The sequence below is a fragment of the Ruegeria sp. CDSA034 genome (assembly GCF_059612275.1).
Map to the genome: position 1 here is coordinate 1 of NZ_JBXWQH010000001.1, position 54,982 is coordinate 54,982.

General features: G+C 57.6%; 55 protein-coding genes and 4 tRNA genes (1 of these 59 cut by a window edge). 28 read left to right on the forward strand and 31 right to left on the reverse strand.

What is annotated here, in order from left to right; all coding sequences use genetic code 11:
• Positions 1–75 (reverse strand) — tRNA-Asn (locus AC2FLJ_RS00005).
• A 77-nt stretch (positions 76–152) separates the two neighbouring features.
• Positions 153–1,067, reverse strand: coding sequence for an MBL fold metallo-hydrolase (locus tag AC2FLJ_RS00010; RefSeq protein WP_496695635.1), 915 nt, complete (start codon positions 1,065–1,067; stop codon positions 153–155).
• A gap of 44 nt (positions 1,068–1,111) precedes the next feature.
• Here AC2FLJ_RS00010 and AC2FLJ_RS00015 point away from each other — a divergent pair, with 44 nt between their 5' ends.
• From AC2FLJ_RS00015 to AC2FLJ_RS00025, 3 genes are all read left to right on the forward strand, one after another.
• Positions 1,112–2,431 (forward strand): ATP-binding protein, encoded by a 1,320-nt coding sequence (locus AC2FLJ_RS00015; protein ID WP_496704138.1) that lies wholly within the window; start codon positions 1,112–1,114, stop codon positions 2,429–2,431.
• 113 nt (positions 2,432–2,544) lie between these two features.
• Positions 2,545–2,805, forward strand: a complete 261-nt coding sequence (locus AC2FLJ_RS00020) for a hypothetical protein (RefSeq protein WP_058271760.1) — start codon at positions 2,545–2,547, stop codon at positions 2,803–2,805.
• A 255-nt stretch (positions 2,806–3,060) separates the two neighbouring features.
• A complete protein-coding gene (locus tag AC2FLJ_RS00025) occupies positions 3,061–3,231 on the forward strand; it encodes a hypothetical protein (RefSeq protein WP_496695631.1) in 171 nt (56 codons plus the stop codon).
• A gap of 483 nt (positions 3,232–3,714) precedes the next feature.
• On the opposite strand, the gene AC2FLJ_RS00030 is transcribed toward AC2FLJ_RS00025, so the two are convergent.
• Positions 3,715–3,791, reverse strand: a tRNA-Ile gene (locus AC2FLJ_RS00030).
• Between the two features lie 107 nt (positions 3,792–3,898).
• Here AC2FLJ_RS00030 and purM point away from each other — a divergent pair.
• The 3 genes from purM (at position 3,899) to rnd (ending at position 6,812) form a co-directional block, all read left to right on the forward strand.
• Positions 3,899–4,945: a phosphoribosylformylglycinamidine cyclo-ligase gene (purM, locus tag AC2FLJ_RS00035; protein WP_282118344.1), complete on the forward strand. Its 1,047-nt coding sequence runs from the start codon at positions 3,899–3,901 to the stop codon at positions 4,943–4,945.
• A complete protein-coding gene (gene purN, locus AC2FLJ_RS00040) occupies positions 4,942–5,538 on the forward strand; it encodes a phosphoribosylglycinamide formyltransferase (protein WP_282118345.1) in 597 nt (198 codons plus the stop codon). Before purM ends, purN begins: the two co-directional genes overlap by 4 nt.
• Positions 5,539–5,654: 116 nt before the next feature.
• Positions 5,655–6,812: a ribonuclease D gene (gene rnd, locus AC2FLJ_RS00045; RefSeq protein ID WP_496704142.1), complete on the forward strand. Its 1,158-nt coding sequence runs from the start codon at positions 5,655–5,657 to the stop codon at positions 6,810–6,812.
• A 6-nt stretch (positions 6,813–6,818) separates the two neighbouring features.
• Here rnd and AC2FLJ_RS00050 read toward each other — a convergent pair whose 3' ends face one another.
• Positions 6,819–7,343: a hypothetical protein gene (locus AC2FLJ_RS00050; protein WP_109311805.1), complete on the reverse strand. Its 525-nt coding sequence runs from the start codon at positions 7,341–7,343 to the stop codon at positions 6,819–6,821.
• A 139-nt stretch (positions 7,344–7,482) separates the two neighbouring features.
• On the opposite strand from AC2FLJ_RS00050, the gene AC2FLJ_RS00055 reads away from it, so the two are divergent.
• Positions 7,483–7,893 carry a SufE family protein gene (locus AC2FLJ_RS00055; protein WP_058278209.1) on the forward strand — a complete coding sequence of 137 codons (411 nt, stop codon included), beginning with the start codon at positions 7,483–7,485 and terminating at the stop codon, positions 7,891–7,893.
• Between the two features lie 3 nt (positions 7,894–7,896).
• Here AC2FLJ_RS00055 and AC2FLJ_RS00060 read toward each other — a convergent pair whose 3' ends face one another.
• The 3 genes from AC2FLJ_RS00060 to AC2FLJ_RS00070 all read right to left on the reverse strand — a co-directional run bounded on the left by AC2FLJ_RS00060 (position 7,897) and on the right by AC2FLJ_RS00070 (position 10,526).
• Positions 7,897–8,565 carry a DUF1638 domain-containing protein gene (locus AC2FLJ_RS00060; RefSeq protein WP_058278208.1) on the reverse strand — a complete coding sequence of 223 codons (669 nt, stop codon included), beginning with the start codon at positions 8,563–8,565 and terminating at the stop codon, positions 7,897–7,899.
• Positions 8,566–8,640: 75 nt separating this feature from the next.
• On the reverse strand, positions 8,641–9,675 hold the full coding sequence (locus AC2FLJ_RS00065) for a Hint domain-containing protein (protein ID WP_496704145.1): 1,035 nt from the start codon (positions 9,673–9,675) through the stop codon (positions 8,641–8,643).
• 152 nt (positions 9,676–9,827) lie between these two features.
• Entirely contained in the window at positions 9,828–10,526 is a 699-nt protein-coding gene (locus AC2FLJ_RS00070) for a corrinoid protein (RefSeq protein ID WP_058271755.1), read from the reverse strand.
• A 300-nt stretch (positions 10,527–10,826) separates the two neighbouring features.
• Here AC2FLJ_RS00070 and AC2FLJ_RS00075 point away from each other — a divergent pair, with 300 nt between their 5' ends.
• Positions 10,827–11,891, forward strand: coding sequence for a PA0069 family radical SAM protein (locus AC2FLJ_RS00075; RefSeq protein ID WP_496704147.1), 1,065 nt, complete (start codon positions 10,827–10,829; stop codon positions 11,889–11,891).
• A 54-nt stretch (positions 11,892–11,945) separates the two neighbouring features.
• On the opposite strand, the gene gltA is transcribed toward AC2FLJ_RS00075, so the two are convergent.
• Positions 11,946–13,241: a citrate synthase gene (gene gltA, locus AC2FLJ_RS00080; RefSeq protein ID WP_109311809.1), complete on the reverse strand. Its 1,296-nt coding sequence runs from the start codon at positions 13,239–13,241 to the stop codon at positions 11,946–11,948.
• A 121-nt stretch (positions 13,242–13,362) separates the two neighbouring features.
• On the reverse strand, positions 13,363–14,763 hold the full coding sequence (gene gltX, locus AC2FLJ_RS00085; protein ID WP_496695651.1) for a glutamate--tRNA ligase: 1,401 nt from the start codon (positions 14,761–14,763) through the stop codon (positions 13,363–13,365).
• Between the two features lie 78 nt (positions 14,764–14,841).
• Here gltX and AC2FLJ_RS00090 point away from each other — a divergent pair, with 78 nt between their 5' ends.
• Positions 14,842–16,884, forward strand: a complete 2,043-nt coding sequence (locus tag AC2FLJ_RS00090) for a ComEC/Rec2 family competence protein (RefSeq protein WP_496704150.1) — start codon at positions 14,842–14,844, stop codon at positions 16,882–16,884.
• On the opposite strand, the gene lexA is transcribed toward AC2FLJ_RS00090, so the two are convergent.
• From lexA to AC2FLJ_RS00120, 6 genes are all read right to left on the reverse strand, one after another.
• Positions 16,881–17,579, reverse strand: a complete 699-nt coding sequence (gene lexA / locus AC2FLJ_RS00095; RefSeq protein WP_058271750.1) for a transcriptional repressor LexA — start codon at positions 17,577–17,579, stop codon at positions 16,881–16,883. The genes AC2FLJ_RS00090 and lexA overlap by 4 nt on opposite strands.
• Before the next feature lie 78 nt (positions 17,580–17,657).
• Positions 17,658–18,830, reverse strand: coding sequence for a molybdopterin molybdotransferase MoeA (locus AC2FLJ_RS00100; protein WP_496695614.1), 1,173 nt, complete (start codon positions 18,828–18,830; stop codon positions 17,658–17,660).
• Entirely contained in the window at positions 18,827–19,300 is a 474-nt protein-coding gene (moaC, locus tag AC2FLJ_RS00105; protein ID WP_496704153.1) for a cyclic pyranopterin monophosphate synthase MoaC, read from the reverse strand. The genes AC2FLJ_RS00100 and moaC overlap by 4 nt, the downstream gene beginning before the upstream one ends.
• A complete protein-coding gene (gene trpC / locus AC2FLJ_RS00110) occupies positions 19,300–20,112 on the reverse strand; it encodes an indole-3-glycerol phosphate synthase TrpC (protein WP_496695611.1) in 813 nt (270 codons plus the stop codon). The genes moaC and trpC overlap by 1 nt, the downstream gene beginning before the upstream one ends.
• Positions 20,109–21,128 (reverse strand): anthranilate phosphoribosyltransferase, encoded by a 1,020-nt coding sequence (gene trpD / locus AC2FLJ_RS00115; protein WP_496695609.1) that lies wholly within the window; start codon positions 21,126–21,128, stop codon positions 20,109–20,111. The genes trpC and trpD overlap by 4 nt, the downstream gene beginning before the upstream one ends.
• A complete protein-coding gene (locus AC2FLJ_RS00120) occupies positions 21,125–21,706 on the reverse strand; it encodes an anthranilate synthase component II (protein ID WP_058271745.1) in 582 nt (193 codons plus the stop codon). Before AC2FLJ_RS00120 ends, trpD begins: the two co-directional genes overlap by 4 nt.
• Positions 21,707–21,901: 195 nt before the next feature.
• Between AC2FLJ_RS00120 and AC2FLJ_RS00125 the strand changes: the two genes are divergently transcribed.
• Entirely contained in the window at positions 21,902–23,494 is a 1,593-nt protein-coding gene (locus AC2FLJ_RS00125; protein WP_496704155.1) for a divergent polysaccharide deacetylase family protein, read from the forward strand.
• Between the two features lie 45 nt (positions 23,495–23,539).
• Here AC2FLJ_RS00125 and trpE read toward each other — a convergent pair whose 3' ends face one another.
• The 5 genes from trpE to fabI form a co-directional block, all read right to left on the reverse strand.
• On the reverse strand, positions 23,540–25,051 hold the full coding sequence (gene trpE, locus AC2FLJ_RS00130; protein ID WP_496695605.1) for an anthranilate synthase component I: 1,512 nt from the start codon (positions 25,049–25,051) through the stop codon (positions 23,540–23,542).
• 12 nt (positions 25,052–25,063) lie between these two features.
• A complete protein-coding gene (locus AC2FLJ_RS00135; protein ID WP_496704157.1) occupies positions 25,064–26,905 on the reverse strand; it encodes a peptidyl-prolyl cis-trans isomerase in 1,842 nt (613 codons plus the stop codon).
• 84 nt (positions 26,906–26,989) lie between these two features.
• Positions 26,990–28,165, reverse strand: coding sequence for an aminotransferase (locus tag AC2FLJ_RS00140; protein WP_496704159.1), 1,176 nt, complete (start codon positions 28,163–28,165; stop codon positions 26,990–26,992).
• Between the two features lie 59 nt (positions 28,166–28,224).
• The gene (gpt, locus tag AC2FLJ_RS00145) at positions 28,225–28,734 is read right to left on the reverse strand and encodes a xanthine phosphoribosyltransferase (RefSeq protein WP_496704160.1); all 510 of its coding nucleotides are present in this window, start codon (positions 28,732–28,734) and stop codon (positions 28,225–28,227) included.
• A gap of 4 nt (positions 28,735–28,738) precedes the next feature.
• Positions 28,739–29,545 carry an enoyl-ACP reductase FabI gene (gene fabI, locus AC2FLJ_RS00150; RefSeq protein ID WP_496704162.1) on the reverse strand — a complete coding sequence of 269 codons (807 nt, stop codon included), beginning with the start codon at positions 29,543–29,545 and terminating at the stop codon, positions 28,739–28,741.
• A 135-nt stretch (positions 29,546–29,680) separates the two neighbouring features.
• Here fabI and pdxH point away from each other — a divergent pair, with 135 nt between their 5' ends.
• The 4 genes from pdxH to AC2FLJ_RS00170 all read left to right on the forward strand — a co-directional run bounded on the left by pdxH (position 29,681) and on the right by AC2FLJ_RS00170 (position 31,530).
• Complete coding sequence (gene pdxH, locus AC2FLJ_RS00155) at positions 29,681–30,286, forward strand: pyridoxamine 5'-phosphate oxidase (RefSeq protein WP_496704164.1); 606 nt, start codon at positions 29,681–29,683, stop codon at positions 30,284–30,286.
• A 142-nt stretch (positions 30,287–30,428) separates the two neighbouring features.
• Entirely contained in the window at positions 30,429–30,935 is a 507-nt protein-coding gene (locus tag AC2FLJ_RS00160; protein ID WP_369934646.1) for a cold-shock protein, read from the forward strand.
• A gap of 7 nt (positions 30,936–30,942) precedes the next feature.
• On the forward strand, positions 30,943–31,410 hold the full coding sequence (locus AC2FLJ_RS00165; protein WP_472723842.1) for a DUF192 domain-containing protein: 468 nt from the start codon (positions 30,943–30,945) through the stop codon (positions 31,408–31,410).
• Positions 31,411–31,453: 43 nt separating this feature from the next.
• Positions 31,454–31,530, forward strand: a tRNA-Pro gene (locus AC2FLJ_RS00170).
• A 10-nt stretch (positions 31,531–31,540) separates the two neighbouring features.
• Here the strand turns inward: AC2FLJ_RS00170 and AC2FLJ_RS00175 are convergent.
• Positions 31,541–31,975: a hypothetical protein gene (locus AC2FLJ_RS00175; protein ID WP_496704166.1), complete on the reverse strand. Its 435-nt coding sequence runs from the start codon at positions 31,973–31,975 to the stop codon at positions 31,541–31,543.
• A 535-nt stretch (positions 31,976–32,510) separates the two neighbouring features.
• Here AC2FLJ_RS00175 and AC2FLJ_RS00180 point away from each other — a divergent pair.
• The gene (locus AC2FLJ_RS00180; RefSeq protein ID WP_496695597.1) at positions 32,511–36,131 is read left to right on the forward strand and encodes a vitamin B12-dependent ribonucleotide reductase; all 3,621 of its coding nucleotides are present in this window, start codon (positions 32,511–32,513) and stop codon (positions 36,129–36,131) included.
• Between the two features lie 544 nt (positions 36,132–36,675).
• Positions 36,676–36,921, forward strand: coding sequence for an EF-hand domain-containing protein (locus tag AC2FLJ_RS00185; protein WP_108859061.1), 246 nt, complete (start codon positions 36,676–36,678; stop codon positions 36,919–36,921).
• Positions 36,922–36,975: 54 nt separating this feature from the next.
• Here the strand turns inward: AC2FLJ_RS00185 and AC2FLJ_RS00190 are convergent, their stop codons facing one another.
• Positions 36,976–38,520 carry a trimethylamine methyltransferase family protein gene (locus tag AC2FLJ_RS00190; protein WP_496704169.1) on the reverse strand — a complete coding sequence of 515 codons (1,545 nt, stop codon included), beginning with the start codon at positions 38,518–38,520 and terminating at the stop codon, positions 36,976–36,978.
• Between the two features lie 417 nt (positions 38,521–38,937).
• Here AC2FLJ_RS00190 and AC2FLJ_RS00195 point away from each other — a divergent pair, with 417 nt between their 5' ends.
• Complete coding sequence (locus AC2FLJ_RS00195) at positions 38,938–39,456, forward strand: outer membrane protein (RefSeq protein WP_058271924.1); 519 nt, start codon at positions 38,938–38,940, stop codon at positions 39,454–39,456.
• A gap of 6 nt (positions 39,457–39,462) precedes the next feature.
• On the opposite strand, the gene AC2FLJ_RS00200 is transcribed toward AC2FLJ_RS00195, so the two are convergent.
• Positions 39,463–40,650, reverse strand: coding sequence for a pyridoxal phosphate-dependent aminotransferase (locus tag AC2FLJ_RS00200; RefSeq protein WP_496704171.1), 1,188 nt, complete (start codon positions 40,648–40,650; stop codon positions 39,463–39,465).
• Positions 40,651–40,708: 58 nt separating this feature from the next.
• Positions 40,709–41,053 (reverse strand): MmcQ/YjbR family DNA-binding protein, encoded by a 345-nt coding sequence (locus AC2FLJ_RS00205; protein ID WP_282168244.1) that lies wholly within the window; start codon positions 41,051–41,053, stop codon positions 40,709–40,711.
• Between the two features lie 215 nt (positions 41,054–41,268).
• Between AC2FLJ_RS00205 and cysS the strand changes: the two genes are divergently transcribed.
• From cysS to AC2FLJ_RS00220, 3 genes are read left to right on the forward strand one after another with little or no spacing between them, the layout of a single operon-like run.
• Complete coding sequence (gene cysS / locus AC2FLJ_RS00210; RefSeq protein ID WP_496704173.1) at positions 41,269–42,666, forward strand: cysteine--tRNA ligase; 1,398 nt, start codon at positions 41,269–41,271, stop codon at positions 42,664–42,666.
• The gene (cimA, locus tag AC2FLJ_RS00215) at positions 42,666–44,300 is read left to right on the forward strand and encodes a citramalate synthase (protein ID WP_496704175.1); all 1,635 of its coding nucleotides are present in this window, start codon (positions 42,666–42,668) and stop codon (positions 44,298–44,300) included. The genes cysS and cimA overlap by 1 nt, the downstream gene beginning before the upstream one ends.
• Entirely contained in the window at positions 44,297–45,079 is a 783-nt protein-coding gene (locus tag AC2FLJ_RS00220) for a squalene/phytoene synthase family protein (RefSeq protein WP_282151281.1), read from the forward strand. The genes cimA and AC2FLJ_RS00220 overlap by 4 nt, the downstream gene beginning before the upstream one ends.
• Here the strand turns inward: AC2FLJ_RS00220 and AC2FLJ_RS00225 are convergent, their stop codons facing one another.
• Positions 45,080–45,670 carry a YceI family protein gene (locus AC2FLJ_RS00225; protein ID WP_496695589.1) on the reverse strand — a complete coding sequence of 197 codons (591 nt, stop codon included), beginning with the start codon at positions 45,668–45,670 and terminating at the stop codon, positions 45,080–45,082. It abuts the gene before it with no gap.
• A gap of 91 nt (positions 45,671–45,761) precedes the next feature.
• On the opposite strand from AC2FLJ_RS00225, the gene AC2FLJ_RS00230 reads away from it, so the two are divergent.
• The gene (locus tag AC2FLJ_RS00230; protein ID WP_282168249.1) at positions 45,762–46,178 is read left to right on the forward strand and encodes a MarR family winged helix-turn-helix transcriptional regulator; all 417 of its coding nucleotides are present in this window, start codon (positions 45,762–45,764) and stop codon (positions 46,176–46,178) included.
• Here AC2FLJ_RS00230 and AC2FLJ_RS00235 read toward each other — a convergent pair.
• A complete protein-coding gene (locus AC2FLJ_RS00235) occupies positions 46,175–47,392 on the reverse strand; it encodes an MFS transporter (RefSeq protein WP_109311834.1) in 1,218 nt (405 codons plus the stop codon). The genes AC2FLJ_RS00230 and AC2FLJ_RS00235 overlap by 4 nt on opposite strands.
• A gap of 97 nt (positions 47,393–47,489) precedes the next feature.
• Here AC2FLJ_RS00235 and AC2FLJ_RS00240 point away from each other — a divergent pair, with 97 nt between their 5' ends.
• Genes AC2FLJ_RS00240 through AC2FLJ_RS00255 form a run of 4 tightly spaced genes read left to right on the forward strand, consistent with a single transcriptional unit; the run spans position 47,490 to position 49,586 of the window.
• On the forward strand, positions 47,490–48,122 hold the full coding sequence (locus tag AC2FLJ_RS00240; RefSeq protein WP_109311898.1) for a DNA-3-methyladenine glycosylase family protein: 633 nt from the start codon (positions 47,490–47,492) through the stop codon (positions 48,120–48,122).
• On the forward strand, positions 48,119–48,784 hold the full coding sequence (locus AC2FLJ_RS00245; RefSeq protein WP_496695586.1) for an alpha/beta hydrolase: 666 nt from the start codon (positions 48,119–48,121) through the stop codon (positions 48,782–48,784). Before AC2FLJ_RS00240 ends, AC2FLJ_RS00245 begins: the two co-directional genes overlap by 4 nt.
• 2 nt (positions 48,785–48,786) lie before the next feature.
• Complete coding sequence (locus tag AC2FLJ_RS00250) at positions 48,787–49,290, forward strand: GNAT family N-acetyltransferase (RefSeq protein WP_496704178.1); 504 nt, start codon at positions 48,787–48,789, stop codon at positions 49,288–49,290.
• Positions 49,284–49,586, forward strand: a complete 303-nt coding sequence (locus AC2FLJ_RS00255; RefSeq protein ID WP_496704180.1) for a putative quinol monooxygenase — start codon at positions 49,284–49,286, stop codon at positions 49,584–49,586. The genes AC2FLJ_RS00250 and AC2FLJ_RS00255 overlap by 7 nt, the downstream gene beginning before the upstream one ends.
• A gap of 4 nt (positions 49,587–49,590) precedes the next feature.
• On the opposite strand, the gene AC2FLJ_RS00260 is transcribed toward AC2FLJ_RS00255, so the two are convergent.
• Entirely contained in the window at positions 49,591–50,016 is a 426-nt protein-coding gene (locus tag AC2FLJ_RS00260) for a VOC family protein (protein ID WP_496704182.1), read from the reverse strand.
• Positions 50,017–50,047: 31 nt separating this feature from the next.
• Positions 50,048–50,653 carry an rRNA large subunit pseudouridine synthase E gene (locus AC2FLJ_RS00265; protein ID WP_496704184.1) on the reverse strand — a complete coding sequence of 202 codons (606 nt, stop codon included), beginning with the start codon at positions 50,651–50,653 and terminating at the stop codon, positions 50,048–50,050.
• A 213-nt stretch (positions 50,654–50,866) separates the two neighbouring features.
• Between AC2FLJ_RS00265 and AC2FLJ_RS00270 the strand changes: the two genes are divergently transcribed.
• On the forward strand, positions 50,867–51,451 hold the full coding sequence (locus tag AC2FLJ_RS00270) for an HNH endonuclease (protein WP_058278012.1): 585 nt from the start codon (positions 50,867–50,869) through the stop codon (positions 51,449–51,451).
• A gap of 6 nt (positions 51,452–51,457) precedes the next feature.
• Here the strand turns inward: AC2FLJ_RS00270 and AC2FLJ_RS00275 are convergent, their stop codons facing one another.
• Both AC2FLJ_RS00275 and AC2FLJ_RS00280 read right to left on the reverse strand, forming a co-directional pair.
• Entirely contained in the window at positions 51,458–51,922 is a 465-nt protein-coding gene (locus AC2FLJ_RS00275) for a disulfide bond formation protein B (protein WP_058278011.1), read from the reverse strand.
• Positions 51,919–52,497 carry a YqaA family protein gene (locus AC2FLJ_RS00280; RefSeq protein WP_496704186.1) on the reverse strand — a complete coding sequence of 193 codons (579 nt, stop codon included), beginning with the start codon at positions 52,495–52,497 and terminating at the stop codon, positions 51,919–51,921. Before AC2FLJ_RS00280 ends, AC2FLJ_RS00275 begins: the two co-directional genes overlap by 4 nt.
• A gap of 146 nt (positions 52,498–52,643) precedes the next feature.
• Here AC2FLJ_RS00280 and AC2FLJ_RS00285 point away from each other — a divergent pair.
• Positions 52,644–52,729: transfer RNA gene (locus AC2FLJ_RS00285), tRNA-Leu, on the forward strand.
• A gap of 337 nt (positions 52,730–53,066) precedes the next feature.
• Here the strand turns inward: AC2FLJ_RS00285 and AC2FLJ_RS00290 are convergent.
• The gene (locus AC2FLJ_RS00290) at positions 53,067–54,536 is read right to left on the reverse strand and encodes a BCCT family transporter (protein WP_496704188.1); all 1,470 of its coding nucleotides are present in this window, start codon (positions 54,534–54,536) and stop codon (positions 53,067–53,069) included.
• A 413-nt stretch (positions 54,537–54,949) separates the two neighbouring features.
• Between AC2FLJ_RS00290 and AC2FLJ_RS00295 the strand changes: the two genes are divergently transcribed.
• Positions 54,950–54,982: the 5' portion of a TAXI family TRAP transporter solute-binding subunit gene (locus AC2FLJ_RS00295; RefSeq protein ID WP_058271718.1), read on the forward strand. 936 nt of this gene lie beyond the right edge of the window; only the first 33 of its 969 coding nucleotides appear in the window; it begins with the start codon at positions 54,950–54,952; the stop codon falls past the right edge of the window.

The following is a 54,982-nucleotide window of genomic DNA, read 5'->3' on the forward strand; positions in this document are numbered from 1 at the left end:
TGGCTCCGGCGGTAGGGATCGAACCTACGACCAATTGATTAACAGTCAACTGCTCTACCGCTGAGCTACGCCGGAACTGAGGGGCGTATAACAACCCGTTTTTTGCCCGTCCAGAGGGGAACTGCATCAAACGGAAAAAAAGTTCTGCCTGTTCAGGCTGACCTTGAAAACATGGCATCGACTGAAAGTGCGTCGAAAGTGTAAACTTGTGATTTTCTATAAAGATCAACTAGATGTGCGAACACGTTGCGTTCAGCCGCGGGCAAAAGCGCGGCTGGCGTGCCGGTATAGACGCGCTCGGCCAGATATCGGGCGTTTCCGGGCTGCTCCTCCAGTGCCGCCAGTATCTGCGCCTCGCGGGACAGCCGGTGAGTGATCAGCCAATCCAACCGTTCAGAAGGGTTGGTGATCTCTGCACCGTGACCCGCGTGAAACACAGCCCAATCCCGCGCACGCAACTTGTGGCACGCCTGCATAAAGTCTGTCAGGTCCCCATCCGGTGGAGAAACCAGCGAGCTGGCCCATCCCATGACATGATCGGCAGTAAAGCAAACATCACCCCAGCCCAAAGCGATATGATTGCCCAAGTGACCAGGCGTATGGATGACCTCTAGCTGCCAGTCATCGCCCGCAATAACCTCACCATCTGCCACCTCGATATCCGGGCGGAACGCTGTGTCGATTCCTTCGCCACCTCCGGCCAGACCCTGCCGCGCCAGTTGCGCCATCACTTCGCTGCGTCCGGCCTGCGGTCCGCCAAAGGCCAGAATCGGCGCGCCGGTGCGTGTTGCCAATGGTGCAGCAAGCGGCGAGTGGTCCAGATGGCTGTGCGTGACGATGATATGGCTGATCCGCTGTCCGGGGCGCACCGCATCCAGAATCGCTTCAAGATGAGCATCGCTCAAAGGACCGGGATCAATGACCGCCAAATCACGTTCTCCCAAAAGGTACGTGTTCGTACCGCGATAGGTCATCGGGGACGGATTCGGTGCAAGTATCCGACGCAGGCCGGGCTGTAAGTCCATCGCCAGACCGGGGGGCGGGTTGAAATCGTCAGGCGCCTGCATTCTGAGCTCTTTCTCTTGGCGGATCAGCCCGTTAGGTTTAGCGCATGTTCAGTCGATGGCTCAAACAATATATGCCGCGCAGCCTGTATGCCCGGGCCGCACTAATTCTGGTTCTTCCAGTTGTCGTGCTGCTGTTGGTGGTGGGGATTGCCTTTTTGCAAAAGCATCTCGAAGACGTCACCGCGCAGATGACCAAGACCGCCACGCGCGAAGTGACGTTGGTGCTGGAAACCATGAAAAAGGCCGAGACCCAGCAGCAGGCTCTGGCAGCGATACGCCTGGATTTATCGGTTCTTAATATGAAAGCCCGTTTTGTTGACGGCGACGAAAACCTGATGACGGACGGGCGTCGATGGTACGATTTTATCGCACCACAGGTCGAATCCCATTTGCGTGCGGGGCTGCCCGATCTGGCCGCCGTCGCTTTGCCTTCGGGTGATGAAGCTCGGTTGTACCTTGAAACCGATCTGGGGCTGCTTCAGCTGACGATAGATCGCCGCCGCCTGTCGCCCACGGCGCCGCATCAGTTGATTGTGACCATGATGTTCTTTGCCGTTGTGATGACGACGATCTCATTCCTCTATATGCGCAATCAGCTGCGGCCTATTACCCGCCTTTCTGACGCTGCGCAGGCCTTTGGTCGGGGCAGGGTGGTGCCATACACGCCAGGGGGCGCAATTGAAGTGCGCGCTGCTGGCAGTGCGTTTCTGGAAATGAGGGCTAGAATCGAGCGACAGATGGAACAGCGTACTATGATGCTGTCGGGTGTAAGCCACGACCTGAGAACACCGCTGACGCGCCTGAAACTGGGGCTTTCCATGTTGCCCGAGGATGAGGCGGCACCGCTGAAACAGGACGTGGACGAAATGCAATTGCTGCTGGATGCGTTCCTTGATTTCTCACGTGGTGTCGCCGAGGGGCCAGCCGAGGCGATCGAACCCGCAGTGTTGTTGCGTCAGATCGTCGAAGACGCGCGACGGGCAGGTCATCAGGCTGAATTGGTCTCAGTCGAAGGTGACGGCACGGCGATGCTGCGCCCCATGGCCATGCGCCGCGCGGTCGAGAACCTGATTGGCAATGCGGTGCGATACGGCAACAGCGCCGAGGTCAGCTTGTCCCTGACGCCCAAAACCACGCGCATCCGGGTCGAAGATGACGGACCAGGCATTCCGGTAGAGCAGCGCACTGAGGCTGTAAAACCGTTCTCGCGTCTTGATCCTGCACGCAACCAGAATCAGGGCAGTGGCGTTGGTCTTGGGTTGGCGATTGTTGCGGATATTGCCCGCGCACATGGCGGTGTTCTGCGGCTTGGTAAAAGTGAAAGGCTGGGCGGTCTTTGCGCAGATATCATTGTTGGGCGATGATTTTGGTAGGACCGGAATTCATGATTTGTGTCGCAGCCACAAGCGGCGCGTAAGATTTTTCTTTGGTCTAAAGCACCGATCACCCCGTACAACCTTTAGAATGGGAGGAAGTCATGACCAATAGTTTCGACGTGAAATCATCGTGGGTATCGGTAATGGATGAAACGAAAAACCCACTAAAAAAATACTCTCTATCCACAGCACACATGCTGATGCAGATGTTGGCATGGATGTGGAGCGCAATCTTCTCGCTGATGGTTGGTAGCTATTTTGTTTTCGGTGTAACCGCATTGGGCCATTTGCTGCTGATCGGAGGGTTGTTTGTCACCTTGGCAGTTTTCCAAAAGGCTGAAGCGACAGATCCTGAAGCGTAAAGTTACCGCCCCATATTAGACCGAACGGCTTTACCCGGGGTTTTTTGGTCCAATTCTTGACCCGCTCCGTATCGCCTTCACTACCCCAACTGCCTCCCGCGTTGTTTGTAACGGTTTCCCTCCGAACAACGCGGGTTTTTTTGGGCGGGGACGAGTTCGTACCCTAGCGTCGAATGCTGTGTAACTCGCCCATTAGACTTGAGGCGCATTTCTATCGTAACGTTACAGAACGTCTTTTACGGCATAGGTTTAGGTATGGACAACACTGTATTGTATTTCTTGGTTGGTATATTTGTCGTCGGGCTCGTGACGCTTGGATATTACTCAAAAAGCAGTGGCGCATTGATCTCGATTGTCATCGTAGTTGGCGTATTGGGTGCGATGGTCGGGTACTTTGGTGGATACTTAGGTGAACCTCCAAAGTAGGAAGGGACTTCAATTGGAGGTTTGCCGGTGCGCTTTGGCTTTGAAAGCCTATTTCCATTTCGAAAACAGCACAAAAAAACCAGCTTCGCGGTCCGAGTGAGCGGAGGGGTCGCGAAGCCGGTCAATTTCCTCCTACTGGGTGCGGGTCGGAGGCTGGGATGCACATGTATGGGACGTGCAAGATCATAAAAACATGAATTTTCAAGTTTCACTAAATGGAAATGGGATAGCCAAAAACCCATTCGAATAGGTGATATATCCAAAAGTATAGTATGCGGATGTGTCATTTCTCTTGAATGTACCAAATGGCACTTCCGCTTGAGCGGGGACTCCGAACTCTAGGGGTTTGAATAAGGTTCAGAGTTACTGGGCAATCCTGCAGATTTAGAAGAATGCATCTTATGTTTGGGCAGGACAGTAGAAACACCATGCATCGCTGGTCTGGCAAGCATCTGAAACTGATAACAATGTACAAGTAGACGGTGGTAGGCCCGGCAGGACTTGAACCCGCAACCAAAGCGTTATGAGCGCTCTGCTCTAACCAATTGAGCTACAGGCCCGCCTGAGCGCTTTGAGTACCATGGTGAACGGCCGCGTCAAGCCTGACCGTTGCAACAAGTCGCACAATCGACTAACCCGCGCGGGAACCATTCATAAGGGGCTGGCCATGACCACGGGCAAGAACGGAATCACCTATGCCGATGCAGGCGTTGATATTGATGCGGGGAATGCCCTAGTCGACCGGATCAAGCCGGCCGCAAAACGAACCAACCGCTCGGGTGTGATGAGCGGGCTGGGCGGCTTTGGCGCTCTGTTCGATCTAAAGGATGCCGGATATCAGGACCCGATTCTGGTTGGGGCCACCGATGGGGTGGGCACCAAGCTGCGCATTGCCATTGATACCGGTGTTGTCGACGGTGTGGGCATCGACCTTGTGGCCATGTGCGTCAATGACCTGATCTGTCAGGGTGCTGAGCCGCTGTTTTTCCTGGATTACTTTGCGACCGGCAAACTGGATACCGACACAGCCGCGCGGATCATCGAAGGCATTGCTGAAGGCTGCGTCCAATCCGGATGCGCTTTGATCGGCGGTGAAACTGCTGAAATGCCCGGCATGTACCCGGATGGTGATTTCGATTTGGCCGGGTTCTCGGTCGGCGCGATGGAGCGTGGTGCGCATCTGCCGGCCGGCGTTCAGGACGGCGACGTGCTTTTGGGGCTGGCGTCGAACGGTGTGCATTCCAACGGCTACTCGCTGGTTCGGAAACTTGTCGAAATTTCGGGCCTGGACTGGGATGCAGCATCCCCGTTCAGCGACGGTTCTCTGGGTGAGGCGCTGCTGACCCCAACGCGTCTGTATGTGAAACCTGCGTTGCAGGCGATCCGGGCAGGGGGCGTTCATGCACTGGCTCATATCACTGGCGGTGGCCTGACCGAAAACCTGCCGCGCGTGTTGCCCGAGGGGTTGGGCGCCGAGATTGACCTGAATGCATGGGACTTGCCGCCTGTATTTCGCTGGATGGCGGAAACCGGTGGAATCGTCGAGGCCGAGATGCTGAAAACCTTCAACTGCGGCATTGGCATGATCGTCGCATGTGACGCGGATCGCGCGGATGATCTGGCGGGGTTACTGGCCGACGCGGGCGAAACGGTTGCGCGGATCGGCACTGTGACCGGGACAGCGGGCATGGCCTATTCGGGCACCCTGTTGTGAGCCACAAACGCGTCGCAATTCTGATCTCTGGTGGGGGGTCGAACATGGTGTCGCTGGTCGACAGCATGACCGGCGATCACCCTGCGCGGCCCAGCCTGGTTCTGTCCAATGATGCGAACGCGGGTGGGCTGACAAAGGCGGCAGAGCGTGGCATTCCAACCGCGTCGGTGGATCACAGACCGTTCAAGGGTGACCGCGCCGCGTTTGAGGCCGAGTTGCTGAAACCGCTGGAAGAGGCGCAACCCGATATCGTTTGCCTTGCAGGGTTCATGCGCGTTCTGACCGGTGATTTCGTTTCGCGCTTTCAGGGGCGGATGCTGAATATCCACCCTTCGCTTCTGCCGAAATACAAGGGTCTCAATACCCACGCGCGCGCTATTGAAGCCGGGGATGCCGAACATGGATGTTCGGTCCACGAAGTCACCGCAGCTTTGGATGACGGACCGATCCTTGGGCAGGCGCGGGTGAATATTGAACCGCGTGATACGCCCGAGGGATTGGCCGCCCGGGTGCTGGTGTGGGAACACAAACTCTACCCTACAGTGTTGCGCCGTTACGCCAGTGGGGATCGGACTCCGGTGTTGCTGCCCTGAACGTCTCAGGATGATTTACACCCGCGTCAAATTCATCCTATGGTCCGCAATACGGCTGGGTACGGAATGAAACTGATAATCGGCCGCACAGAACAAGAGCAAGAACAGCACCGCGCATGAAAACCCTGACGACGACGCAAGAGCTGGCCGATTTCTGCAAGGCCGCGGCGGAATATGACTATGTCACCGTAGATACCGAGTTTCTGCGCGAACGGACTTACTATTCAAAACTCTGTTTGGTGCAGCTTGCGGTTCCATCTGATGATGAAGGCAGTGCCGTTCTGGTGGACCCATTGGCCGATGGCCTGTCATTGGATCCGCTTTATGAGCTGTTTCGTGATGAAAGCGTGGTCAAAGTGTTTCACGCCGCGCGGCAGGATCTTGAGATTTTCTGGGTCGAGGCGTCCGTGTTCCCGCAACCTCTGTTCGACACCCAGGTCGCCGCGATGGTCTGCGGCTTTGGTGAGCAGGTGGGCTACGAGACTTTGGTGCGTAAAATCTGCAAGGAAGGCGTCGACAAAACCTCGCGTTTTACCGATTGGTCACGTCGGCCGCTGTCAGATGCGCAAAAGACCTATGCCTTGGCAGATGTCACGCATTTGCGGCAGATCTACGAATATCTGGCGTCCCAGTTGAACAAGTCGCAGCGCAGCCATTGGGTATCCGAAGAGTTGCGCACCCTGACGCAGCCCGGAACCTACGACATCCGTCCCGAAGATGCATGGAGGCGGGTAAAAACCCGGACGAATTCGGCCAAGTTCCTGGCCGTCGTGCGCGAATTGGCGCAGTTCCGCGAGGCCTATGCGCAGGAGAACAACGTCCCGCGCAGCCGTGTGTTCAAGGATGACGCCCTGATCGAGCTTGCCTCAACCAAGCCCAAATCTCCATCGGACCTTGGTGGTTCTCGCCTGCTGCTGCGCGAGGCGCGCAAAGGCGCGATTGCCGATGGTATTCTGGCGGCGGTGAAACGCGGGGTAAACTGCCCTGCCGATCAAATGCCGCGCGTCGATAACAGCCGTGACAAGCTAAAGATCAACCCGGCGCTTGCCGATCTGCTGCGCGTGTTGCTCAAGTCCAAAACCGAAAGCTCAGGCGTGGCGGCGAAGCTGATCGCAACAAGTTCCGAACTGGACCAATTGGCTGCGGGCGAGCGCAAGCTGCCTTCAATGTCAGGCTGGCGATTTGAGGTGTTTGGCGAAGATGCCCTGAAACTGTGTGACGGCAAGATCGCTCTGGCCGCCAAGGGGCAATCCGTACAAGTCGTGTCGCTTTAGCGACCGTTAGCGCCGCCGGGATTCCAATGTGTTCTGTTCGCCGCGAACGCGAACCAGACGGATGTTTCGCAGCTCGGCTCGGCCAACCGTAGTGGCATCATTGACCTCACGCGATCTTTCGGAGCCCAGATTGGTTGCGTAGCTTGGGTAGCTGACTTCGAACGTGTATTCCAGAATGCCGTTCTTTTCGTTCTCTTCGCTTTCCACGCGTACAAGGCGCGCATTGTAAGCCCCCTGTCTTGAGGCGGTACCTTTGACATAGATGATTGCCCCAGTTGGTGTGGGGTCGATGCGTAGCTCATCTACCTTGGTTATGGCAAAGCCGATCACTTCCTTCTCAGGTCGCGAAAACAGGCCCGGGCCGTCACGCCCTTCGGGCACCAGAGCATCGGCTTCGTTTACGGATACTTCAGTAGGGGCAGGTGTACTGGACCCGAACCAATTGGTCGGATTCACGCGCGACTCGCTCCAGCCGCTGCAGGCCGCCAGTGCCAGAGTGCTGACCAATAGAAGAGGTGTTGATTTTTTCATGGTCCCAAAGCCCAGAGAAGTATTTTCAGCAATGGGTTATCGTAAATTCCAAAGATTGAAAACCCACACCGGGGCTGGACAGGTGCCCAACAGAGGCATAGGTCACAAATGTGATCGCAACAAAAAGGACCGCTGCGAAATGGCAACGCCCGCCTTTGAGGAAATCGTCGAGGATTTTGAGTTTCTGGATGACTGGGAAGACCGGTATCGCCACGTCATCGATCAGGGCAAGGCGATGGAGCCGCTGGATGACGCGCTCAAAGTGCCGGCCACCAAGGTGCATGGCTGCGCCAGTCAGGTGTGGTTACATCCCGTAATCGACGGCGGTGTTTTCCGGTTCGACGGCGACAGCGACGCGCTGATCGTGCGCGGGCTGATTGCGGTGCTTCGGTCTTTGTATAATGGCTTGCCTGTTGGCGAAGTTCCAAAGGTCGACGCGGGCGGTGAGTTGGCGCGCCTTGGCCTGAATGATCACCTGTCCGCACAGCGGTCAAATGGTTTGCGGTCAATGATTGAGCGTATCCGCGAAGTCGCGCAAGAGAACGCCTGACGTTCAGGCCGTCGGCTTGCGGGTGGCCCACTCGGTCAGAGTTGTCTCAAGATCGCCATAGCCGGTGAAGCGTCGTTCAAACGTCAAGCCCATGCGTTCGGCGCATTCCTGTGCGCGGGCCGTCAGGTCCGGGTCGTCTGTTTGGGCTTGATAGACAAGCTTGGTATAGTTCCCGAAATACATGTCCCGCAACTGGGGGTGACGATCTAGGCCCAGCGGTTTCCACACAAAGGCGTCAAACTGACGGGCCAGAAAATCTGTCAGATAAAAGGCCGTCGTTTCATCATCGCCATGGTCTTCAAAGGCTTGATTTCCTTCGAAAAAGGAATAGCAGTGCGGGCCCTTAATCATCTCAATGCCCATCTCTTCGCAAGCCTTCTGCAACAACCCTCCGGTGCCACAGTCGGCATAGACGACGAAGATCTGATCAAAGTTACCGCGGTGCTTGGCAACAGCTTCTTCGACAGCCTGCGTAATCCGTTCGGGGTGGACGTGCAGTATGGCGGGCAGGCAAGTCAGGGTCATATGATCCCAGCCGTTGCGCTTTTTCAGATGCAGGATTTCGCGCGCCAGCGCACCGCATGCCAATAGCAGTATGCCGCCTTGCCGAGTGTCTTCGGTATAGCCTTTTGTCGTCAGGCTTGCGTCATCCGGTGTGGTGTTCTGCTGCATCGTCAATTCCCTGAAGGATTGCAGCATCAAAGAATGAATGCCGGATTAAGGCAAGCCCGCTTCCGACATCCCGTGTCAGGCCACCGACGCACGCGTTTCAAAAGACTGAAGCGATGGGCGGGCAGGGGGGCCATAGGCGGTGATCCCGTGACTGGTGAGTTCCGGAAATAGCGACAGGATCTCTTGCCGTGTTTCATGCTCAAAACTGTTCCACGCCTGGATTCCGGGGTGAAAGCTCTCGCTCAGGCACCCTTCGCCCCAGATCAGTTCGTGCTGATCGAACATTAGGTGATAATAGGTCACAAGACCGCCGGGCTTCATCACGATATCGCGGCCATTCTCCAAATGCTTGGCAGGCACCAGCGCCTCAGCGTGGCCCGTATGCAGCTCGACCCGCCAGTCGCTGATCAGCATCCTGTGCTGTTGCGAGACCAAGAGATCGCGATCATTGCCAAGCGCACCCGCCCTGATCAGCACAGGCGTGAACACGCCTGCGGCACGCGCGGTCTGAGAGCCAATCCAACGCAGTGTTTGCAGCCCATGATCCAGCGTCGGAATTTTGTCACCCACGCGCAAATTTTCGACCTCGACCAAACCACGTTCCGTTTTGATCAGAGTGCCGGTTGCGAAACATCTGACGATGTCCCAGGATTCACGGTCAGCGTTCAAACCCGTAGTTGTGGCGGTGTTTATACTGTTGAGCGTTAGTGACCTGATGCCCGCAAATTCCAATGCGGCCTGATCGCTGTTGGCTGAGAATTCTGGAACCAGAAAAGTGTTCCCGAGCGTGTCTTGCGCGATGACTGCCGTTATGTCTGCCGTTGTGCCGTCGACATACGTAATTGTCGCATTGTAGGCGACAGCTGCATCGAAAGTGGTCGCAGCGCCATCAATTGCAAAAAAATCCACGTCAGAGTTGGCGTTGTTTTCGTAGGTTCCACCAGGGTTTCCTACCGGTGTCCAAACGACAGCGTCGTCAAGTAATGGATCACCCGGACCACCAAAAGTTTGTCCAACCAAAGCGCCCGCGTTTTCAGCAGTGTTGTTACCCTCAGTCGGGTCGATGATTGCAAGATTACCAAGAAAAATAGCATTGAATGTCGTCGGCATTCCGTACCCCAAAAACTCTTTAACCAAACCCGCGTAACAAACTGGGCCTTAACTACAGGCTTAATTTGTCCAAATTTCCATGAGTAGCAAGCCCAAAAACGAAAAAAGCCGCCCTTTAAAGGGCGGCCTTGATCATTTCCCTGTGAGCAGGATCAGCCGGCAAGCTGGTTGTGCTTGCGCGAAACAAAGTCTTTGGCCGTTTCCACCGCCACAGCGGCGTCACGGCAATAGGCGTCTGCGCCGATGGCCTTGCCGAATTCCTCGTTCAGAGGGGCACCGCCAACCAGTACGATGTAATCTTCACGCCGTCCCTGTTCGATCAGCGTGTCGATGACCACTTTCATGTAGGGCATCGTAGTGGTCAGCAAGGCAGACATGCCCAGAATGTCAGGCTGTTCGGAATCCAGGGCTTCCAGGTAGTTTTCGACCGGGTTGTTGATGCCGATATCGACAACTTCGAAACCAGCGCCTTCCATCATCATCGACACCAGGTTCTTGCCGATGTCGTGGATGTCGCCTTTAACGGTCCCGATCACCATCTTGCCAACGCGCGGCGCGCCGGTTTCGGCCAGCAGTGGTTTAAGGATCGTCATGCCACCTTTCATCGCGTTAGCGGCCAGCAAAACTTCGGGAACGAACAGGATGCCGTCCCGGAAATCGTGGCCCACGATGGTCATGCCACCGACCAGAGCTTTGGTCAGGATGTCATATGGTGTCCATCCGCGTTCAAGCAGGATGTTCACACCTTCTTCGATCTCTTCTTTCAGGCCGTCATAAAGATCGTCGAACATCTGTTCGACAAGTTCGTCGTCGTTGAGTTCGGACAGGACGATGTCTTCTTCATCGGACATGGGGCATTTCCCTGTGCTGGGCGGGCCATCGGCCCGTGGTGGCATTTTTTCCGTTTTGGCCATTTCGTCGCAGTTAGACTGTTACGATTGCGACCTTGGCGGTTCCGGGACCGACCTATACGTCAAATTGTTTGCGATCACGATGGAATTATCTGCAACAACATCCTGCATTCTGTTCACAAACGGGGAAAAACCAGGCGCCCGAGATCGGGGGCTAAAAGGGCGGTTCGCGCAGTTTTCCTTGTCGCATGGCGATACAGGGTTTATTGATTCCCGAATGAGAACGTAACAGGAACAAATATGCCTGCACTCAACATAAAGGCCCGCGGCGTGGCCAGCAATGAATCAGGCAGATTCGAACGCTTTGCGACCGAAGCCTGCGATGACGGCTGGGAGATGGAAGAGGAGCTTCCGACGCTCAGAACTGAAGTCCGAGAAGAGGTAGCGCGCAGTGTGGTCACCTACAACCGATCGCCCGATCTGCCGTTCGACCGCTCGATTAACCCGTATCGCGGGTGCGAGCATGGGTGCGTGTACTGTTTTGCCCGTCCGACCCATGCCTATCTAGGGTTGTCGCCGGGATTGGATTTTGAAACCCGGTTGATCGCCCGGCCAAACGCGGCCGAGGTTCTGAGGAAAGAACTGTCCTCGGCCCGGTACAAAGTAGCGACCATTGCGATGGGAACGAGTACCGACCCGTATCAACCGATCGAGAAACAGCACAAGATAACGCGGGCTTGCCTTCAGGTCTTGCGAGAGTTCCAGCATCCTGTCGCGATCGTGACCAAAGGCGCGATGATCGAACGGGACTTGGATATCCTTACCCCTATGGCGCAACTTGGATTGGTTCGGGTCGGCATTTCGTTGACAACTTTGGACCCAGGCTTGTCTCGACGTATGGAACCACGCGCGCCATCCCCTGTAAGACGGCTGGCGACGATCCGACGGTTGACCGATGCAGGTGTGCCGGTGCGCGTCATGACATCGCCTTTGATACCGGGTCTGACGGATCACGAATTGGAATCCATGCTGGAAGCCGGGCGAGACGCGGGCGCTGATTCCGCAACCTGGATCATGCTGCGCCTTCCGCGCGAAGTCTCTGAGCTGTGGCAATCCTGGCTGCATCAGCATGAGCCGGCGCGAGCTGAAAAGGTCATGTCCAAACTGCGCGAAATGCACGGCGGTCGTGACTACGACCCGCGTTGGGGGCACCGCATGCGGGGGGAAGGTGAGTATGCCGGGCTGGTGGCCAAGCGCTTCAACCTCGCGGTCAAACGTTTGGGGTTGGCCACAAGAACGCCGCCGCTCCGATGCGATCTGTTTTCCAGGCCCGCGCAGGCAGGGGACCAATTGACCCTTTTCTAAAACGAAAAACGCCCCGGACACGGGTCCGAGGCGTTTCGAAATTGTAACCGGCAATCAGCGGTTTTCGATGTCCACATAATCGCGGGTCGTTTCGCCCAGATATAGCTGACGCGGACGACCGATTTTGTTCTGTGGATCTGCGATCATCTCTTTCCATTGGCTGACCCAGCCAACGGTGCGCGACAGCGCGAAGATCGGCGTGAACATTGAGGTGGGGAAACCCATCGCCTCGAGGATGATGCCCGAGTAGAAGTCCACGTTCGGGAACAGTTTTTTCTCGGCGAAATACGGATCTTCCAGCGCCTGCTTTTCTAGTGCCTTGGCAACCTGCAGCTTCGGATTGTTCTCGACGCCAAGCAGTTCAAGCACTTCGTCGGCTGATTGCTTCATCACAGTCGCGCGCGGGTCGAAGTTCTTGTAGACGCGGTGGCCAAAGCCCATCAGGCGGAACGGGTCGTTTTTGTCCTTGGCACGGTCGATGTATTCCGGAATACGATCGACGGAACCGATCTCCTCCAACATCTCCAAACACGCCTGGTTTGCGCCACCATGGGCAGGGCCCCAAAGGCAGGCCACGCCCGCCGCGATACATGCGAACGGGTTGGCGCCCGACGAAGATGCCAGACGCACGGTCGAGGTAGACGCGTTTTGTTCGTGATCCGCGTGCAAAGTCAGGATCCGGTCCATCGCACGGCTGAGGATCGGGTTTACCTCATATTCTTCGGCGGGAACCGCAAAGCACATGCGCAGGAAGTTGGACGCGTAGTCCAGATCGTTGCGCGGATAAACGAAGGGCTGGCCGATGTGATACTTATAGGCCCATGCGGCGATTGTCGGCATCTTGGCGATCAGACGGTGCGAGGCGACCTCGCGCTGATGCGGATCAGATACGTCGGTTGAGTCGTGATAGAACGCCGACATTGCGCCAACGACACCCACCATAATCGCCATCGGATGCGCATCCCGACGGAAGCCGCGATAGAAGTACTGCATCTGTTCGTGCAGCATGGTGTGGCGCGTGATGGTGGTTTCGAACTGCTCTAGATCTTTGGCTTGCGGCAGCTCTCCGTACAGCAGCAGATAGCAAACTTCTAGGAAATGCGATTTTCCGGCCAGCTGGTCGATCGGATAGCCACGGTGCAGCAGCTCGCCTTTTTCGCCGTCAATATAAGTAATGGTGCTGTCACAGCTTGCGGTCGACGTAAAACCGGGGTCGTAGGTGAACACTCCGGCATCGCTGTACAGTTTACGGATGTCGATGACGTCAGGTCCAGCGGTCGGAGAATGAACCGGCAACTCGTACGTTTCACCATGGACTGTCAGAGTGGCTGTTTTATTGCTGTCGGTCATAGTGTCCCTTCCTCATTCTTACGCATGTCGAATCGCTGTCCGACCTTGCGGGCAACGGCTGCGCGCGGGCGCGCAGTCCGGGTGTTAGCGGAGCAGCGTTACCCAAATATGAAGATTGGGTTTACGTCGCTGCGTCAGAAAGCCGGGCCAGGGTTTCTTCCTTCCCCAGCACAAGCATCATGTCAAAAACTGAAGGCGTCACTGCCCGACCTGCCAACACCGCCCGCAACGGGCCCGCCAGTTTGCCGAACTTAACCTCTTTCGCTTCTGCAAACGAATTTAGGGTTTGCTCCAGTTCGTTTCGCGTCCAGCTAGCATTTTGCACGTGCGGCGTCAATTCACTCAGTATACCATCGGATACTGAGGCCAGCGCTTTTGCAGCCTTTTCATCGGGGTCAATTGGCCGAGATGTCAACACAAAGTGAGCTTTTTCAAGAAGTTCCGGGAACATCCGCGCGCGATCCTTGAGGCAATACATCGCACGTTCCAGATCACCGGATTGTGTTTCCGTGAGGTTAGGTAAATTTGCCGCTGCCAGATAGGCTTCGATCTCTTGCCGCAATGCAGCATCATCCGCGATGGCGATATGCTGCCCGCACAGATTTTCCAGTTTTTTCAGGTCGAAACGGGCAGGGCTTTTGCCGATTCCGTCAAGATCGAACCACTCTTTGGCCTGCGCGTCCGTAAAGAATTCATCATCGCCGTGGCTCCAACCCAGACGCGCCAAATAGTTGCGCATACCTGCGGCTGGATAGCCCATGGCCTGATATTCCTGCGCGCCCAAAGCACCGTGGCGCTTGGACAGCTTTTTACCATCCGGCCCGTGGATCAGAGGGATATGCGCCCAGACCGGGACGTCCCAGCCCATCGCCTCATAGATCATCATCTGCCGCGCGGCGTTGTTCAGGTGGTCGTCGCCACGGATTACATGGGTCACGCCCATGTCGTGATCGTCGACCACAACTGCAAGCATGTAGACCGGAGTGCCGTCCGACCGCAGCAGGATCATGTCGTCCAACTGATCGTTGCGAATGGTCACGTCACCCTGAACCTGATCGCGGATTACCGTTGTACCGTCCTGAGGCGCCTTGATGCGGATCGCAAACGGAGCGTCCGGATGGGAGGACGCTTCTGCATCGCGCCAAGGGCTGCGGAACAGGGTCGATTTCCCCTCGGCCCGCGCTTGTTCGCGGAAGGCCGAGATCTCTTCCTGCGTTGAAAAGCACTTGTACGCCTTGCCCTCAACCAGCAACTGATGCGCCACCTCGGCGTGACGTTCGGCACCCTCGAATTGACTGATTACATCGCCGTCGTGATCAAGGCCCAGCCACTCCATCCCTTGCAGGATCGCAGCCGTTGCTTCTGGGGTAGAACGCTCGCGGTCGGTGTCTTCGATCCGCAACAGGAACTTGCCGCCGCGGCCGCGGGCATAAAGCCAATTGAACAGCGCCGTACGGGCCCCGCCGATATGCAGGAAACCGGTTGGGGACGGGGCGAAACGAGTGACGACCTGATCGGACATTGTGTGGATTAACCTTTTGGTAACCGTGTCGGGCATAGATTGGCGCCTGTCTAACGAGCCGGAAGGACGGGGGCAACCATGCGTGTTCTGGCACGGGTCGAGACCGCATTACTGAACCAGACAGGGTATTTGTTTCAGTGGTCTCCGGTGTGTTTGGCAGTCGGGATTGGTCTGTATTTCAGCCTGCGGTTTGAACCGGGGTGGATGATCTATGCAGGCCTCGTTGCCGTGATCGCGATTTGCTTAGGCTTGGTGCGCTGGCTTCCGTCTGGCTGGGCTGCGTTGACAACAGGGGGGGCGCTGATCGCTGCCGGGTTTATCCTGGCGGGCGGGCGCGCCCACACGGTGGCAGAGCCGGTCCTGTCCTGGCGTTATTACGGCCCGGTCGAGGGGCGGGTTGTAGCCATGGACCGCTCTGCGTCGGATGCGCTGCGGATTACGCTGGATCGGGTGCGTATAGGGGATGTGCCCGGTGACCGGCGGCCGCAGCGCGTCCGGCTTTCCTTGCACGGCGACGCACGCTCACTAGCGCCCGGCCAAAGGATCATGACCACTGCCCATTTGTCGCCCCCACAAGGCCCGGTGGAACCGGGAGGGTTCGATTTTCAGCGACACGCGTGGTTTCAACGGCTGGGGGCCGTGGGATACACCCGAGTTCCGGTGCTGATCGCTGCGCCCCCGCAGCCCGAAGGCATCCGCATTACGGCATGGCGAATGGCGATTTCCCACCATGTCCGCACGATCCTGCCGGGTGAGATTGGCGGGTTTGCGGCCGCCGTCACAACGGGTGATCGCAGCGGTATGGGGCAAGAAACGCTGAAGTCACTACGCGCATCCAACCTGGCGCATCTGTTGGCGATTTCGGGCCTCCACATGGGCTTGCTGACCGGGTTCGTCTACTTGATGTGCAGGCTTTTTTTCTCAACCATTCCTGCGCTGGCTCTCAGATTGCCTGTGCGCAAACTGGCGGCTGTCTGTGCGATGGTCTCGGCCACGATCTACTTGTTGCTGTCTGGGGGAAACGTCGCCACGGAACGCGCTTTTGTCATGGCAAGTGTCATGCTGATGGCCATCCTGATTGACAGACGCGCGATTTCCCTACGGGCCGTTGCGGTCGCCGCACTTATCGTACTCAGTCTGCGCCCCGAATCCTTGCTTAGCCCGGGGTTTCAAATGTCTTTTGCCGCAACGACAGCGCTTGTGGCGGTGTTCGGAGCGTTGCGTGACATTGGACCGATGCCGGGGCCAAAGTGGCTGAAACCTGTTGCGGGCCTACTGATGTCCTCAGCTATCGCGGGATTTGCAACCGCGCCAATTGGTGCGGCGCATTTCAACACATTGTCTCACTATGGTCTTCTTGCCAACATGCTTTCGGTGCCCGTCATGGGCATGGTTGTCGTCCCCTCGGCCGTGGTGGCAGCACTGCTGTCGCCATTCGGTCTTGAGATGGTGCCGCTGGCAGTGATGGGGCTGGGTTTAGAGTGGATTCTTGCGGTTTCGCAATGGGTATCGGGATTTGACGGCGCGCAAGGATATGTTGTCAGCCCGCCGCACCCTGTCCTGCCGCTAATTGCGGTTGGCGGCCTGTGGCTTGCGCTGTGGCAAGGACGGGCCAAATGGGTTGGGGTGGCACCAATGGCCGTGGCGTTGATATTATGGGGGCAGGGAAATCGCCCTGAAATACTGGTTGCGGATAGTGGTGGTCTTGTTGGCGTGATGACCGAACAAGGACGCGCCTTGAGTAAGAAAAAGGGAAGCGGGTTTGTCGCAACCGTCTGGCTGGAAAATGATGGGGACGGGGCAGATCAGCTGCATGCGGCCAGCCGTTGGCCGCATGATTCCGGCACCATTCAACGGTATGACTGGCAGGGCAAAGAGGTGTTGCACGTTACAGGCAAACGCGCGGCGCGCGGGATCAGTGCCTGCAATGCCGATCAGATCGTGATTTCTGCCGTGGCGCTGCAACTGTCCGGCGGCTGTGAAGTCTTCGATCCGAAACGGCTGCTGGCAACGGGAAGTCTGTCCCTGTCGGGCGGCAAGATCACAACGTCTAGAGAAGCGATGGGCGACAGGCTCTGGTCCCCGAACACATCCGGGAACCGGGATACCAAGCAGTTTTAGTAGCTGCGGATCAGTCCAACCAGACGACCCTGCACCTTGACCTTATCTTCCGGCAGGACGCGGGTTTCATAGGCGGGGTTCGCAGCCTCAAGCGCAATCGCCTGACCTCGGCGGAAGAACCGCTTCAAGGTGGCTTCCTGATCTTCGACAAGGGCAACAACGATATCGCCGTTATCAGCAACCGAGGTTTCCCGGATCACCACCACGTCGCCATCGTTGATTCCGGCGTCGATCATCGAGTCGCCACGCACTTCCAGTGCGTAGTGCTCTCCTTTTCCGGAAACCATTGTTCCGGGTACCGCGACGCGGTGCGACACATGGCTGATCGCTTCGATTGGAACACCGGCGGCGATGCGGCCCATCACTGGCAATTCCATCGCATCGACGGTCACCGGCTCAAAATTCGCGGGGCGGGGGCCGGACGGCTTGTCGCCTTCGATCACACGCGGCTTGAAGGCCACTGTGGGTTCTCCACCCAGGCTTTCCGGCAGTTTGACGATTTCAATGGCCCGCGCACGGTGCGCCAGACGCCGAATGAACCCGCGTTCTTCTAGTGCCGTAATCAATCTGTGGATGCCGGATTTGGACCTGAGGTCCAACGCGGCCTTCATTTCATCGAAACTGGGCGGAACACCGTCCGCCTGAACGCGTTTGTGAATGAATTCCAACAAATCCAACTGCTTCTTGGTCAACATTGCTCACACCTCATCGGTAATGCGTTTTCTTTTGTTCTACGCATGTTCACGTTTTGTGTCAACGGATTTGAGCGACGCTTAGATCGGCAGGTACTGAACCTCATCTCCGGCAAGCCGGGCAGGATCATCCGGTGGACGAACTAAAAGAGCGTTTGCCTGCGCCAAAACGCTGAGCAGCGAACTGTCCTGATCGGAACATGCGCGAATGCCGGTTTCATCCAGCATAGCCCGCATGTAATGTTCGCGCGGACCGTTTTCGCCGAGCGGTTCAGCAAGCCTTGCGGTTCGCAATGGGGGCAGAACCTGTTCGACACCCAACATCCGACGCACCATTGGCAACAGGAAGAGATAGCCGCAAACCATTGCACTAACAGGATTTCCGGGCAAGCCGACCATTGCCGTTTGTCCCATTCGACCCGCCATCAGGGGTTTGCCGGGGCGCATTCGGATCTTGTAGAAAGATTGCTCCATTCCCAGCCCGGTTGAGACATTTGACACCAGATCGTAGTCTCCAACCGATGCGCCGCCGATGGTCACAACCAGATCTGCTCCTTCGGCCAGTCCGAAGGCTGTTTCAAGCGATGAGACCGAATCGCGCGCGACCGGAAGGATGCGGACGTGCGCGCCAACGTCCTCTAACAGTGCTTTCAAGCCAAACGTATTGGATGCGATGATCTGATCGGGGCCGGGGGTTTCACCCGGCATCACCAGCTCATCACCGGTGGAGATTAGAGCGACGACAGGCTTTCGAGCCACTGGTACGGTCGCAACATTCATCGCCGCTATCAGCGCGATGTCCTCTGCGCGCAAACGACGGGGGGCCGAGATCATTGTTCCTGCTTTGAAATCGACGCCTGCAGGTCTGATATTCGTTTTTGGGCTTGGCAGGTCCGAGATTGTGATCAGGTCGCCGCGACGTTCGGTATTTTCTTGTATGACAACGAAATCAGCACCTTCGGGGACCGGGGCGCCGGTGAAGATACGCACTGCCTGTCCGGGCCCGACGCGACCGGTATAGCGATTGCCAGCGGCCGACTCGCCGATGACCTTGAACATGGCGTGCAGCTCGACCTCGGTCGCTTTCAGCGCGTAGCCGTCCATCGAGGATGCCTCAAACGGCGGCTGGTCGCGGGTGGCCTCGATATCCTGAGCCAGAATACGACCTGCGGCGTCGGACAAAGCAACGGTCTCGGCTGGAAGGGGCGAGACCAGTTCAAACAACAGCGCGCGGGCCTCTTCGACAGTGATCATTTCGCCTCGTAACGCCCTGATTTACCGCCATCTTTCAGCAATACACGGATGCCGCCGATTTCCATGGCCTTATCCACGGCCTTGGTCATGTCATAGACCGTTAGCGCAGCCGTGGACACGGCGGTCAGCGCCTCCATCTCGACACCGGTCTGGCCCGATGTTTTGACAGTGGCTTCGACCTGCACACCGGGTAAGTCGGGATCCAGCGTCAGTTCGACAGCTACCTTGGTGACCGGGAGCGGGTGACACAAAGGGATCAGTTCAGGCGTTTTTTTCGCGCCCATAATGCCTGCAAGGCGTGCCACGCCGAGAACATCACCTTTCTTAGCGCGGCCTTCGGAAATCAGATCAAAGGTGTCCTGCGCCATTTTGATGTATCCAGCCGCCACGGCGACGCGGTCGGTGACTTCCTTGTCCGAGACATCGACCATATGGGCCTGTCCCTGAGCATCAAAATGGGTCAGCGGCATCACATGACTCCGGGGATTAGAGGGCTTGCCAAAAGGTGGCGGGTGGCTGCTGCCACGTCGTCATGACGCATCAGGCTTTCACCGATCAGGAAGCTGCGCGCGCCGTAACGTGCGATGTCTGCCAGATCTTCCGGTGTGCTCAAACCACTTTCGCAAACGATCGTCCGGCCCGCTGGTACAAGCTTGGACAGATGCCGTGTGGTATCAAGAGATGTCTCGAAGGTCTTGAGATTGCGATTGTTTATTCCAATCAGCGAGCTTTTCAAAAGGGCGGCACGTTCCAGTTCTTCCTGGTCGTGAACTTCGATCAGCACATCCATACCCCAGTCTAATGCCGTCTGCTCCAGTTCGGCGGCTTGCGCGTCGTCGACCGATGCCATGATGATCAGAATGCAATCTGCGCCCAAAGCACGCGCTTCGACCACTTGATAGGGGTCGTACATAAAATCCTTGCGCAGCGCCGGAAGCTCGGTGGCAGCCCGGGCCTCGGTCAGGTACTCTTTTGCACCCTGAAAACTCGGCGTGTCGGTCAGCACCGATAAACACGCAGCGCCGCCTTCCTCATAGGCTTTGGCCAGAGCGGGTGGATCGAAATCCGGGCGGATCAGACCCTTGGACGGGCTGGCTTTCTTGATCTCGGCAATCAGGCCGTACCCCCGACGCGCCGCTGTTCGAAGCGCATCGGCAAAACCGCGAACCTCGGGCGCGTTGCGGGCCTCGTTTTCCAGTGTTTCCAGCGACTTCTGCGCTTTGTCTGCCGCAACTTCTTCAAGTTTATAGGCTTTGATCTTGTCCAGAACCGTCTCGGTCATGCGGCCTCCTGCGTAATTCGGGCCAGGGCCGCGATTTTGTCTTTAGCTTTTCCGCTGTCGATGCTTTCCCGCGCCTTGGCAGCACCGTCTTTCAAGTCATCAGCAGAGCCAGCAACCACAAGGGCCGCAGCGGAATTCAACAGAACAGCGTCGCGGTAGGCCGATGGCGCGCCGTCCAACAAGGCGCGGAAGGCCACGGCGTTTTCCTCGGGCGTTCCGCCGATGATATCCTCGAACGGGTGGACCGGCAGCCCTGCGTCTTCAGGATGCAGCTCGACCTCTTTCACAACGCCCTCTTCCAGCGCGGCGACCCAGCTTACGCCGGTGATCGTCAACTCATCCGTGCCATCTGATCCGTGCACTAACCAGGCGTGTTCAGCGCCCAGCAGTCCCAACGTTTCCGCCATTGGGCGGATCAGGTCGCGACTGAACGCACCGGTCAGTTGACGCCGAACACCAGCGGGGTTGGTCAACGGGCCAAGAATGTTGAAAATCGTACGCGTTCCAAGCTCTTGCCGGCTGGGCATGACATGCGCAATCGCAGGATGGTGCATAGGTGCCATCATAAAGCCGATGCCGACTTCTTGCAGAGCCTTTTCAACGGTTTGCGGGCCAACCATAACGTTGATGCCCAGCTGTCCCAAGGCGTCCGCGGCACCTGACTTGGAACTGAGGTTTCGATTGCCGTGTTTGGCGACGGTGACACCAGCCCCAGCCACAACAAACGCTGTGGCGGTGGAAATGTTCAGGGTGCCTTTACCGTCGCCGCCCGTCCCAACGATATCCATCGCACCCGCCGGTGCTTTCACCGCATTGCACTTTGCGCGCATCACGGCGGCAGCGGCTGCATATTCGTCCACCGTTTCACCACGAGTGCGCATCGCCATCAGCAGGCCGCCAATCTGGCTGGGCGTGGCTTCGCCATCAAACAGGATGCCAAACGCTTGTTCAGCCTCGGCACGCGTTAAGGGTCGATCGGCAGCGGCTCCGATCAGTGGCTTCAGAGCGTCGCTCATGCAGGAACTTTCATCTCGGACAGGAAATTCTTGAGCAGAGCGTGGCCATGCTCAGAGGCGATTGATTCCGGGTGGAACTGTACGCCGTGAATGGGCAATTCTTTGTGTTGCAGGCCCATGATGGTGCCGTCTTCCAGTTCTGCTGTGATCTCAAGGCTATCTGGCAACGTGTCCCGATCCACGATAAGCGAATGATAGCGGGTCGCCTCAAACGGGGTGGGCAGGCCAGCGAACACGCCTTTACCGGTGTGGTGCATCATACCCATCTTGCCGTGGACAATCTCGTGGCAGCGGACAACATTGCCGCCAAACACCTGCCCAATCGTCTGATGACCAAGACAGACCCCCAGAAGCGGTGTCTTTGTTTCGGCTGCTGCTTCTGTCAGCGCAAGGCAAATACCGGCCTGATCAGGATCGCACGGGCCAGGGCTGAGGAGAATTCCTGCAGGGTTCATCGCCATGGCTTCTTGTACATCCAGGGCGTCATTCCGCCGAATGACCATTTCGGCGCCAAGTTCGCCTAAATAGTGTACCAGATTGTAGGTAAACGAGTCGTAGTTGTCGATCAGCAGCAGCATTTGGGTACTTGTCTCGGCTTGGGCATTTCGGACTGGCGATACAGCCCCTGGCCACGGTATAATGTCGGGACATACATGCTCAGGCTTGCGGGGCAGCGTCAAGAGGACATCCTGTTCAGGGCGCAATCGCAGGCCAAAGGCGCGGTAAACGGCGTTGAGGCGATCGAAGCAGGATGAAGGCGAGAGGCAGTTAAGATGGGCGGATTTTTAGGCGGGATGATCGCAGGGGCGGTCGTTGTTGGTCTGCTTGGTGTGGTACTATCCCTGAATACCCCTTTGACCCGGAAACCGGTTGTAAACGCCGAGGCCCCCGAGCCGGCACCGGCTGCGACCCCCGAGGTCAGCGCCGAAGCGGCTGAGACGGTGGCAGATGCCGATCTGGTAACCGCGGCGCCGGTGACATCCGATGCGTCCGGGGATCAAACGGACAATCTTGCAGGGCTGGCGGATGTAGAGACTGTGCCAGACTCTGAGCCGACGATCAGTGAGGTCGTCACGCAGGTCGAAGGGGTCGAAATACCTGAAACGGTTGAGGTAACCACATCAAACGAGGCTCCGGTTGTGCCGCAGTCGCCTGCGCAATTGCAACCATTGCCGAGCACCGAAGGTGAGCCGATCATTTCGGAAACCGCGCCGGAACCGCCGGTTGCACCCAAGCAAGAAGAGACCATTGCCGAGGTTGAGCCGCAGCTCGCGCCCGAAGTCCTGGAAATACTGCCCGAACCGGAAGTGGAACAGGTGCAGCCCGAGGTGACAGAGACCCAGCCTGAAATCGCAGAGCCGTTGCCGGAAGTCACCGAAACTGAAATCGAACCAGAACCTCAGCCCGAGCCCGAGGTCGCAGCGGTTCAACCGGAACCCGAGCCGCAGCCTGAACCCACGGCAATCGAACCCCTGGAGCCCGAGGTCGATCCGCTTGAGGAAAACCCGATTGCCGTAGAAGGGGAAGAAGACCCACAGCTCAAAAAGCTGCCCCGGATCGCAGCGGTCCCACAGATCGGCGGTGAAGAAACGGATGCCGACGGTCTGACCGTTGGTAAACGAGTCGTCCCGCTGACTGAACGCGATGACGCGCCGGTTTCAGCGGACGAGCAACCCGCGGTACTTCTGCCCGGTAAGCCAATTGATGCCTATGCCGCCAAGTTCGAAAACCCCGAGGCCAAACCGCTTATGTCGATCATTTTGATTGATGATGAAGGGGCCTTTGGAGCCGAGGCGTTGAAGGATTTCCCATACCCATTGAGCTTTGCCGTCAGCCCGTCTGACCCCGATGCGGCCGAAAAAATGGCCCGCCATCGCGCAGCGGGTTTCGAGGTTCTGGCCCTTGCCGACTTGCCCAAGGCGGCCAGCGCACAAGATGCTGAGGTTTCGATGGCTGTGTGGCTGGACACTCTGCCGGAAACCGTTGGTATTCTGGAAGGCGTGGGAACCGGCATTCAGGGCAATCGCAAATTGGCCGATCAGGTGGCCGCAATTGCCGGTGATACCGGGCGCGGGCTTATCACCCAGGATAATGGCCTGAACACTGTCCAGAAACTGGCCGCTCGCAATGGCATCCCTTCCGGGGTCATCTTTCGCGACATCGACGGTGCCCGTCAGGACCCCACGATCATGCGACGTTTCTTGGATCAAGCGGCGTTCCGGGCTGGCCAGCAGGGAACTGTCGTCATGTTGGGACGGCTGCGCCCGGACACGATCTCGGCCCTGTTGTTATGGGGGCTGGAAGATCGCGGTGGCCGCGTGGCCATGGCCCCGATTTCAGCGGTCATGACGCAAGAAGCTCAGTAAGGCTGAAGATGAAAAACGGCTGACCATGAGGTCAGCCGCTATTCTTTAAGAGTTGCCAGAGCCGGTGAATCGGGCCGCGTCTGCAGCCGCACGCCGAATGGCGTTCGATTTGTGGACGGTTTCCATGAATTCGGCCTCGGGGTCGCTGTCATAGACCACGCCTCCGCCTGCCTGAATATAAAGCTTATGGTCTTTCACGATGGCCGTACGCAGGGCGATACACATATCCATGTCGCCGCCAGCACTGAAATACCCCACACCACCGCCGTAAACGCCGCGCTTTTCGGGCTCGAGCTCGTCGATGATCTCCATTGCGCGGACCTTGGGCGCGCCTGAAACGGTGCCTGCAGGCATTCCGGCAAAGAAAGCATCTAGCGCGTCTTTGTCTTCGGCCAACTCACCAACAACGTTGGAGACGATGTGCATCACGTGGCTGTAGCGTTCAATGATGAACTCTTCGGTTGGGCGCACAGTGCCGATCTTTGCCACGCGCCCGGTGTCGTTTCGGCCCAGATCCAGCAGCATCAGATGCTCGGCCAGCTCTTTCTTGTCGGCCAGAAGATCAATTTCGTTGGCTTTATCCTCTTCGGGGGTCGCGCCGCGTGGCCGAGTGCCGGCGATGGGGCGGATCGTGACCTCATCGCCAAAGACGCGGACCAGAATCTCGGGGCTGGCGCCCACGACCTGAAAGCCGCCGAAGTTGAAATAGAACATGAAGGGCGATGGATTCGTGCGCCGAAGCGAACGATAGAGCGCGAAGGGAGGTTGCGGAAAATCCTGCGTCCAGCGCTGCGCCGGAACAACCTGAAAGATGTCGCCCGCGCGGATGTATTCCTTGGCCTTTTCGACCGCTTCCAGATAGCCGGATTTGGTGAAATTCGACACTGGCGCAGCCACCTCGGAAGCATCCCCAAGATCGCGAGTTTCGGCGGGCATGGCACGTTCTAGATCGCGTACTGCGTCCATAACACGTTCTGCGGCCTGTGCATAAGCAGCCTTGGCCGATTGCCCTTCGCTGACCCATGCAGGCGACACAACCGTGACCTCGCCTTTGACGCCGTCCAGCACAGCAATGACCGAGGGTCTGAGCATGATGGCATCAGGCAGGCCGAGCGGATCAGGGTTCACATCAGGCAGGTATTCCACCAGCCGCACCATGTCATAGCCGAGATAGCCAAACAGCCCGGCTGCGGCTTGGGGTAGGTCGTCCGGCAGGTCGATCTTACTTTCCGCAAGCAGCGCCCGCAGGTTATCCATCGGGTTGCCGGTTTGGGGCGAGAACGCATCGGGGTCGAACCGCGCCGAGCGGTTCAGCGCGGACGTCTCGCCTTGGCAGCGCCAGATCAGGTCCGGCTTCATCCCGATGATCGAATAGCGGCCACGAACCTCACCACCGGTGACCGATTCCAACATGAACGCGTCTTTCTGCGCGCCTGTCAGCTTGAGCATCAAGGAAACCGGCGTGTCCAGATCAGCGGCTAAGCGTGTGTAGACAACCTGATTCTCGCCTGCCTCATAAGCGCGGGCGAAGCTGTCGAAGTCGGGGGTCAGCGCCATATTCAGTCTCTTTTAATAGCTCGCCTGAACAGCATTCAGGGCCTGCTGATCTACGACGGGACGGGCACGGACCTGTGCATCGCGGACAAACGCATCAAAGATGTTCTGGGCCAAAGCCTGATCCAGCTGCGCGGTAAGGGCCGCTTGGACCTGACGCAGCTCATCTGTTTCGGCAGGCGGCAGTAGCTCGTCCAGACGCACGATAAACGCGGTTCCGGCACCGGGAATGACGCGCAGATCGCCTTGTTCCATTTCAAAGATCTGCGTCATGAAGTCTGCAGGTACATCTTCCAAAAAGGCCGTGCGGGTCAGGGCGTTTTCAACGCGGAACGGCAATCCGGTGGCCGTAAAGTCACCATCGGCCTGCACCTGTTCCAGAACCGCATTTGCCTGTTCTTCCAATGCCGTGTTGGTTTCGGCCTGTGTCCAGGCGGCAACGACACGATCGCGTGCGGTCTCTAGCGGTTCGGGCCGGGGTTCGAGAACCTCGTTCAGACGCAGAGCAAAGATCGAGCCGTCCTCGAGGAACGCAACCTCGGGGAAGTCGCCGTCCTGTACGGCTTCGGCCGCGCTGCGGAACCCGTCATAGGCGGCCACGCCTTCACCGGTTTGCGCGCTCCAGTCGATTTGGCCCAACTCCATTTCGGTCTCGGAGGTCAGTTCTTCCAAAGTCGCGCCACCGGCCAGCAGGTCATTGATATCCTCGGCCTGCGCCTCAATCTGGCGGCGGGCGCGATCGGCTGCCAATTCCTCGCGCAGGGCAGGGGCGGCATCTTCAAACGACGTGTTGTTTTCGGCAAGCGAGCCATTGATGCGGAACAGCGCCGGTCCGAAGGTGGAAGGCAGCGGGCCGACAACAGCGTCCAGATCGGCAGCAAAGACACCATCGGCTGCTTCGCCCAGATCCTCGCGGGTGACGTCGCCAAGGTCGATATCGCTGAGCTCAAGTTGGCGATCCCGAACCAGTTGTTCGAAGGTTGCACCGCCGACCTCTAGCTGAGCCATGGCAGTTTGTGCTGCTTCTTGATCCGGAAAGGTCAGGCGTTCAACTAGGCGACGCTCGGGCTGTTGGAATTCAGCTGCGCGCTGTTCGTACAAACGCTTTACCGAATCCTCGTCGACTTCCACTTCGTCGAGCAGCATTTCGGGTGACAGGATCGCATACGTCAGCTTTTTGGTGCGCGGCAGGGTGAACAGCTCGGTGTTCTCATCATAAAACGTTTGGACCTGCTCGTCGGTCGGGGCGGCAACAGGTGCGGGCAGGGCGTCAGGCGCCAAAGTTGCGACGGTAAAGCTGCGGCGGGCACCAACGTAGTCGGTCAACACCTGCGTGAGGGTTTCGGGCATCTTCACACCGCTAACCACGGCACTCTGCACGATTGTGCGGGATGTTTCCTTGCGCAGGTCCGATTCGAACTCGGTGTCTGACATGCCGACCTGTTCCAGTTGGAACTGATACGCGTCGCGGTCAAATGTGCCGTTGACGCCCTGAAAAGCCGGAATCGCAACAATTTCTTCCTGCAGGTTCTCATCACCGATCGAGATACCCAACAAACCGACCTCATTGTCCAGCGCTGCTAAAGCCGTCAGGCGCGACAAGGCAAGACGATCCAGACCAAATTCAATGGCCTGCGACATTTGCAAAGGCTGGCCTGTCTGTTGTTCAACCGCGCGAATTTCGCGCTGCAGCTCGCGGACATAGTCATCAACCGAGATATCCTCATTCCCGACTTGGGCCACCGAACGCACGGTGCCAGAGAGGCTTGTTGCGCCAAACCCTGCAAGTCCGAGCATCAAAAGGCCCATGAGAATCCAGACAAAGGTCTTTGATAACTTTTTTACGCCTGCGGCCATTGTGCCCTCTTCGTGCTTTTGTCGGCAGGTAACTGCCCTGTCGGTTGCGGCCCTGAATACGACGCGCACCGTCGGGGAGCAAGCTCAGAAGGACAGAGCAGCCAGCCGTTCGAACAATTGCCCCAATCCGGCGCGGTCCAGATTGGCAAATGCGATACGAACCTGACGTTTTCCGGCCGCATCATTTTCGGGCATGAACATTGTGCCGGGCAGCAGCAGGATGCCGGCCTCGGGGACCAGTCGTTGGGCCAGTTCGTCCGATGGGATATCGAACGGGTGTTCGAAATAGGCGAAATAAGCGCCCAGACCCAGCAGCCGCCAACCCTTGTCCGTCAGGCTTGGCAACAGCTCGGCAATTGCGGCGCGGCGGTCGAGGATCTCATCCCGTTCTCCTGCCAGCCATTGCGACAGGTTATGCATTCCCCAAAGGGCTGCGTGCTGGCCGATCTGGCTTGGGCAGATGGCGACTGTGTCCAAAAACTTTTCAATCTCGGATAGCAGGTCAGTGCCGGTCGCAATCGCGCCGACACGGTGGCCGGTCAGCCTGTATGCTTTGGAAAAGGAATAGAGGTGGATCAGGGTTTGATCCCAGTCAGGCTGGGCGAACAGGTCATGCGGTGGGCCGCTGCGGCTGTCGAAGTCCCGATATGTTTCGTCCACGATCAGCCGGATGCCGACCTCTTGCGCAAGATCAAAGAATGCGCGCACCAAAGGGGCAGGGTATTCCACTCCGCCGGGATTGTTCGGGGTCACCAGAACGATAGCGCGGGTTTTGTCAGTGATCAGAGCACGGGCTGCGTCCGGATCGGGCAGCAGAGCGTCATCGGTTGGCTGATCCACGGTTCGGACGCCTGCCATGTCCAGCCACATCTTGTGATTAAAGTACCAGGGCGTTGGAACAATCACCTCGTCATCCTGATCGGTGATCGCTGTGACCGCAGCCGCAAATGCCTGATTGCAGCCCGAGGTGATTGCCACCTGATCGCTGGACACTGGCGCATCATAGTGCGTCCCGATCTGACGGGCGAGTTCAGATCGCAAGGCAGGATTGCCCAAAACCGGCCCATAAAGATGGGCGCTGTCTTCGGTCACGGCAAAGCTGGCAATCGCTTCGCGCAACGCTAGGGGCGGTGGATCGACCGGGGCCGCCTGGCTGACGTTGATCAGGGGACGGTCATCAGGAAACTCCACCCCCTCCAACCAGCGCCGCGCCTCCATGACCGGAGGCGCAAATGTCGCAGTGGTACGGGACTGGGTCATGACGGGCCTGTCCTTGGTAAGGCTTTGCCTCACTCTTTGTGGGTTGAGAGGGTATTTTTTTAGTCGGTCCCGCGGTAGGGCTCGACATATTGCAGAGCCATATCCCACGGGAAAAAGATCCATGTGTCCTGGCTGACCTCGGTTATGAACGTGTCGACCATCGGCCGGCCCTTGGGCTTGGCGTAAACTGTCGCGAAATGCGCCTTGGGGTACAAGTCTCGCACCAGCTCCAGCGTTTTGCCGCTGTCGACCAGATCGTCGATGATCAGAATACCTTCGCCGTCGCGCATCAGCTGGGCATCGGGGGCTTTCAACACCTGGGCTTCGCCTTGGTCCTGATGGTGGTACGAGCGCACGCTGACTGTGTCGACGGTGCGAATGTCCAGCTCGCGGCTGACGATCATCGCAGGTGCCATACCACCACGGGTGATGGCCACAACTGCGCGCCATGCGCCGTCATCCGGACCTTGCCCGTCCAAACGCCAGGCCAAGGCGCGGGAATCACGGTGAATCTGATCCCAGCTGATGTGAAACCCTTTTTCGTGGGGCAGGCGATCCTTGGCGCTCATGTCATTAACCCTTTTCGACGTCAGGTGCGTCGACGGCTTTCATGCCGACTATGTGATAACCCGAATCCACGTGCAGGTTTTCTCCTGTTACACCGCTGCTGAGGTCAGACAGCAGATACAGAGCTGATTTGCCGACATCCTCGATGGTCACGTTGCGACGCAGGGGCGAGTTATACTCGTTCCATTTCATAATATAGCGGAAGTCGCCGATGCCGCTGGCGGCCAGCGTCTTGATCGGACCGGCCGAGATCGAGTTCACGCGGATACCGTCCTTGCCCAGATCCTCGGCCAGATATTTGACCGACGCCTCAAGCGCGGCTTTGGCGACACCCATCACGTTATAGTGCGGCATCACCTGTTCAGCACCATAATAGGTCAGGGTGACTGCGCTGCCGCCTTCGGACATCATCTTCTCGGCCCGTTGCATCACAGCAGTAAAGGAATAGACCGACACGTCCATGGTCAGCTTGAAGTTCGCGCGCGACGTGTCGACGTAGCGGCCCCGAAGTTCGTTCTTGTCCGAAAACCCGATGGCGTGAACAACAAAGTCCAGCTTGCCCCATTTCTCTTCCAGAGATGTGAACAGCGCATCAATCGAATCTTCGTCACTGACGTCGCAGGGCAGAACGATTTCACTGCCAAGCTGTGCCGCCAGTGGATCAACGCGTTTCTTAAGTGCGTCGCCTTGATATGAAAAAGCCAGCTCTGCTCCGGATTCGGACAAGGCACGGGCTATTCCCCATGCGATTGATTTATCATTGGCCAGTCCCATGATGAGGCCGCGTTTGCCGGCCATCAACTGATTTGACATGTTTGGTTCTCCGCCTGTCTTCGCGTTATGTTGGGATGGTTTATGCCATTGGGTGCGCTGCATCAAGGCCGCGCGCTCTTGCCCGTGGCGGGTTCTCGCCCTAGGGTGGGCTTTATTAGTTTCCAGGGGATGGGAATGAGCGAACGTAGCGGCATATTTGCCGGCACCGATCCGTTTGAAATAGCGGGGCGGTGGCTGGCTGAGGCCAAAGAGAATGAACCGAACGATCCGGACGCTATTGCTTTGGCGACCGTCGATTCGGACGGTATGCCGAATGTGCGAATGGTTCTTCTGAAAGAGATCGAACCGGCAGCTTTTGTGTTCTACACCAACTACGAAAGTGCCAAGGCGGCCGAGTTGGACGGCGCTGGAAAAGCTGCTTTTGTGATGCATTGGAAATCTCTGCGGCGGCAAATCCGAGTTCGTGGTACAATAACCAGAGAAAGCGGGCCGCAGGCGGATGAGTATTATGCGTCCCGCTCGCTAAAAAGCCGATTGGGGGCCTGGGCGTCCGAGCAGTCTCAGCCTCTCAGCAGTCGCTCGGTTTTGATGGCCGAGGTGGCCAAGGTGACGGCCAAGTTGGGCCCGAACCCGCCACGCCCGCCGTTTTGGGGCGGCTATCGGCTGGTGCCAACCGAAATCGAATTCTGGGCCGATGGGGCCTTTCGGTTGCACGACAGGTTCCGATGGCAGCGGGATCAAGTGGGTTCCGACTGGCAGATACAGAGGTTAAATCCATGACGTTCGCGTATCGTGAAATGCAAGAAGCCGAAAACAAAAGGTTTTTTCAGCTTGAATTTGCGAGCCATTCCCATACACATCGGACCCTTAACGAAATGACAATTTTCGCGATGGGAACGCCGTGCCAGAAGATCTGAACAACATGTACCGCGTCCGTGGACACGTGAAATGGTTTGACCCTGCAAAGGGCTTCGGATTTGTTGTGTCTGATGAGGGCGGTCCGGATATTTTGTTGCACGTCAATGTGTTGCGCAACTTCGGCCAAAGTTCGGTCGCAGATGGTGCGGGCATAGAAATCATGACCCATCGCACGGACCGTGGTGTTCAGGCGGTCGAGGTCATCAGTGTCGATCCGCCCGCGCGGACGGACACGATGATGCTGGCTGATTTTGCCGAGCTTGATCCGGTTGAGATCGCCGCTGCCCCGCTAGAAGCCGCGCGAGTCAAATGGTTCGACAAAGGCAAAGGCTTTGGGTTCGCCAATGTTTTTGGCCGTGGTGAAGATGTGTTCCTGCATATCGAAGTTCTGCGCCGCTCTGGTCTGTCGGATCTGCAGCCGGGCGAGGCCCTCGCGATGCGTGTCATCAGTGGCAAGCGTGGACGTATGGCGGCTCAGGTACTGGCCTGGGAAGCTGCTTTGGACGACTGAGTGTTTCATGCCTAAGTTTTTTTCGGGTCTTTTAGCGGTTTTGTTGCTTTGGTCCGGGATGACCTGGGCTGCGTGTAAGCCTGATCAGATCGACATCAAGAACGACTCGGCGCAGATCCGTTTCAATATCGAATTGGCGATTAGTCCGCAGGATCGGTCGCGTGGATTGATGTTCCGCGAGTCGCTGCCAAACCGTTCGGGCATGCTGTTCGTTTTTGACCCGCCGCAGCCCGTGGTGTTCTGGATGAAGAACACGCTGATTCCCCTGGACATCATTTTCCTCGATCGGGCCGGTACGGTAACGCATGTCCACCAAGGTGCGATTCCCGGTGATCTGACGCCAATCGAGGGTGGCGATTCCGTCTTTGCGGTTCTCGAAATCAACGCCGGACTGGCCGCGCGCTACTCGATTAAGCCCGGAACCGTCATGCGGCACGAAATTTTTTCGCAAGGTCCTGCAATTTGGTCCTGTTAGGGCTTTTCAAATCAGATTGGCATGGTTAGGAAGGCGCACGGTTCGGGGCGTGGCGCAGTCTGGTAGCGCACCTGTTTTGGGTACAGGGGGTCGTAGGTTCGAATCCTGCCGCCCCGACCACTTCTTTCACTTATGTTGGTGATCCACCCAACGCTTGGTAAAGCGCGCCAAGCGCCTTATCCAGCGTTTCGCTTTCCACTGGTACTTTGACCGACGGGCCGCTTTTGCGTGGGACGTTGAAATACAGCTCGGCATCGACACGGTAGCCCGAGTTGTTCTTGGTCGTTGTCAGCCGCACCACGCTTTTGGGCAGATCCTGAGGGTAACCGTCATAGTTGAGAATCAGAAAAGCGGTCATGTCCGGAGGTAGAAGCTCGGTGCATTCGAAAACCCGATTCCCGGTACTTTCAAAGCGTTCACCCGGGCCGTCGCAGCTTATCTCGAACGTGTCGAACAGCCTTTTGGGGAAATCATCGAACTGGGCGCTGCGTGCCGGAGGGCGCACATCTTGTGGTGTGCAGGCCACGATCAGGGCCAGAATCGGAAGTAAACGTAACAACGACATCTGTCCGCTCCCCTTTGTGTGATCGCGCCTGGCTGTTTAACCAGCGCCGCGGATCAGAATGACCGCTTCGTGATTCTCATCCAACCTAGACATCTTAACGTTAGATTATCAAATTCCGATAACTGTGCCGGGAAACACAGTTAATTTACCTGCGGGTTTTTGAAATCTCTGCGTGTACCCGGTGGATGAACCTGTGGAGGAATCAGAACAGGGTGTCCGGATGCAAGTTGTCAGAAATGGGTCAACACAAAAGATATCAAAAATGACTTAAAAATGGCGTTGACGATCTATGGGTCGATACGCCAAGTTGTATAGGCCGGAAGGGTTGCCACAAAATCTGGTATCAAAACCAGAATAGGGCACAGGGCGAGGGTCGGAAAGCACATCATAGTAACGTGCAACCGTTTGATCGGTTTTGCGCTGCAGAATGCAGCGGCTGGTCTATTGCGTCCAATTTTATACGGCATGGCGATCGGTCCGCGTGTTGAGGACCTGACGCTGAAAGACAAGTTGATTGAATCTAGGGCGTGCGGACATGAAGATTGACAGGAAATTTACGAAACCGGGGCAGGACGCTTATGCGGAACTGGACTTTGTCTCAGCGACGTCTGAGATCCGAAACCCCGACGGCACCATCGTTTTTCGCCTAGACAACATCGAAGTGCCCACGCGGTGGAGCCAGGTTGCCAGCGACGTCATCGCGCAGAAGTATTTCCGTAAGGCGGGCGTGCCGACTAAGCTGAAGAAAGTAAAAGAGAAAGACGTCCCCGAATTTCTGTGGCGCTCGGTCCCGGCCGATGACGCGGAGTTCGATGGTGAGACGTCTTCAAAGCAGGTTTTTGACCGCCTGGCGGGCGCCTGGGCCTATTGGGGCTGGAAGGGTGGTTACTTCTCGACGGAAGAGGATGCGCGCGCCTACTTTGATGAGATGCGCTATATGCTGGCGACCCAGCGCGCCGCGCCGAACAGCCCACAGTGGTTCAACACCGGTCTGCACTGGGCATATGGAATCGACGGCCCCGCGCAAGGTCACCACTACGTCGACTACAAGACCGGCAAGCTGACCAAATCGAAATCCGCGTATGAACATCCGCAGCCGCACGCGTGCTTCATCCAGTCTGTCGACGATGATCTGGTGAACGAAGGCGGCATCATGGATCTGTGGGTGCGCGAGGCGCGCCTGTTCAAATACGGCTCGGGTACCGGGACTAACTTTAGCCATCTGCGCGCAGAAGGCGAGGCGCTGTCGGGTGGCGGCAAGTCTTCAGGCCTTATGGGCTTTCTCAAGATCGGCGACCGCGCCGCTGGCGCGATCAAATCAGGCGGAACAACCCGTCGAGCAGCAAAGATGGTAATCGTCGATGCTGATCACCCTGACATCGAGAAATTCATCGAGTGGAAGGTGATCGAAGAGCAGAAGGTGGCCTCGATCGTAGCCGGATCGAAGATGCACGAGAAGATGCTGAACGGCATTTTCGAGGCCATCCGCACATGGGACGGCGCGCAAGACGACGCGTATGATCCCAAGAAGAATGACGCCCTGAAGGACGCGGTTCGCGAAGCCAAAAAGGTCGCGATCCCAGAAACTTACATCAAGCGCGTTCTGGACTATGCCAAGCAGGGTCACGACAGCATTGAGTTCCCGACTTACGATACGGACTGGGATTCGGAAGCCTATAGCTCAGTCTCGGGTCAGAACTCGAACAACTCGATCCGCGTGACCAATGCATTTCTGACCGCAGTTGAGAAAGATGCCGATTGGGAACTGATCAACCGCACCGATGGCAAAGTTGCCAAGACCGTCAAGGCACGCGACCTTTGGGAAAAAGTCGGCCACGCCGCATGGGCTTGTGCCGATCCCGGCATTCAGTTCCACGACACCGTCAATGAATGGCACACATGCCCCAAAGATGGTGAGATTCGCGGTTCGAACCCGTGCTCGGAATACATGTTCCTTGATGACACGGCTTGTAACCTGGCGTCGATGAACCTGCTGACCTTCCTCAAGGATGGTGAGTTCCAGGCGGAAGACTACATGCACGCTTCGCGCCTGTGGACCCTGACGCTGGAAATCTCGGTCACGATGGCGCAGTTCCCATCCAAGGAAATCGCGCAACTGTCCTATGATTTCCGCACCTTGGGTCTGGGCTATGCCAACATCGGCGGTCTGCTGATGAACATGGGTTACAGCTACGACTCGGATGAGGGTCGGGCGATCTGTGGCGCGCTGACCGCGATCATGACTGGCGTGGCCTATGCCACCTCGGCCGAGATTGCCGGAGAGCTTGGACCCTTCAAGGGCTATGAGCGCAACGCAGACAACATGCTGCGCGTCATCCGCAACCACCGCCGTGCCTCGCAAGGTGTGACCGATGGGTATGAGAAACTGGCCGTGAAGCCGGTGCCTCTGGACCATGGCAACTGCCCGGACAAGCGTCTGGTCGATTTAGCGATGTCGGCTTGGGACGAGGCGCTGAGCCTTGGCGAAAAGAACGGCTATCGTAACGCGCAAGCCACGGTGATCGCGCCCACCGGCACCATTGGTCTGGTGATGGATTGTGACACGACCGGGATCGAGCCCGACTTTGCCCTAGTGAAGTTCAAAAAGCTCGCGGGTGGCGGCTACTTCAAGATCATCAACCGCTCGGTGCCGTCGGCGCTGGAAAAGCAGGGCTATTCCTCGTCTCAGATTGAAGAGATCGTGGGTTACGCGGTTGGTCACGGCACCATCGGCAACGCGCCGGGGATCAACCACACCTCGCTGACCGGTCACGGGTTTGGCCCAAATGAGCTGGCCAAGGTGGATGCCGCGCTGGAAAGCGCCTTTGATATCCGGTTCGTCTTCAACCAGTGGACACTGGGCGAGGATTTCTGCACCGGCGTTCTGGGCATCCCGGCGACCAAGCTAAATGATCCGACGTTCGATCTGCTGCGCCATCTGGGCTTTACCAAGGCGGATATCGACGCAGCCAATGACCATGTCTGCGGAACCATGACGCTGGAAGGCGCGCCGCACCTGAAGGAAGAGCACTATTCGATCTTCGACTGCGCCAACCCGTGCGGCAAGAAAGGTAAGCGTTTCCTTGGGGTTGATAGCCACATCACCATGATGGCCGCGGCCCAAAGCTTCATCTCGGGTGCGATCAGCAAAACGATCAACATGCCGAATGATGCGACCATCGAGGATTGCCAGAAAGCCTATGAACTCAGCTGGTCGCTGGGTGTGAAGGCCAACGCGCTGTATCGTGATGGCTCGAAACTGTCGCAGCCGCTGGCGGCCGCATTGGTCGAGGACGATGACGAGGCAGCAGAGGTGCTGGAAAGCGGCACGGCCCATGAAAAAGCCGTCGTTCTCGCCGAAAAGGTCATCGAGAAGGTCGTCGTCAAGGAAATCATCCGCAGCCATCGTGAGAAACTGCCGCATCGCCGCAAGGGTTACACCCAGAAAGCGATCGTCGGTGGCCACAAGGTCTATCTGCGAACAGGTGAGTTCGAAGACGGTAAGCTGGGCGAGATCTTCATCGACATGCATAAGGAAGGCGCTGGCTTCCGGGCGATGATGAACAACTTTGCCATCGCAGTGTCGGTTGGCCTGCAATACGGTGTGCCGCTGGAAGAATTCGTCGACGCCTTTACCTTCACCAAGTTTGAACCGGCGGGAATGGTGCAGGGCAACGACTCGATCAAGAACGCGACCTCGATCCTGGATTACATCTTCCGCGAACTGGCCGTGTCTTATCTGGATCGCACCGATCTGGCCCATGTGAAACCCGAAGGCGCAACCTTCGACGATCTGGGCCGCGGCGAAGAAGACGGACTGTCCAACGTATCAGAAATCAGTGACAGCGCTGCGTCCAAATCCTTGGAAGTGTTGAAACAAATCAGCTCGACCGGATATCTGCGCAAACGTTTGCCGCAGGATCTGGTGGTGTTCAACGGCGGCCAACCGGAAGTGAACGGCATGGCAGAACCGGCCGCGCAATTTGAAGCTCCGGTTGCGGAAACTGCCGTTGCCACGGGGATGGACGCACGGACCAAGGCCAAGATGCAGGGGTACGAGGGCGATCCTTGCGGCGAATGCGGAAATTACACGCTGGTGCGCAATGGCACCTGCATGAAGTGCAACACCTGCGGGGCAACCAGCGGGTGTAGTTAAGGAAAACGCTCCGTCAGGCGGGGTGTAGGGATCAGGGTTTCCCCTCGGATGTCCGATCCCGACGAACACGGAGCAAGGCGTTGAGACTTACCAAATACGCCTTGGTCCACTCGGTCGACATGCCCGTGTCGACCGGGAACAGGGTGGGGCGGAATATTTGCTCTTTCCCACTCTCTCACGGGACGGGTGCGCTCGTTCCATGCGACGTCCAGGCCGCAGGCAAACAAAACACCGGGCGGTCAACGAATGGAGCCTGGATGGCGAAACTGACAGGGGGCTTCGGCCCCCTTTCTTTTTGCCCCCCGAGTCGGTGATTTAGGCAGGGCCTTGCCGGAACGGCACAGGCGCATCGGGCAAGAACCGCCGAAACGTGGATTGTACGTTTCGCCCAGCGGTTGATTGCAGACGCGACTCGGACAAACACGCGGAGAATGGCGCGAAACAGGACGTGTTGCCGGGTTGGGGTGACGACGTTCTTCGATTTGGTGTCTGTGGTGCCTGTCCGGACGAAAACACACACAAATACCACTTAGGAGGCATCACAATGAAACCGCAAAACCTGGCAATCATTTCCGCATTCGTATTGGGCCTGCCGGCGATGGCTGCTGCGCAGTCCTCGGCGGACACCAACGGCGATGGAGTTCTGACCATAGAAGAAGTTCAGGCCGTTCTGCCCGAGGTTGACGCCGATGGTTTCTCGGCGATGGACGCCAACGGCGACGGGTCGCTGGACGCAGATGAAATTGCCATCGCGCAGGAAGCAGGGTTGCTACCGCCCAGCAACGGTTAATCCCGCGAAGGCATCGGCGGCCCGTACCCCCACGGGCCGCCGTATTTCAATGGGTTACGCCGGCAAGTAAATGTTAAACCTGCCGCGCAGTTCGGCATCCAAAAGCGGATCGAATCTGGCCGGAGACGGCGTCGAGAGAATCTCTTCCTTCCGCTTCACCGCCTTTTCGATCAAATTGGGCTTGCCAATTTCAACCCATTCCTTCGGAGACGACCGGTCGCCAAAAGTCGGGTAGACATAGTCCGCCTGCATGCGGCTCAGCGTTGCATCGGTTCCCAGATAATGACCGGGTCCGCCGATACAGACTTCGGCCATCTGATCCAGTGCCAGCGTTTCGTCCGTCACTTCGATGCCGCGAACACAGCGTTGCGCTTGCCCGATTAAATCATCGCTGAGGATCAGGCTTTCATGGCAGAATCCCAGCAGCGAGGCATGCATGCCCGCGGACTCATACACCATATTCAAACCCGAAAGCCCGGCCATGACGTTCGAGCACATCTGCTCCCACCCGGCTTGCATGTCGGGCAGTTTCGCATCCGATGCACCGGCGGCCGCGCCGCCCGGCAAGTCGTAGAAGTGGTGCATTTGGGCGCAGCCCGCTGTCAGGAGTGCTTGTTCGCCAGACCCGATGGACATCGCACCTGTGCGCAGATCAAGGCCAAAGGGCCAGGTGCCAAAAATCGCGGGTGCGCCAGGACTTACGGCGTTTACATAAACCAACCCGGCCAGGCATTCGGCGGTGGCCTGCGCAATAGCACCGGCGATTGTCGAAGGCGCGGTGGCGCCGGCCATTCCGGCCGATAGTAGCAGAACGGGCATGCCCGCTTTGATGCATTCCTCCATGACTTCGCAGCTTTCGGTTGCGAATTTCATCGGCGGAACAACAAAGCAGTTCGAGTTCGACATAAAGGGCCGTTCACGCCACTTATCCTCGCCACCAGCGATCATGTGCAGCATCTCGATCGCGGGGGCAACATGGCTGGGTTCGGTGAAGGACGTGCCGATATGTTTGAACGTTCCTGACGTGGTGGCGTAGACCGTGTTCAAATCCATCTCGAGGTTGTCGGCGATGTCGCGGCACACCATCGGGCGCTGAACAAAGTGAATGTTTTCAAGTTGTTCACAGATTCGGGACGCGTCGTGCAGGTCTTGAAGTGTCGAATCCCGGTATTCCTGCCCGTGAACATCAACCATGCTGACAGCCGCGCCGGCAGTACCAAAGTGGACGCGGTTGCCCGACAGTTCCAGATCGGAGTTGCCATCTCTTGAATGCAATGTGACCGAGCGATTGGCCTTGGCGATTGTGTCTTCGACCAAGGCGCGGGGGAAGCGGATACGCCCGTCGTCACCCAAGATACAGCCAGCGCCGACAAGATAGTCGACCCCACTTTGTGGGGCGTCCGCCAGACCAATGGTTTCCAGCGCGGTCAGCGCGGCTTGGTGGATACGCTCGATCTGCGCCGGGGTTAGCACCTTCAGCATGCCGCCCTCCATGCCGGGGCGGATCGGGCGCAGATGTTCGGGCAGCGCTGTGGCACGGGCCGCACGGCGCGCGGCACGACCGCCGCTGCGCGATGAATTTCGGGTTTGTTCGTTCATAGTTTAAGGTCCGGTCGAAAAAGTACGTTCAGGGTGAGTGTACTCAGACCACAACCGGCCGCCCACGCGCGGCACGCCCGCGATCCGCACCAATGGTACGGCTGATCAGGCGAATCTTCCAAACGTCACTTTGCATGCGGGTCCTCAATTGGTGATGCAAACTCTCTCAATACGAGGGCGCACAATCTGTCCTGTTTGCGACCTGAGGGGCCAAAAACGAAGTGTTGTGCCTTGTCGGCATCACGTTCTTGCCGTGGGGTAAAGTTTTTTCCCGAATGTGGGAAAATCTGTTAGGCTTCTATCACTTATTTAAGAGTGGTCCGTGATCTCAATGGATTTTTAACGATTGCAGACCAAGTTTTATGTGATGAAGCCCATCGTTTGGTGGGCGCGCTGCAAGGAATTTTGGAGAGGTTGATGAAAGCCCTGATGGCCCTCATGACCACCTGCCTGACAATCGGCATTGCACCGGTATATGCAGAGGATTGGACGGGGGCGTATGCGGGCTTCAGCTTTGGCTATGCGGATGTAGATGGCCCAAATAACTCTGGCGGAAACGACACGACTTTTGGACCGCTTGTCGGTTATGACCATGACTTCGGGAATTTCGTTCTTGGCGGTGAGCTGGAATACAATCGACTTTCTCTGGATCTGGGGCAGGGTGAAGGCAGCGTGGACAGTCTGACCCGCCTTAAGTTGCGCGGTGGTTATGATTTCGGACCGGCCTTGGGCTATGTCGTCGTGGGCGCGGCCCGATTGGATGCGTCACCGGAAAATGACACCGCTGCAGTGTACGGCATCGGAATTGCCTATCCCATCGGCGACAGTTTCGTCATCAGCGGTGAGGCTTTGCGTCAGGATTTTAACGACGTCACACGAAGTCAGGGCGATATTGACGCCAACGTGTTCAACTTGCGTACAACCTTCCGGTTTTAAGGCCGTCTATTCTGCCGCGTGACTTTCCGCCAGGACGGCGGCGAAATTGCAAATCGTACTGAGTGCTGCAGCAAAGCGGTCGTCATCAATTGTCATCGCAACACGCACGTGTCCTGCCGCCGCTGAGCCAAAACTTTCACCGGGCATGACGGCAATTGCGTGTGTATCCAGCAATGCGTTGGCGAATGCCTCACCGCTTAGCCCCGCTGCGCGGATGTCCAGCATCAGGTACATTGCACCCTGTGCCGGCACGAGGCCAATGGTGTTCTGGGTGGCAAGAATCTCGACCGCCAACGCGCGACGACGCCGGAACGGAGCGGCGATTTCCTCTTCAAGATCATGACCCGCGCTCAAAGCAAAACTGGCGGCGTCCTGAATGAACCCGGGCACGCCGTAAGTTGTGTGCGTTGCCAGATTGATGAGATGGGCGATCACCTCCTCGGGGCCGACCACCCAACCGCATCGGGACCCGGTCATCGCATGCGACTTGGACATCGAACCAACGACCAAAGTACGCTCGGCCATTCCGGGCAGGGTACGTGGTGAGATATGCTCACCTTCCCAGACCTGCGTGTCATAAACCTCATCCGAGATCAGCCACAGGTCGCGGGCACGGCAAACATCTGCGATACCGTTCAGCGTCTCGCGGGAATATACGACACCAGTGGGGTTGTTCGGGCTGTTGATCAACAGCGAAACCGCACCATCTGCCGCCGCATCGATCTGCTGCGCGCGCGGCTGAAATGCACCCTCGGCGGTGGTCTGGATGGCGCGGGCTGTCGCACCGGCGCCCCGGATCGTGCCGGGGTAAGTCGCGTAGTAGGGATCGAGATATAGGCCGACATCACCGGGATCGCACACCGCTACGTGGGCTGCGAATAGCGCAGATTGGCCGCCCGGAGTGATCAACACGTTATTTCGGCTTGTCTTCTGACCAGTGCGGGCCTGAATGCGCGCCGCAACGGTATCGCGCAGCAAATCCGATCCGGGCACCACAGCGTAGCCGGTGTTTCCCTGACGCGCCGATAGATCCATGGCATCCAAAATGGTCGGGTGCGTGCGAATGTCATGCTCACCAATGGTGAGTTCAGAAATGACGTGCCCTTCACTGATCATCCGGCGCGCACGGTAAAATACATCCCACCCATCACTGCCACCTCCGGTCAGATGAGTGATACGCTGCGACAGTTTCATGGCACGCTCCGATCTTGTCTTCAGCGCAGAATGGGCCAGAGGCATTGGAAAATGTCAATCAGCTTCGTGGGGGCAGAGTGGACTGTACTTTTTTCGTCAGGGTAGACCGCACCAGATCGTAAGATGTGGCCAGCCGATGACGCATCTCATCCTCGTCACAGTCAAACGGCAGGCGGATCCAGCTGCTATGAAAATAGGGGGCTTTGGTACCGACGCCTGCTTCGATCAGCATCTGAGCTGTCTCGATATCAGGCGTTTTGACGGACACGCCATCGTTGGCAGTGCCGATGCAGGCAAACATCTTACCGCCAACCTTCCAGGCATCATGGCCTCCGCCCCAAGGGTCGGAAAGGTCAGCGCCTGGAAACGTGCGGCAGATTGAATTGACGAATTCTCGGCTCATGGTTGAAAGGGTGCGCCACCTTGAGATTGAACTCAAGTCTTGGCTGAACGCGTTGTCCATGCTAGGGGAAGGACATGAACCGTATGACCTGCATCATTATCTGCTGCATTACCTGCTGATTTATCAAGCGGGCCGGTTTCTTTCGTTTTCATCCCTGAGACAAGTTGCTAAGCCCGCGCCAAGCGCAATCATATGCTGTCTTTAGGAGCCGACCGATGACGACGATCAAACTGCACAACACACGGACACGGGCGAAAGAAGATTTCGTTCCGATCAGCGCCGATAATGTGCGGATGTATGTCTGCGGACCCACGGTCTATGATCGCGCCCATCTGGGCAACGCGCGGCCCGTGGTGGTGTTTGACGTGCTTTATCGGTTGCTGCGCCATGTCTACGGCGCGGACCAGGTGACCTATGTGCGCAATTTCACCGACGTGGATGACAAGATCAACGCGACCGCGCTGGCACGCCAGAAAGCGGGTGCTGAGGGCACGCTGGAGCAGTTGGTGCAGGAGCGGTCAGATGAAACCATCGGCTGGTATCTGCACGACATGGGCGCGTTGGGCGCGCTTGAGCCCGACGAGATGCCGCGTGCGACTCAGTACATCGCGCAAATGGTTGCGATGATTGAGGATTTGATCGCGAAGGGTCACGCCTACGCGGCCGAAAGGCACGTTCTGTTCGCGGTTGACAGCTGGAAGGAGCACTACGGCGCTTTGTCTGGTCGGTCGGTGGATGACATGATCGCCGGTGCCCGGGTTGAGGTTGCGCCCTACAAGCGGAACCCGATGGATTTCGTGCTGTGGAAGCCCTCGACCGATGAGTTGCCGGGGTGGGACTCGCCTTGGGGTCGCGGTCGTCCGGGGTGGCACATCGAATGCTCGGCCATGAGCTATGAGCTGCTGGGCGAGAGCTTTGATATTCACGGTGGCGGAAACGACCTGATGTTCCCGCACCATGAAAACGAGATCGCCCAGAGCAAATGCGCCCATCCGCACGGTGAGTTCGCGCGGTACTGGTTGCACAATGAGATGTTGCAGGTTGAAGGCAAGAAGATGTCCAAATCACTGGGCAACTTTTTCACGGTGCATGATCTTCTCGAGCAGGGCGTGCCGGGCGAGGTGATCCGGTTTGTCTTCCTGCAGACGCATTATCGCAAGCCGATGGACTGGACTGAGAAAAAGGCCCGTGAGGCTGAGGCGACGTTGCGCAAGTGGCGGGCGCAGACAGCGGGCATCGAGCCCGCCGCCAGCGCTGCACCCGCAGTCGTTGCTGCGCTAAGCGATGACTTGAACACGGCGGGTGCTTTGGCGGAGTTGCACCGTTTGGCGGCGGATGGTGATGCGGCCTCGTTGCTGGCGGGTGCTCAGCTACTTGGTCTGTTGTCGCAAGAAATGGGTGCTTGGGCTGATACGGCTTCGGTGGATCTTTCATCTCATGCAGACAGATTGTCTGATGCGCGGGCGAGTGCAATGCAGAGCAAAGACTTCTCGGAAGTCGATCGCCTAAAGGCAGCTTACCTGGCCGCTGGTCTGGAAGTACGAATGAGCAAGGATGGGGTCGAACTGGTTCCGGGCACAGGGTTCGATGCGGCCAAGCTGGAGGGCGTATGATGACCAAAGAACGCCTCTACCTCTACGACACCACCCTGCGCGACGGGCAGCAGACACAGGGTGTGCAGTTCTCGACCGCTGAGAAGGTGCAGATCGCGCAGGCTCTGGACGAGTTGGGCGTAGACTATATCGAGGGCGGCTGGCCGGGGGCGAACCCGACGGACAGCGCGTTTTTCGATGCGGCTCCCAAGACGTCAGCTTGCTTGACGGCCTTTGGGATGACTAAGCGATCGGGCCGGTCGGCAGAGAATGACGATGTTCTAGCGGCGGTGATGAACGCGGGTACGCGGGCGGTCTGTCTGGTGGGTAAGTCGCACGATTACCACGTGACCCATGCGCTTGGCATCTCGCTTGAGGAGAATGTCGAGAACGTCCGTGCCTCTGTTGCACATATCGTAGCGCAGGGGCGCGAGGCGCTGTTTGATGCCGAGCATTTCTTTGATGGCTACAAGGACAATCCAACCTATGCGCTTGAGGTTTGTCGGGCCGCGATGGATGCCGGTGCGCGCTGGGTTGTTTTGTGTGACACCAATGGGGGGGCTTTGCCTGCGGAAGTGTCTCGGATTGTGTCCGAGATGGTCGCGGCGGGCCTGCCGGGGGACCGGCTGGGTATCCATACCCACAACGATACGGAAAACGCGGTGGCCTGTTCTTTGGCGGCTGTCGATGCGGGCGCGCGGCAGGTTCAGGGAACCTTGAACGGATTGGGAGAGCGTTGCGGAAATGCGAACCTGACCTCATTGATCCCGACGCTGCTTCTGAAAGAACCTTATGCATCGAACTTTGACATCGGCGTCAGTGTCGAGGCGCTGGCGGGTCTGACCCGCGTCAGCCGCATGCTGGACGAGATCCTGAACCGGGTGCCCAGCAAACAATCGGCCTATGTCGGGGCGTCCGCATTTGCGCACAAGGCTGGGCTGCATGCCAGCGCGATCCTTAAGGACCCAACGACCTATGAACATGTGGATCCGGCGTCGGTTGGGAACACACGGATCATTCCGATGTCGAACCAGGCGGGGCAGTCGAACCTGCGCCAGCGCTTGATCGAGGCCGGTTTGTCGGTCGAACCCGGTGACCCGGCCTTGGGCCGCATCCTCGAACGGATCAAGCTGCGCGAGGCAGAAGGTTATTCCTACGACACCGCGCAGGCCAGCTTTGAGCTTCTGGCGCGGGACGAACTGGGTCAACTGCCTGAATTCTTTGAGGTAAAGCGGTACAAGGTCACCGTTGAGCGGCGCAAGAATAAGTACAACAAGATGGTCAGCTTGTCCGAAGCCGTTGTCGTGGTGAAGGTCGACGGCGAAAAGAAGCTGTCGGTCAGCGAGTCTCTGGATGGGTCCGGCGGTGACCGGGGTCCGGTGAACGCGCTGGCCAAGGCGCTGGCCAAGGATTTGGGGCAGTATTCGAGGATTCTGGACGATATGCACCTGGTCGACTTCAAGGTACGTATCACGCAGGGCGGCACCGAGGCTGTAACCCGCGTTATCATCGACAGTGAAGATGGGCAGGGTCTCCGGTGGTCCACCGTTGGCGTCAGCGCGAACATAGTCGATGCCTCGTTCGAGGCGTTGCTGGATGCGATCCAATGGAAACTGGTGCGTGATTGCGGCCCACAGTCGGCAGTCGCCGAGTGAGTGCTCCATTTGACGATGACGTCAAGGCCTGCGCCGCGCTGTTGCATCGGGTGGATCCCGACCGGTTCATGGCGGCCATGGCGGCCTCGGTTTCCGCACGTGCGGTGTTGTTTCCGATCTATGCGCTGAACATCGAAGTCGCCCGGGCACCCTGGGTCACGCAAGAACCGATGATTGCCGAGATGCGCCTGCAATGGTGGCGTGATGCGTTGCAAGAAATTGCTGAAGGTCCGACTGTTCGCCGGCATGAGATCGTTACGCCGCTGTCGCGTGTCTTGTCCCCTCATCTTGCGTCGATGATGGATGAATATGTGGCCGTAAGGCGTTGGGATATCTATCGCGACCCGTTCGAGGACGAAGATCATTTCGACGCGTACATAAACCACAGCGCGGGCACGCTCACGGTGGTAGCGGCACAAGCGCTGGGGTCGGCGGATGAGGAAGTCATGCGGGACTTTGGCTATGCCGTTGGGGTCGCGAATTGGTTGCGCGCCATCCCGGACCTTGAAGCGCGCGGGCGAATTCCGCTGCTGGATGGCACGCCTGCGGGTGTTCAGCGTCTGGCCGAAAAAGCGTACGGGCGGTTGAAACGGGCCCGTACTCAGCGGCGCTCGGTTTCGGTAAAAGCCGCCGCTGCGCTGCATGCCGGTTGGCAAACCGAATTGGTTCTGAAGCAGGCCATAGCGCGCCCGGACAGGGTCGCTGCCGGTACACTCGGTCCGGGTGAAATCCGCCGCCGCCTGTCATTGATGGTGCAGGCGGCGACGGGGCGCTGGTAATTACTCCCAGCCGCCGGCGCGCATTTCGGCCGAGATTTTCAGTTGCACCAAGTCCGACGTTCCCGGGGCAAACATCCCGACGCCATACTCGCTGCGCAAAAGTTGGCCAGCGGCTTCGACAGCAACCCAGTCACCTTTGTAATAATCGAAAAATCCGGCCAGAGGGTGTTCGCCCATGAAGGTCAGGTCGATCTCAAGCGTTGCGGGCTTGGTCTGATCCTTGATTGTCAAATCTCCAATCATTTGCAGGGTGCTTGCACCGGTTTGCACCGCCGAGGTCGAGATGAATTTGATGTTTGGGTAAGCTTCGACATCGAAGAAGTCACCGCTTTTGAGGTGATCGTTGAGCGGCCCCCAACCGGTTTCGACACTTGAGGCGTCGATTGTGATATCCGCGCTGGTTGCGGTGACATTTTCGGGATCAAACTCGACGGTGCCGGATACGGCGGTCCATTCGCCGGATTGTTCGGTCAGTCCCGCGTGGTTGTAGTAGAAACGGATTTCGGTGTGACTTTGATCAAAGTGATAGGTTTCGGCAAGGACTGGTGTGGCCAGTGCCAAGACGAGGGCAGATGCGGTAAACAGCTTCATGACATTTCTCTGATTTGCAGGGTTGATGATTAACATGTAAATGCATCTAAAATTATGAGCAAAGAAAAACCACAATCCTCGCGGAGGCGTGATGAGCGGATTTGAAGAACGAGAGGCGGCTTGGATCGCACTGAACCAGACACGCACCCGGATCTTTTCCCGGGCTGAGCGCGCGCTGGTGGCAGCCGGATATCCACGACTGCACTGGTATGATGTTCTGTGGGAGTTAGAGAGATCGCCGGACGGTCTGCGCCCCAAGCAACTAGAGCAGCAACTTCTGTTTGATCAGTCCAGCTTTTCCCGGCAGGTCGCACGGATGGCGGAAGACGGATTGCTGACACGCCATGCTGCAGCTGTGGACGGGCGGGGGAAGGTTCTTCGCATTACAGACGAAGGCCGCACCCTGAGGCGGCAGATGTGGGATATCTACCGCAAGCACATTGATGAGGGGATCGCCGAGGCACAGAAATTAGGTGCCTTTGCACCGATACTGAACCTTAACGATTAGGCCGTTCGGGGCCGCATCGTCAGCCACAAAAGCGCGCCGCCCGCCAAAGTCAGAAGGGGGATCATCGCGACGTTCACCGCGGTCCAACCTTCGATTGGAGAGCCGCCGGAACAATTCATTAGCCCGCCGGAAGCCAGCGAGGCAAACGTAACGCCACCAAACACCAGCAGGTCGTTCAACCCCTGCATGCGTCCGCGCTCGCTGACGTCGTGCGATTCAGCCAACATGGTGGTTGCGCCGATAAACCCAAAGTTCCAGCCGATGCCCAGCAGGATCAGCGCGACAAAGAAATTACCCAGTTCAACGCCCTGCAAAGCCACCACTCCGGCCGCAGCTAGTATGAGAAGGCCCAGTGCCACAATCCGTTCGACCCCAAAGCGGGCAATCAATTGTCCGGTGAAAAAGCTGGGAATGTACATCGCCAACACGTGGCTGGTGACGACATCCGCCGCGTCATTGGCGCTGAACCCGCAGCCCACGACGGCCAGCGGTGTCGACGTCATCACAAGGTTCATCAGCGCGTAGGACACCATGGCGCAGATGATCGCAACCGCGATGCGCGGCGTCTTCAGAAGCTCGATTCGGGACCGTCCTTTGGGGGCATCAGCCGCAGGCTTGGGCGGGGTCGGAATGTCGAGGAATAAGAACAGGGCCGAGCCAATGACGTTCACTGCGATGACAGCGATATACGTACCGAGAAAAGGGATGACATACGCGGTCGAGGTCAGTTTGACGATCTGAGGCCCGATGATTGCTGCAGCCAGACCGCCCGCCATAACATAGGAAATCGCTTTGGGACGGAAATCGTCCGATGCGGTGTCAGCGGCGGCAAAGCGGTAGAAACCGTGCGCGCTCATGTAGATGCCGGTCAGCAGGCTGCCAGCAAGAAACACCGGGAATGACCCCAGAAACAAGCCATAGGCGCCGACAAGCCCACCGCAAGCGCCCGCCGTTGCCCCCACCAGAAATCCAGCGCGCCGCCCCCAGCGTTGCATGATGGCCGAGATCGGTGTCGCCGCCAGCATTGATCCAAGCACGATCAAAGATATGGGCAGAGTCGCCAGGCAGGGATTGGTTGCCAATGATTGGCCGGCCAGCCCACCGACGATAAAGATCATCGGCATCTGTGCGCCAAGCAAGGCCTGCGCGGCCACCAGAACGGCGACATTCCGTTTGGCCTGACTGTTGTCGGAGGGGGTGGCGGTCATCGTCATGAGCACATGCGTAATGTCGAAAACGATTGTGCACAAGCGGGTTGCATCTGCGGCAAAGCAGCCTAACGTGCAGTCGATCATCGAGGCCGGAGAGCACATGTCCGTTGGACGGATCATAGAAACACCCGACTGTGTGGAAGAAGGCGCGACGTGGCTGGCCGAAAGCTGCCCGCGCATGGCCTATGCGATGGAACAGACCGGTCCGTTGCCCTTGCGCCGTCGCCCGGACGGGTTTGCGCAACTGCTTAGCGCCATAGTCAGCCAGCAAGTGAGTGTGGCCTCGGCCAATGCGATCTGGAACCGGTTGAAGGATGCGAAACTGACCGGTCCGCGCAAAATCATGTGGGCCACCGACGATGATCTGCGTGCAGTTGGGTTGAGCCGGCAAAAAATTCGCTACGCCCGCGCTTTGGCTGAGGCGCGCATTGACTACAAAGCCTTGCGGGACGTTTCAAACGATGACGTGGTGGCGATCCTGACCGAGGTGTCGGGTATTGGCGTCTGGACCGCCGAGATCTACGCCATGTTTTCGCTTGGCCGCGCTGACGTGATCGCGCCGGGCGATCTGGCGCTGCAAGAAGCTGCGCGCATCCTCTTTGATTTGCCCGATCGGCCGACCGACAAACAGCTGCGCCAGATGGCCGAAGCCTGGTCGCCTTGGCGGTCGGTTGCGGCGCGGGTTTTGTGGGCCTATTACCGGGTGGCAAAAGAACGAGAAGGGATCAGATGACACGGGTTTTGAATGCGCTCCGAAAAGAGCCGGTTTCGGGCGACACACGCTCGGTCGTGGTGTTCGTGCACGGCTATGGCGCCAACGGGGCCGATTTGCTGGGGTTGGCCGATCCGCTGGGGGAACATCTGCCCGACACGTTGTTTGTGTCACCCGATGCGCCGGAACAGATCCCCGGAATGCCCAACGGATATCAGTGGTTTCCGATCCCGTGGATTGACGGGTCGTCCGAAGAAGAAGCACGCCGTGGCATGGAAATGGCCGCCGACGATTTCAACGCCTTCCTTGATGCCCTGATGGTGGATGAGGATGTGCTGCCCGAGCAGGTGGTTCTGTTTGGGTTCTCGCAAGGTACGATGATGAGCCTGTACGTCGCGCCGCGCCGCGAAGATCCGGTGGCTGGGGTCGTGGCGTTCTCTGGCCGGTTGTTGGAACCGGACCTGCTGCCCGACGAAACCGTCAGCCGGATGCCCATCCTTCTGGTGCATGGTGATGCCGACGACGTGGTTCCGCCGCAATCTCTGCCCGAAGCTGCCGAAGCACTGCAGGCCGCAGATTTCAAAGAAGTTTATGCGCATGTCATGAAGGGCACCGGCCACGGGATTGCCCCGGACGGTCTTAGCGTCGCGCTGGCCTTCATGCGCGACAAGCTGAGCCTGTAGCGATGATCGCGGTCCGTCCCATGATGCCTGAGGATGTGGCAGTTGCCTGTCGTATTCTCAACGAAATCATTGCTATCGGCGGGACGACCGCGTTTGAAACACCGTTTTCTGAGGCGCTGTTTGCCCAAGTCTACCTGAATGGTGCAGACAAAATCTGTTGCCACGTTGCCCTGGATAAACAGGGCGAGGTGGCCGGGTTTCAATGGCTTGGCACGAATGAGAACCTGCCGGAAGATTGCGCGGATATAGCGACTTTCACCCGGCGAGAGCCGGTGTTGAAAGGGGCAGGGCGGGCGTTGTTCTCTGAAACCACAACCTACGCTGCGGCCCTTGGGTTCAGCGCGCTCAACGCGACGATCCGGGCCGACAACCGGCAGGGGCTTAGCTATTACGACAAGATGGGTTTCCGCGACTACTCGGTCACATATGCTGTTTCTCTGCAAGACGGAACGCCAGTCGACAGGATTTCGAAACGGTTTGAATTGATGAAGGAAACGACATGCTGATTGTCACCGGAACGGTTGAAGTGTCGCTTGATAGTGTCGACAAAGCCATTGAGGCGGCACAGAAAATGGTCGCCGAGACCGTAAAAGAGTCCGGCTGCCTGATCTATGAATTCAGCCAGATACTCGGGCAATCCAACAAGTTCCGCGTATATGAAGAATGGCGGGATCAGGCCGCGTTTGAGGCGCATTTTGCAGCACCGCATATGGCCGAGTTTCAGGCTGTTCTGGGCGAAGTGGGCGTTGTTTCGAGCGACATCTACCGGGTTGCTGGGGGAGAAAAGCAACCGCTGCGCTAAGTGATCAGTTCCACAGGTGACCTTCAGCGAATTCCACCGAGTTTCCGGCGGGGTCCCGAACATACAGCGATCGTGCCCCGCTTGGCCAATCGAACTCGGCGTCTATGGGAATGTTCCACTCCAGCAGATGCTTGCGCATTTCGTCGATCTCAGTCCGCGATAAAGTCATGCAGACGTGACCGGGCCCGCGTGCGCCATGCGGTGGGACGGGCAGGTTCGGATTCTCTGGCGGCTTTGCTGTCTCCTCTGCATTGAACAGCAACAACACCGATCCGCCGACGCGGAAAAATACATGCCGGTTCGCGACGCGTTGAATACACTCTAACGCCAGTATCTCACCATAGAATCGTTCGGCTGCATCCAGGTCGCCGACGTAAAGCGCGGCCTCAAGGATCCCCTCTGGGGATGGTGTGCTTCGGGTGACTTTCATGCCTTAACCCTATCACAAAAGGACGTTTTTGTCACCTGCCCGGTCGGCGGTCCCGTTTGCGCTTCGTTGCGGAATCCAATGTAGGAGCTGTCAGGCTGTCCCATTGACCGGGCGCCAACCCCTCCAGTGTATAGTCCCCGATCCGGGCGCGGATCAGGCGCAGGGTGGGATGACCGACCGCTGCCGTCATGCGTCGAACCTGCCGGTTGCGGCCTTCGCGCAAGGTCAGCTCGATCCAGCTATCCGGTATAGTTTGGCGGACGCGGATAGGTGGGTTTCGTGGCCACAGGCCTTCGGGCTCATCCATCAACCGGGCTTTGGCCGGGCGCGTTTTTCCATCCTTCAGATCGACCCCGTCGCGCAGAGCCTTCAGGGCGGCAGCATCGGGTGAACCTTCCACCTGAACCCAATAGGTTTTGGGCATCTTGTGCTTGGGGTCCGATATTTGCGCCTGCAACCGGCCGTTGTCAGTCAGCAGCATCAGGCCCTCGCTGTCGCGATCCAGCCGCCCAGCCGGATACACACCTGGCAGGTCGATGAAATCCGACAAAGTGCTGCGCGGCGTCTCTGCATTTGCACGGTCGGTAAACTGCGGCAACACATCGAAGGGTTTGTTGAATCGTATGAACCAGCTCATGATCCCGCCATAGCCTGCCAGAGGCAGAGAACGCAACCTGTGGATAACTGTCACGTCTTTGTTACGGAGCAGGCATACTCAATACCCGAGATGTTGTGGAAACTCAGGGCTTGTCAGAGTTTTAACACGATATATAGTTAAGTTAAGGCCGGGGCGGGTGTTCCCCGCTCTGGTGTCAATAACGGGCAGAGCAGAGCGAGGAGCGATTCCGATATGGACGGAGAATTCAGGACCGAATTTGTCAGGGAACCGGGTGCCCTAAAGCACCATCCGGCATTGGTTTTGAACGCCGATTATCGCCCCTTATCCTATTACCCACTGTCCCTGTGGCCCTGGCAAGAAGCGATCAAGGCGGCCTGGCTGGACAGGGTGGATATCGTGGCCGAATACGACGAGGTCGTCCGAAGCCCCAGTACCGAGATCCGAATACCGTCGGTCGTTGTCCTCAAAGACTATGTAAAACCCAGAAAGCGCGTGGCCTTCACGCGCTTTAATTTATTTTTAAGGGACGAGTTCCGCTGCCAGTATTGTGGAAGCCGGGACAACCTGACCTTTGACCATGTTGTTCCGCGGGCTGCCGGGGGTGTGACCAGTTGGCAGAACGTTGTGGCGGCGTGCAGCCCCTGCAACCTGAGGAAGGGATCGAAGTCGCTGCGGCAGGCGGGCATGTCGCTGCGCAAACCGCCGCGTCAGCCAGATGCCGAGGCACTGCGAAACATCGGACGCAAGTTCCCCCCGAACCACCTGCATGACAGTTGGATCGACTTTCTGTATTGGGATGCCGAACTGGACGCGTAGTAACGCTTATTTCGCACGGAACGCGGCCAGCCAGACCAAAACCAGGCCAGCAGATAGCAGAGCGTTCCACCCGGCCATCGACAGGCCGAACATCTCCCACGGGATATCATCACAGCGCACAAGTGGCGCGGACATGATCTGATCCATCAATTCTTCAGCGGACAACCCGCCAATATCACCCGACGTGCAGCTGGTTGGACCTTCCCACCATTTCTGCTCGACACCTGCGTGGTACATGCCAATCCCGGCAGTCACCATCGCAGCAACTGCACCCAAAAGGGGCAGGGGGCGGATGCCCGGAAAGGCAAAGGCCAACACGCCAATCAGAACGGCCGCGCCGTGGGGGTAGCGTTGCCAGATGCACATTTTGCACGGGGCCATGCCGCCCAGGTGTTGAAACGCCCACGCGCCCAGCAAGAGTGCAGCGGAACCGCCTGCCGCAATCAGGATCAACAGTTTTTTGCGTGTCATAAGAACTTCACCGCTAAGAACCCACCGAACAGCAGGATGACAAACAGAGTGAACATAAACCCCAGACGCTTTTCGATGAAGTTGCGAATGGGTTCACCAAAACCCCAAAGCAGTCCGGCAACAACAAAGAACCTGAGCGCGCGGGCCAAAATCGACGTGGCGATGAATGTGCCCAGCGGCATGCCCGTCCAGCCGGACATGATGGTGATGACCTTGTACGGGAAAGGGGTAATACCTGCGCCCAACACGGCCCAGAATCCGAAGTCATTGAACTTGGTGTTGAACTCTTCCATGGCATGCGCTTTGCCCATGGATTCGAGGATGGGTTGGCCGATGCTTTCATAGAAAAACGCGCCGATCGCATATCCCAGCATGCCCCCCAGCACCGAAGCCACCAGGGCAACGGTCGCGATCAGCCAGGCGCGCGACGGGCGCGCAAGAATCATGGGAATCATCAGAACGTCCGGGGGAATCGGAAAGAACGAGCTTTCGACAAATGCCACAATGGCCAGAGCCCAAAGCGCGTGCGGGTGTTCGGCCAGACGAATGGTCCAGTCATAGAGCGATCGCAACATCAGATGCTAAAATCCCGTTCTCTTGTTGCGTCAGCCAAACCATGCGCCTGATGGGTCGTCAACCGTGCCTGAAGAAAACAAACTGAATATCGGTTGTTTTTTGCCTCTGGACCTTCCCGATTATGAGCGCTAATCCAGTGTTCGTGGCCCAAGTGGCGGAATGGTAGACGCAGGGGATTCAAAATCCCCCGTCCTAACGGACGTGCCGGTTCGAGTCCGGCCTTGGGTACCAAGGTAAAAACAGAGGGTAAGGGGAACCTGCTCTCTGTTTTTTCTTTTTTGGCGTTTCAAATGCTCATGTTGCCACTTTTGACCAGGGTATCGAAAACGTTGGGTTTGTGACGGTCCTTGGAAAGCTTGACGAAAATCTGAGTGCCGCGGTGCGCGCGGGCAGTTTCTTAGAGCGAGTTTTCCGGCAAACTCAGGAAAAAGCGAACAGACTTGGGCTGTTCAAGCCGAATCTGTTTCCATTTCCTGCGCTCACTTACTGCGTCGCAGGATCAGCCACGCCAGAAACCCGATATAGGCGAAAACGCTTAGGTTTAGTGCGGTGTCGATCAGTTGGCCACTCATGATCGGTCCTCCTGCGCCAGACGTTTGAACAGACAGACAACAAGAATTGGCACGATAAACACGAAGGCGATGGCTGACAGCGCTATTATGGACCTTACCAGAGAGATATCGCCCACCAGAATCATCGCCATCCCTAACGCGCCAAGGATAATGCCCCAAATCGTACGAATTCGGGGGGAGGGGTTGTCGTCGCCTCCGGTCCCTATCATCGCAAGGGTGAATCCGGCGCTTACGACGCTGGTAACCACAAACAGGAACGCGGCCAGGATTGTTGCTATTCTAGTGATGCCGTCCAGCGGGAAGCGCTCAAGCAACGCAAATGTTGTTGCGTCGAGGTTCTCTGCGTTGACGGCTGATAGGGCTCCGTCCTGACGCAAAGCATCGAAAAAACCCAAGCCGCCAAAAACGCCGAACCACAGGATAGAGAACAGTGTGGGAGTGACGACGACTCCGATCAGAAACTCTCGGATCGTGCGTCCGCGGGAAATCCGGGCGATGAAAATGCCCACGAAGGGTGACCAAGCCAGCCACCAGATCATATAGTTCAGCGTCCAGCCGTGGAACCAGTCGACCAACAGGTCGTCGAAGAATTCTGCGGTCGAGAATCCTGCTGGTAGGACACCGAACAGATAGCGTCCGAATCCGGAAACGATGCCATCCATCAGATAAGAGGTTGGGCCCAGCACCAGAAGATAGACCATCATCCCGACGGCGATCAGCATTGCTGCGTTGGACAACAGGGCCATTCCGTCGCCCAGATCGCGACGCAACGGTATGATGAACGCAATACAAAGCGCGGCAAAAACGGGCAGAGTCAGCACGCCTGGGGTTTCTATACCCAACAGGCCTGCCAATCCGGTTTGGATCTGAAATACCCCCATTGCCATTGAGCCCGCCAACCCGACGGCAATTGCGACGATCGAGAGCAAGTCGAAAACCCACCCCAGCGCTTTTGTCCAACCTGCTTCGCCAAGTGCGTCGGTGACTGGGGCACTCAGTAACAAAGTGCGATTTCGGCGATAGGCAAAATAGGCGATGACCAATCCGACGATTCCGTAAATCGCCCAGGCGTGGAACCCCCAGTTCAAGTAGGTCACGAACATCGCATAACTGGCCGCTTCTGCGTCGCTATTATATTGACGCAGCACTTCGTAGTGGGTCAGCGGCTCGGCTGCGCCATAGAACAGTAGACCGACACCCATTCCTGCGGCGAATAGCATCGCGATCCATGCGGTCGTTGAAAACTCTGGTTCGGCTGTGTCAGGGCCAAGGCGGATATCTCCAAATCGTGACAGGGCCAGAAAGAGGACCACAAACAAAAGCCCGCTGACCTCAAGCATGATGAACCAGCCGCGGCTGTTGAATTGCGTCTCAACCGCCGATGCAGCAATGCGACCCAAGCCTTGCGGGTCAACAATGCCCCAGACTGCGATGGCCGCACTAAGGGCTAGGGCGATCACAAGCATCGGACTGGGTGATTTTCCGTCCACTGTCCAGAACCCTTCCGCGTAAATTCATGAAACATCGGGTCGTTAGGTCAAACCTAGGTTGCGGAATCCAAACTTTCAAAGTGTTTTTGGATATTTAGCTGGCACGGTTGTTCATGATCCGGCCCAGTGGCGCCGGTCTGTGCGAAACCGCCCCGTTAAAGGGGGAAACTTTCGGAAATCTCCTCACATCTGCGGATCGGGGCCTTCATACCCCGCGCAGGGGTTGACAAGCGGAGTGTCTGAATGAAACGTCAAAGGCGTTGGGAGACTTTTAAATTTCAGATGCTTGACCCGTTGCAAGACGGGTTCGCTTGCCGTACCGGCAAGGTCCCTGGATGGGGGCCGCTGAACTGTCTCTCATCCACAATAAGAGTTGGGAGTTCTCAAAAATGAAAAATAGCAGCAAGCTTAGCCTGGGCGCG

What these genes read in the sequence shown, in the direction of transcription:
- AC2FLJ_RS00010 (WP_496695635.1), bottom strand. Translation starts at nt 1,067, where the DNA reads ATGCAGGCGCCTGACGATTTCAACCCGCCCCCCGGTCTGGCGATGGAC.
- AC2FLJ_RS00015 (WP_496704138.1), top strand. Translation starts at nt 1,112, where the DNA reads ATGTTCAGTCGATGGCTCAAACAATATATGCCGCGCAGCCTGTATGCC.
- AC2FLJ_RS00020 (WP_058271760.1), top strand. Translation starts at nt 2,545, where the DNA reads ATGACCAATAGTTTCGACGTGAAATCATCGTGGGTATCGGTAATGGAT.
- AC2FLJ_RS00025 (WP_496695631.1), top strand. Translation starts at nt 3,061, where the DNA reads ATGGACAACACTGTATTGTATTTCTTGGTTGGTATATTTGTCGTCGGG.
- purM (WP_282118344.1), top strand. Translation starts at nt 3,899, where the DNA reads ATGACCACGGGCAAGAACGGAATCACCTATGCCGATGCAGGCGTTGAT.
- rnd (WP_496704142.1), top strand. Translation starts at nt 5,655, where the DNA reads ATGAAAACCCTGACGACGACGCAAGAGCTGGCCGATTTCTGCAAGGCC.
- AC2FLJ_RS00050 (WP_109311805.1), bottom strand. Translation starts at nt 7,343, where the DNA reads ATGAAAAAATCAACACCTCTTCTATTGGTCAGCACTCTGGCACTGGCG.
- AC2FLJ_RS00055 (WP_058278209.1), top strand. Translation starts at nt 7,483, where the DNA reads ATGGCAACGCCCGCCTTTGAGGAAATCGTCGAGGATTTTGAGTTTCTG.
- AC2FLJ_RS00060 (WP_058278208.1), bottom strand. Translation starts at nt 8,565, where the DNA reads ATGCAGCAGAACACCACACCGGATGACGCAAGCCTGACGACAAAAGGC.
- AC2FLJ_RS00065 (WP_496704145.1), bottom strand. Translation starts at nt 9,675, where the DNA reads ATGCCGACGACATTCAATGCTATTTTTCTTGGTAATCTTGCAATCATC.
- AC2FLJ_RS00070 (WP_058271755.1), bottom strand. Translation starts at nt 10,526, where the DNA reads ATGTCCGATGAAGAAGACATCGTCCTGTCCGAACTCAACGACGACGAA.
- AC2FLJ_RS00075 (WP_496704147.1), top strand. Translation starts at nt 10,827, where the DNA reads ATGCCTGCACTCAACATAAAGGCCCGCGGCGTGGCCAGCAATGAATCA.
- gltA (WP_109311809.1), bottom strand. Translation starts at nt 13,241, where the DNA reads ATGACCGACAGCAATAAAACAGCCACTCTGACAGTCCATGGTGAAACG.
- gltX (WP_496695651.1), bottom strand. Translation starts at nt 14,763, where the DNA reads ATGTCCGATCAGGTCGTCACTCGTTTCGCCCCGTCCCCAACCGGTTTC.
- AC2FLJ_RS00090 (WP_496704150.1), top strand. Translation starts at nt 14,842, where the DNA reads ATGCGTGTTCTGGCACGGGTCGAGACCGCATTACTGAACCAGACAGGG.
- lexA (WP_058271750.1), bottom strand. Translation starts at nt 17,579, where the DNA reads ATGTTGACCAAGAAGCAGTTGGATTTGTTGGAATTCATTCACAAACGC.
- AC2FLJ_RS00100 (WP_496695614.1), bottom strand. Translation starts at nt 18,830, where the DNA reads ATGATCACTGTCGAAGAGGCCCGCGCGCTGTTGTTTGAACTGGTCTCG.
- moaC (WP_496704153.1), bottom strand. Translation starts at nt 19,300, where the DNA reads ATGCCGCTGACCCATTTTGATGCTCAGGGACAGGCCCATATGGTCGAT.
- trpC (WP_496695611.1), bottom strand. Translation starts at nt 20,112, where the DNA reads ATGACCGAGACGGTTCTGGACAAGATCAAAGCCTATAAACTTGAAGAA.
- trpD (WP_496695609.1), bottom strand. Translation starts at nt 21,128, where the DNA reads ATGAGCGACGCTCTGAAGCCACTGATCGGAGCCGCTGCCGATCGACCC.
- AC2FLJ_RS00120 (WP_058271745.1), bottom strand. Translation starts at nt 21,706, where the DNA reads ATGCTGCTGCTGATCGACAACTACGACTCGTTTACCTACAATCTGGTA.
- AC2FLJ_RS00125 (WP_496704155.1), top strand. Translation starts at nt 21,902, where the DNA reads ATGGGCGGATTTTTAGGCGGGATGATCGCAGGGGCGGTCGTTGTTGGT.
- trpE (WP_496695605.1), bottom strand. Translation starts at nt 25,051, where the DNA reads ATGGCGCTGACCCCCGACTTCGACAGCTTCGCCCGCGCTTATGAGGCA.
- AC2FLJ_RS00135 (WP_496704157.1), bottom strand. Translation starts at nt 26,905, where the DNA reads ATGGCCGCAGGCGTAAAAAAGTTATCAAAGACCTTTGTCTGGATTCTC.
- AC2FLJ_RS00140 (WP_496704159.1), bottom strand. Translation starts at nt 28,165, where the DNA reads ATGACCCAGTCCCGTACCACTGCGACATTTGCGCCTCCGGTCATGGAG.
- gpt (WP_496704160.1), bottom strand. Translation starts at nt 28,734, where the DNA reads ATGAGCGCCAAGGATCGCCTGCCCCACGAAAAAGGGTTTCACATCAGC.
- fabI (WP_496704162.1), bottom strand. Translation starts at nt 29,545, where the DNA reads ATGTCAAATCAGTTGATGGCCGGCAAACGCGGCCTCATCATGGGACTG.
- pdxH (WP_496704164.1), top strand. Translation starts at nt 29,681, where the DNA reads ATGAGCGAACGTAGCGGCATATTTGCCGGCACCGATCCGTTTGAAATA.
- AC2FLJ_RS00160 (WP_369934646.1), top strand. Translation starts at nt 30,429, where the DNA reads ATGTACCGCGTCCGTGGACACGTGAAATGGTTTGACCCTGCAAAGGGC.
- AC2FLJ_RS00165 (WP_472723842.1), top strand. Translation starts at nt 30,943, where the DNA reads ATGCCTAAGTTTTTTTCGGGTCTTTTAGCGGTTTTGTTGCTTTGGTCC.
- AC2FLJ_RS00175 (WP_496704166.1), bottom strand. Translation starts at nt 31,975, where the DNA reads ATGTCGTTGTTACGTTTACTTCCGATTCTGGCCCTGATCGTGGCCTGC.
- AC2FLJ_RS00180 (WP_496695597.1), top strand. Translation starts at nt 32,511, where the DNA reads ATGAAGATTGACAGGAAATTTACGAAACCGGGGCAGGACGCTTATGCG.
- AC2FLJ_RS00185 (WP_108859061.1), top strand. Translation starts at nt 36,676, where the DNA reads ATGAAACCGCAAAACCTGGCAATCATTTCCGCATTCGTATTGGGCCTG.
- AC2FLJ_RS00190 (WP_496704169.1), bottom strand. Translation starts at nt 38,520, where the DNA reads ATGAACGAACAAACCCGAAATTCATCGCGCAGCGGCGGTCGTGCCGCG.
- AC2FLJ_RS00195 (WP_058271924.1), top strand. Translation starts at nt 38,938, where the DNA reads ATGAAAGCCCTGATGGCCCTCATGACCACCTGCCTGACAATCGGCATT.
- AC2FLJ_RS00200 (WP_496704171.1), bottom strand. Translation starts at nt 40,650, where the DNA reads ATGAAACTGTCGCAGCGTATCACTCATCTGACCGGAGGTGGCAGTGAT.
- AC2FLJ_RS00205 (WP_282168244.1), bottom strand. Translation starts at nt 41,053, where the DNA reads ATGAGCCGAGAATTCGTCAATTCAATCTGCCGCACGTTTCCAGGCGCT.
- cysS (WP_496704173.1), top strand. Translation starts at nt 41,269, where the DNA reads ATGACGACGATCAAACTGCACAACACACGGACACGGGCGAAAGAAGAT.
- cimA (WP_496704175.1), top strand. Translation starts at nt 42,666, where the DNA reads ATGACCAAAGAACGCCTCTACCTCTACGACACCACCCTGCGCGACGGG.
- AC2FLJ_RS00225 (WP_496695589.1), bottom strand. Translation starts at nt 45,670, where the DNA reads ATGAAGCTGTTTACCGCATCTGCCCTCGTCTTGGCACTGGCCACACCA.
- AC2FLJ_RS00230 (WP_282168249.1), top strand. Translation starts at nt 45,762, where the DNA reads ATGAGCGGATTTGAAGAACGAGAGGCGGCTTGGATCGCACTGAACCAG.
- AC2FLJ_RS00235 (WP_109311834.1), bottom strand. Translation starts at nt 47,392, where the DNA reads ATGACGATGACCGCCACCCCCTCCGACAACAGTCAGGCCAAACGGAAT.
- AC2FLJ_RS00240 (WP_109311898.1), top strand. Translation starts at nt 47,490, where the DNA reads ATGTCCGTTGGACGGATCATAGAAACACCCGACTGTGTGGAAGAAGGC.
- AC2FLJ_RS00245 (WP_496695586.1), top strand. Translation starts at nt 48,119, where the DNA reads ATGACACGGGTTTTGAATGCGCTCCGAAAAGAGCCGGTTTCGGGCGAC.
- AC2FLJ_RS00250 (WP_496704178.1), top strand. Translation starts at nt 48,787, where the DNA reads ATGATCGCGGTCCGTCCCATGATGCCTGAGGATGTGGCAGTTGCCTGT.
- AC2FLJ_RS00255 (WP_496704180.1), top strand. Translation starts at nt 49,284, where the DNA reads ATGCTGATTGTCACCGGAACGGTTGAAGTGTCGCTTGATAGTGTCGAC.
- AC2FLJ_RS00260 (WP_496704182.1), bottom strand. Translation starts at nt 50,016, where the DNA reads ATGAAAGTCACCCGAAGCACACCATCCCCAGAGGGGATCCTTGAGGCC.
- AC2FLJ_RS00265 (WP_496704184.1), bottom strand. Translation starts at nt 50,653, where the DNA reads ATGAGCTGGTTCATACGATTCAACAAACCCTTCGATGTGTTGCCGCAG.
- AC2FLJ_RS00270 (WP_058278012.1), top strand. Translation starts at nt 50,867, where the DNA reads ATGGACGGAGAATTCAGGACCGAATTTGTCAGGGAACCGGGTGCCCTA.
- AC2FLJ_RS00275 (WP_058278011.1), bottom strand. Translation starts at nt 51,922, where the DNA reads ATGACACGCAAAAAACTGTTGATCCTGATTGCGGCAGGCGGTTCCGCT.
- AC2FLJ_RS00280 (WP_496704186.1), bottom strand. Translation starts at nt 52,497, where the DNA reads ATGTTGCGATCGCTCTATGACTGGACCATTCGTCTGGCCGAACACCCG.
- AC2FLJ_RS00290 (WP_496704188.1), bottom strand. Translation starts at nt 54,536, where the DNA reads ATGCTTGTGATCGCCCTAGCCCTTAGTGCGGCCATCGCAGTCTGGGGC.